Origin of the sequence: Streptomyces albospinus, from assembly GCF_014648695.1 — a bacterium.
GTDB classification, from domain to species: domain Bacteria; phylum Actinomycetota; class Actinomycetes; order Streptomycetales; family Streptomycetaceae; genus Streptomyces; species Streptomyces albospinus.
Genome location: NZ_BMRP01000001.1, coordinates 214989 through 255691, shown reverse-complemented (window position 1 = coordinate 255691; position 40703 = coordinate 214989). Strand labels below are relative to the sequence as shown.

The 40703-nt window shown below is 71.5% G+C and carries 35 protein-coding genes, 2 tRNA genes, 1 pseudogene and 1 riboswitch; of the genes and pseudogenes, 17 read left to right on the top strand and 21 right to left on the bottom strand.

Annotated elements, in window-relative coordinates:
- Positions 1–33 precede the first annotated feature (33 nt).
- Positions 34–489: a hypothetical protein gene (locus IEZ17_RS01305; RefSeq protein WP_189295419.1), complete on the bottom strand. Its 456-nt coding sequence runs from the start codon at positions 487–489 to the stop codon at positions 34–36.
- 95 nt (positions 490–584) lie between these two features.
- On the opposite strand from IEZ17_RS01305, the gene IEZ17_RS01300 reads away from it, so the two are divergent.
- Complete coding sequence (locus IEZ17_RS01300) at positions 585–1568, top strand: diacylglycerol/lipid kinase family protein (protein WP_189295417.1); 984 nt, start codon at positions 585–587, stop codon at positions 1566–1568.
- A 320-nt stretch (positions 1569–1888) separates the two neighbouring features.
- On the top strand, positions 1889–2146 hold the full coding sequence (locus IEZ17_RS01295; protein WP_003983230.1) for a WhiB family transcriptional regulator: 258 nt from the start codon (positions 1889–1891) through the stop codon (positions 2144–2146).
- Positions 2147–2320: 174 nt separating this feature from the next.
- Here the strand turns inward: IEZ17_RS01295 and IEZ17_RS01290 are convergent, their stop codons facing one another.
- Both IEZ17_RS01290 and IEZ17_RS01285 read right to left on the bottom strand, forming a co-directional pair.
- Positions 2321–3793, bottom strand: a complete 1473-nt coding sequence (locus IEZ17_RS01290) for a sensor histidine kinase (RefSeq protein ID WP_189296170.1) — start codon at positions 3791–3793, stop codon at positions 2321–2323.
- A gap of 472 nt (positions 3794–4265) precedes the next feature.
- A complete protein-coding gene (locus IEZ17_RS01285) occupies positions 4266–4874 on the bottom strand; it encodes a TetR/AcrR family transcriptional regulator (protein ID WP_189295415.1) in 609 nt (202 codons plus the stop codon).
- A gap of 141 nt (positions 4875–5015) precedes the next feature.
- Between IEZ17_RS01285 and IEZ17_RS01280 the strand changes: the two genes are divergently transcribed.
- Complete coding sequence (locus IEZ17_RS01280; protein WP_189295413.1) at positions 5016–5789, top strand: SDR family oxidoreductase; 774 nt, start codon at positions 5016–5018, stop codon at positions 5787–5789.
- Positions 5790–5979: 190 nt separating this feature from the next.
- Entirely contained in the window at positions 5980–6762 is a 783-nt protein-coding gene (nagB, locus tag IEZ17_RS01275) for a glucosamine-6-phosphate deaminase (RefSeq protein WP_189295410.1), read from the top strand.
- 285 nt (positions 6763–7047) lie between these two features.
- Here nagB and IEZ17_RS01270 read toward each other — a convergent pair whose 3' ends face one another.
- The 4 genes from IEZ17_RS01270 to IEZ17_RS01255 form a co-directional block, all read right to left on the bottom strand.
- The gene (locus IEZ17_RS01270) at positions 7048–8607 is read right to left on the bottom strand and encodes a glycoside hydrolase family 3 protein (RefSeq protein WP_189295409.1); all 1560 of its coding nucleotides are present in this window, start codon (positions 8605–8607) and stop codon (positions 7048–7050) included.
- 2 nt (positions 8608–8609) lie between these two features.
- Positions 8610–9440 (bottom strand): carbohydrate ABC transporter permease, encoded by an 831-nt coding sequence (locus IEZ17_RS01265; RefSeq protein WP_189295408.1) that lies wholly within the window; start codon positions 9438–9440, stop codon positions 8610–8612.
- A complete protein-coding gene (locus tag IEZ17_RS01260; protein ID WP_189295406.1) occupies positions 9437–10408 on the bottom strand; it encodes a carbohydrate ABC transporter permease in 972 nt (323 codons plus the stop codon). Before IEZ17_RS01260 ends, IEZ17_RS01265 begins: the two co-directional genes overlap by 4 nt.
- 112 nt (positions 10409–10520) lie before the next feature.
- Positions 10521–11783 carry an extracellular solute-binding protein gene (locus tag IEZ17_RS01255; RefSeq protein ID WP_189295404.1) on the bottom strand — a complete coding sequence of 421 codons (1263 nt, stop codon included), beginning with the start codon at positions 11781–11783 and terminating at the stop codon, positions 10521–10523.
- Positions 11784–12025: 242 nt separating this feature from the next.
- Here IEZ17_RS01255 and IEZ17_RS01250 point away from each other — a divergent pair, with 242 nt between their 5' ends.
- The 3 genes from IEZ17_RS01250 (at position 12026) to mctP (ending at position 14937) form a co-directional block, all read left to right on the top strand.
- Positions 12026–12787, top strand: coding sequence for a GntR family transcriptional regulator (locus tag IEZ17_RS01250; RefSeq protein ID WP_189296168.1), 762 nt, complete (start codon positions 12026–12028; stop codon positions 12785–12787).
- 213 nt (positions 12788–13000) lie between these two features.
- Positions 13001–13261, top strand: coding sequence for a DUF3311 domain-containing protein (locus IEZ17_RS01245; protein ID WP_189295402.1), 261 nt, complete (start codon positions 13001–13003; stop codon positions 13259–13261).
- 53 nt (positions 13262–13314) lie between these two features.
- Entirely contained in the window at positions 13315–14937 is a 1623-nt protein-coding gene (gene mctP, locus IEZ17_RS01240; protein WP_189296166.1) for a monocarboxylate uptake permease MctP, read from the top strand.
- 83 nt (positions 14938–15020) lie between these two features.
- Here mctP and IEZ17_RS01235 read toward each other — a convergent pair whose 3' ends face one another.
- On the bottom strand, positions 15021–15608 hold the full coding sequence (locus tag IEZ17_RS01235) for a Uma2 family endonuclease (protein ID WP_189295400.1): 588 nt from the start codon (positions 15606–15608) through the stop codon (positions 15021–15023).
- Positions 15609–15738: 130 nt separating this feature from the next.
- A riboswitch (cobalamin riboswitch) is annotated at positions 15739–15886 on the top strand.
- Positions 15887–16048: 162 nt separating this feature from the next.
- Here IEZ17_RS01235 and IEZ17_RS01230 point away from each other — a divergent pair.
- From IEZ17_RS01230 to IEZ17_RS01220, 3 genes are all read left to right on the top strand, one after another.
- Positions 16049–18478 (top strand): ribonucleoside-diphosphate reductase subunit alpha, encoded by a 2430-nt coding sequence (locus IEZ17_RS01230; protein WP_189295399.1) that lies wholly within the window; start codon positions 16049–16051, stop codon positions 18476–18478.
- Positions 18478–19497: a ribonucleotide-diphosphate reductase subunit beta gene (locus tag IEZ17_RS01225; RefSeq protein ID WP_189296165.1), complete on the top strand. Its 1020-nt coding sequence runs from the start codon at positions 18478–18480 to the stop codon at positions 19495–19497. Before IEZ17_RS01230 ends, IEZ17_RS01225 begins: the two co-directional genes overlap by 1 nt.
- 119 nt (positions 19498–19616) lie before the next feature.
- Entirely contained in the window at positions 19617–21563 is a 1947-nt protein-coding gene (locus tag IEZ17_RS01220) for a transglycosylase domain-containing protein (RefSeq protein ID WP_189295396.1), read from the top strand.
- 71 nt (positions 21564–21634) lie between these two features.
- Here the strand turns inward: IEZ17_RS01220 and def are convergent, their stop codons facing one another.
- From def to IEZ17_RS01180, 8 genes are all read right to left on the bottom strand, one after another.
- Positions 21635–22264 carry a peptide deformylase gene (def, locus tag IEZ17_RS01215; RefSeq protein ID WP_189295394.1) on the bottom strand — a complete coding sequence of 210 codons (630 nt, stop codon included), beginning with the start codon at positions 22262–22264 and terminating at the stop codon, positions 21635–21637.
- A gap of 67 nt (positions 22265–22331) precedes the next feature.
- Positions 22332–23327, bottom strand: a complete 996-nt coding sequence (locus tag IEZ17_RS01210; protein WP_189295392.1) for a tetratricopeptide repeat protein — start codon at positions 23325–23327, stop codon at positions 22332–22334.
- A gap of 314 nt (positions 23328–23641) precedes the next feature.
- Positions 23642–24943 (bottom strand): HD-GYP domain-containing protein, encoded by a 1302-nt coding sequence (locus IEZ17_RS01205; RefSeq protein ID WP_373299709.1) that lies wholly within the window; start codon positions 24941–24943, stop codon positions 23642–23644.
- The gene (locus tag IEZ17_RS01200; RefSeq protein ID WP_189295390.1) at positions 24940–26337 is read right to left on the bottom strand and encodes an HD-GYP domain-containing protein; all 1398 of its coding nucleotides are present in this window, start codon (positions 26335–26337) and stop codon (positions 24940–24942) included. The genes IEZ17_RS01205 and IEZ17_RS01200 overlap by 4 nt, the downstream gene beginning before the upstream one ends.
- A gap of 162 nt (positions 26338–26499) precedes the next feature.
- Positions 26500–26907 carry a mycothiol system anti-sigma-R factor gene (gene rsrA / locus IEZ17_RS01195; RefSeq protein ID WP_189295388.1) on the bottom strand — a complete coding sequence of 136 codons (408 nt, stop codon included), beginning with the start codon at positions 26905–26907 and terminating at the stop codon, positions 26500–26502.
- Complete coding sequence (locus IEZ17_RS01190) at positions 26904–27608, bottom strand: sigma-70 family RNA polymerase sigma factor (RefSeq protein WP_189295385.1); 705 nt, start codon at positions 27606–27608, stop codon at positions 26904–26906. Before IEZ17_RS01190 ends, rsrA begins: the two co-directional genes overlap by 4 nt.
- A gap of 313 nt (positions 27609–27921) precedes the next feature.
- On the bottom strand, positions 27922–28569 hold the full coding sequence (locus IEZ17_RS01185; RefSeq protein WP_189295383.1) for an alpha/beta hydrolase family protein: 648 nt from the start codon (positions 28567–28569) through the stop codon (positions 27922–27924).
- 56 nt (positions 28570–28625) lie between these two features.
- Entirely contained in the window at positions 28626–29456 is an 831-nt protein-coding gene (locus tag IEZ17_RS01180; RefSeq protein ID WP_189295381.1) for an SOS response-associated peptidase, read from the bottom strand.
- 35 nt (positions 29457–29491) lie between these two features.
- Between IEZ17_RS01180 and IEZ17_RS01175 the strand changes: the two genes are divergently transcribed.
- From IEZ17_RS01175 to IEZ17_RS01160, 4 genes are all read left to right on the top strand, one after another.
- Entirely contained in the window at positions 29492–30205 is a 714-nt protein-coding gene (locus IEZ17_RS01175; protein ID WP_189295379.1) for a M50 family metallopeptidase, read from the top strand.
- 200 nt (positions 30206–30405) lie between these two features.
- On the top strand, positions 30406–31773 hold the full coding sequence (gene aroA / locus IEZ17_RS01170) for a 3-phosphoshikimate 1-carboxyvinyltransferase (RefSeq protein ID WP_189295377.1): 1368 nt from the start codon (positions 30406–30408) through the stop codon (positions 31771–31773).
- A gap of 14 nt (positions 31774–31787) precedes the next feature.
- A complete protein-coding gene (rsgA, locus tag IEZ17_RS01165; RefSeq protein ID WP_189295375.1) occupies positions 31788–32795 on the top strand; it encodes a ribosome small subunit-dependent GTPase A in 1008 nt (335 codons plus the stop codon).
- Positions 32796–32915: 120 nt separating this feature from the next.
- Positions 32916–33239 (top strand): DMT family transporter, encoded by a 324-nt coding sequence (locus IEZ17_RS01160; RefSeq protein WP_189295373.1) that lies wholly within the window; start codon positions 32916–32918, stop codon positions 33237–33239.
- A gap of 171 nt (positions 33240–33410) precedes the next feature.
- Here IEZ17_RS01160 and IEZ17_RS01155 read toward each other — a convergent pair.
- Positions 33411–33932 (bottom strand): annotated as a pseudogene (locus tag IEZ17_RS01155) (TetR/AcrR family transcriptional regulator); the annotation flags it as partial.
- Positions 33933–34118: 186 nt separating this feature from the next.
- Between IEZ17_RS01155 and hisN the strand changes: the two are divergent.
- Together hisN and IEZ17_RS01145 are read left to right on the top strand one after the other, a co-directional pair.
- Positions 34119–34922, top strand: coding sequence for a histidinol-phosphatase (gene hisN, locus IEZ17_RS01150; protein ID WP_189295371.1), 804 nt, complete (start codon positions 34119–34121; stop codon positions 34920–34922).
- A gap of 201 nt (positions 34923–35123) precedes the next feature.
- Entirely contained in the window at positions 35124–35525 is a 402-nt protein-coding gene (locus tag IEZ17_RS01145; RefSeq protein ID WP_189296160.1) for a CBS domain-containing protein, read from the top strand.
- 232 nt (positions 35526–35757) lie between these two features.
- On the opposite strand, the gene IEZ17_RS01140 is transcribed toward IEZ17_RS01145, so the two are convergent.
- The gene (locus tag IEZ17_RS01140; protein ID WP_189295369.1) at positions 35758–37221 is read right to left on the bottom strand and encodes a catalase; all 1464 of its coding nucleotides are present in this window, start codon (positions 37219–37221) and stop codon (positions 35758–35760) included.
- 161 nt (positions 37222–37382) lie between these two features.
- Here IEZ17_RS01140 and IEZ17_RS01135 point away from each other — a divergent pair, with 161 nt between their 5' ends.
- Complete coding sequence (locus tag IEZ17_RS01135; protein WP_189295366.1) at positions 37383–37802, top strand: Fur family transcriptional regulator; 420 nt, start codon at positions 37383–37385, stop codon at positions 37800–37802.
- A 519-nt stretch (positions 37803–38321) separates the two neighbouring features.
- On the opposite strand, the gene IEZ17_RS01130 is transcribed toward IEZ17_RS01135, so the two are convergent.
- The 3 genes from IEZ17_RS01130 to IEZ17_RS01120 form a co-directional block, all read right to left on the bottom strand.
- Positions 38322–38395: transfer RNA gene (locus IEZ17_RS01130), tRNA-Met, on the bottom strand.
- Between the two features lie 132 nt (positions 38396–38527).
- Positions 38528–40381: a tetratricopeptide repeat protein gene (locus IEZ17_RS01125; RefSeq protein WP_189295364.1), complete on the bottom strand. Its 1854-nt coding sequence runs from the start codon at positions 40379–40381 to the stop codon at positions 38528–38530.
- A 207-nt stretch (positions 40382–40588) separates the two neighbouring features.
- A tRNA-Met gene (locus IEZ17_RS01120) sits at positions 40589–40662 on the bottom strand.
- Positions 40663–40703: the final 41 nt, after the last annotated feature.

The following is a 40703-nucleotide window of genomic DNA, read 5'->3' as shown; positions in this document are numbered from 1 at the left end:
CCGCGTCGTTCCCCGCTTCTCGCCTGTCTCCCGCTACTCCCGCGGCCCGATGCCCAGCGCCTCGGTGGCCGTCGGATTGACCAGCAGGACGAGCACGACCAGCGCCGCCACGGCGAGCCCGGCCCCGGCGGCGATCAGCGCGCCGCCGCCCTTGACCAGCGTCCAGGCCACCGGCAGCGCCACAATCTGGGTGATCAGCGAGGGCCCCCGGCTCCAGCGGCGGCGCAGCCACAGCCCCCGCGCGGCGACCAGCGGCAGCACGGCCAGCGCCAGGATCGTCAGCCCGCCCATCTCCGCCTGCTGCGGGCTGTCCGGCGACCCGACCAGCCCGTTGACCAGCATGTACGCACCGAGGACGGCCAGTGCCAGCCCCTCGACGGCGGTGAGCGCCGCGGCGGCACTCAGCCGGGCGGGCCGCGGACCGGCCGGCTCCGGTACGGCAGGGGCTCCTGCGGCGCGCTTCACGGACTGTTTCTGCTGACTGGTCACCCCAGCAGGGTAGCGCCGGGCGACCGCGCGGCCGGGCCCGCCCGCACCCCGGACAGGCGTGAGGCGAGTACCGGCAGGTAGGTACGCTGCTCCATATGCGCGCACTTCTCGTGGTCAATCCCGCAGCAACCACCACGAGTGCCCGTACCCGTGAGGTACTCGCCCACGCACTGGCCAGCGACCTCAAGTTGGAGGTCGCCGAGACGCGGTACCGCGGGCACGCCCGCGACCTGGCCCGGGAGGCCGCCGAGGGCGGGGAGACCGAGCTGGTGGTGGCGCTCGGCGGCGACGGCACGGTCAACGAAGTCGTCAACGGCCTGCTGACGACCGGCCCCGACCCGGACTCGCACCCGCGGCTGGCCGTGGTCCCCGGCGGCTCCACCAATGTCTTCGCGCGCGCCCTCGGGCTGCCCAACGACGTCGTGGAGGCGACCGGCGCCCTGCTGGACGCGCTGCGCGACCGCAGCGAGCGCACGGTGGGCCTGGGCCTGGCCTCGGGCACTCCGGGCAGCGTGGACGAGGGGGTGCCGGCCCGCTGGTTCACCTTCTGCGCGGGCTTCGGCTTCGACGCCGGCGTCGTGGGCCGGGTCGAACAGCAGCGCGAACGCGGTAAGCGGTCGACCCACGCCCTCTACGTGCGACAGGTCGTACGGCAGTTCCTCGGCGAGGCCAACCGCCGCCGCGGCACCATCACCCTCGAACGACCGGGCGAGAAGCCGGGCAGCACGGAGATCGTCGAGAACCTCGCGATGTCCATAATCTGCAACACCGCCCCCTGGTCATACCTGGGCAACCGCCCCATCTACCCCTCCCCCGACGCCTCCTTCGACACCGCCCTGGACCTCTTCGCGCTGGACAAGTTCTCGGTGCCCGCGGTGACCCGCTACGGCTCCCAACTCCTCACGTCCACACCGGATCGCGGCCCCCAGGGCAAGCACGTCCTCTCACTCCACGACCTCACGGACTTCACCTTGCATTCGCAGGTTCCGCTGCCGTTCCAGATGGATGGTGACCACCTGGGACTGCGTACGAGTGTGACGTTCACAGGCGTTCGCCGTGCACTGCGTGTGATTGTGTGAGCAGTAGGGCCTAAAGTCCTTTCACTCGAACGTTTAGGCTGGCCTCCACCCCCTGGAATGACGGCTGTGAGCTAGGCGACACCAAGGAATCAAAAAAAAGTTTCCGGAAGGGGTTGTATCCGCCGCCGAGGTTTGCGAGTCTCTTCATGGCGATCGGGACGGCCGCTTTACCGGCCCCCTTGAGAGCCCGAATCCTCCTCCTCATTCCACAGGACCGCACCAGTTCTTGACTGGCTTTCGGCCCTTCCCTTGTGGAGGGATTCGTGAAAGCGTTCACATTCACAAGCAACGATCCCGTCACACGAGGAGATGGAGCAGCCATGGACTGGCGTCACCGCGCCGTTTGCCGCGAAGAAGACCCCGAGCTCTTCTTCCCTATCGGCAACACCGGTCCTGCGCTGCTGCAGATCGAGGAAGCCAAGGCCGTCTGCCGCCGCTGCCCCGTCATGGAGCAGTGCCTGCAGTGGGCGCTTGAGTCCGGCCAGGACTCCGGCGTCTGGGGTGGTCTGAGCGAGGACGAGCGCCGCGCGATGAAGCGCCGTGCAGCTCGCAACCGGGCGCGCAACGCCAGCGCCTGAGCCAGCCGCCCCGTGGCCCCCGAGCCGCAGCGCGCAGTACCTTCGATGCCCGCCCGGAGCTGAAACCCGGTCGTTATCGCATCGCAACAGCTTTGAGCCCCGGACCGATCGGTCCGGGGCTTGCTGCTGTTCGGGGGCCCCGCACTCCGCCGCACCGCCCCGCGGCGCGGCTTCTCAGTGCTGCTTCTCGGGCCGCACGGGGACGTCGAGAAGGACCTGGGTGCCGCCTTCGGGCCCGCGGACCATGTCGAACGTGCCGCCCAACTCGCCCTCCACCAGGGTCCGTACGATCTGGAGCCCAAGGTTCCCGGCGCGCTGCGGATCGAAACCCTCCGGCAGGCCGCGGCCGTTGTCCTGGACGGTGACCAGCAGCCGGGGCTCCGTGCGGCTGCCGCCGCGGACCGCGCCGACCTCGACGGTGCCGTGTTCCAGCTGGCCGAAGGCGTGCTCCAGGGCGTTCTGGAGCACCTCCGTGAGCACCATCGACAGCGGCGTGGCCACCTCGGCGTCCAGGATGCCGAAGCGCCCGGTGCGGCGGGTGGTCACCTTGCCCGGCGCGATCTCCGCGACCATGGCCAGCACCCGGTCGGCGATCTCGTCGAATTCGACCCGTTCGTCGAGGTTCTGGGACAGCGTCTCGTGCACGATCGCGATCGAACCGACCCTGCGCACCGCCTCGTTGAGGGCCTCCCGGCCCTGTTCGGAATCCATCCGGCGGGACTGCAACCGCAGCAGTGCGGCAACGGTCTGGAGATTGTTCTTCACCCGGTGGTGGATTTCCCGGATGGTGGCGTCCTTGGTGATCAGTTCCCGCTCGCGACGTCTCAGTTCGGTCACATCACGCAGCAGAACCAGCGACCCGATATGGGTGCCCTTGGGCTTGAGTGGAATGGCGCGCAATTGGATCACGCCGTCGTTGCCCTCGACCTCGAATTCCCGCGGGGCCCAGCCGCTGGCCAGTTTGACCAGGGCCTCGTCCACCGGGCCCCGGGCGGGCGCCAGTTCGGCGGTGGCCTGGCCGAGGTGGTGGCCCACCAGGTCAGCGGCGAGGCCGAGCCGGTGGTAGGCGGAGAGCGCGTTGGGGCTGGCGTACTGGACCACACCGTCCGCGTCGAGCCGGATCAGCCCGTCGCCGGCGCGCGGCGAGGCGTCCATGTCGACCTGCTGGCCGGGGAAGGGAAACGTTCCGGCGGCGATCATCTGGGCAAGGTCGGACGCGCTCTGGAGGTAGGTGAGCTCCAGCCGGCTGGGGGTCCGTACGGTCAGCAGGTTGGTGTTCCGGGCGATCACCCCGAGCACCCGGCCCTCGCGGCGGACCGGGATGGACTCGACGCGGACCGGCACCTCCTCGCGCCACTCCGGATCACCCTCGCGCACGATGCGGCCCTCGTCCAGGGCGGAGTCCAGCATCGGGCGGCGGCCCCGGGGGACCAGGTGGCCGACCATGTCGTCCTGATAGGAGGTGGGGCCGGTGTTCGGCCGCATCTGGGCGACGGAGACGTAACGGGTGCCGTCGAGGGTGGGCACCCACAGGACGAGGTCGGCGAAGGACAGGTCGGAGAGCAGCTGCCACTCCGAGACCAGCAGATGCAGCCACTCTAGGTCGGAGTCGCTCAGAGCGGTGTGCTGGCGTACGAGATCGTTCATGGAGGGCACGTCTTGGAGACTACCGGCGTACGGTGTATCTGTAGTGCGTGCACGACCGTGGACAGAGAAGAATGGTCTAGTCCACAATGTGAGGCGCACCACCCCTGGGGGAGACCCCAGCCCCACGAACCTCCGCTCTCCCCGCACAGGAGGGCGGATCGAGGCCCGCAGCGCTCTCTGCCCTGACTGCGCCGCGGCCTCTGATCGACCGGTCCCGGGACGGGGCCGTGCCCCTACCGCACACAGGGGCACCTCCCGCCCGTAGTACGGGGCCGGCCGATGTCAGCTCCGGGCTGCGGTGCCGGACAGGTTGAGGGTCCTGTCCCGGCGCCGCGGCCCGCGGGTGTTTTCGGGGCCGGCGGCGCAGGCCCCGGCAGCTGATCACCCTTCCAGCTCCGGGCCGCGGCCTCGGTTTCCGCCGCCACTTCCCTCACCGCCCGGCCCCCTCCCGCGCCGGACGCCCCCCGGACCGCTACTGCGGCAGGGCGCGCATCGCCAGCTCGGCGACCGCTTCCAGGGTCGTACGGTCGGCGCCGTCGCGGGCGGACTGCGACATCCCGGCGACGACGACGCTCACGTACTCCGCCAGGCCGCGTGCGTCCGTCCCGGCAGGGAGCTCGCCGGCCGCGACGTCCGCCCGGATCGCTCGCTCCATCTCCCGGACGTTGCGCTGACGCATCTCCCGCAGGGATGCGGCGACTTCGGCGGACGCGGGGGTGGTGTTCAGAGCGGCGCTGATCACCAGGCAGCCGCGGGGGCGGCCGGGCACGGTGTACTCGACCGCGGCCTCGCGCAAAGCGCGTTCGATGCCGCGGCGGGCGGTCGGCTCCTCGGCGACGGCGCGGGAGATGAAGCCGCCGTACAGCCGCCCGTACGCGGCCACCGCCTCGTCGAACAGCGCGCGCTTGTCGCCGAAGGCGGCGTAGAGGCTGGGGGCGCTGATGCCCATCACGCGGGTGAGGTCGGAGATCGACGTGGCCTCGTAGCCGCACTCCCAGAAGGACCGCATCGCCTTCTCCAGCGCCGTCTCCCGGTCGAAGGACCGGGGCCGGCCGCGCTGCTTCGTCTCCTTGGCCACCATGGAGTGAATTCTATAGCGGCCGGTACGAAAATGGTGCTACGGTTTTTATATAGCGAGCGCTACAGAAAGCGCTCGCGACGCGATGAGACGTGCGCACGGACCAGTCGTGCGGACGCGCGAACGAAGGGGAGGGGTACTGCCATGGGTGCACTCAGCGGTAAGACGGCACTGGTGACGGGCGGCAGCAGGGGGATCGGCCGGGCGATCTCGGAGCGGCTGGGGAAGGACGGCGCACGGATCGGCGTGCACTACGGCCGGGACGAGGCGGCGGCCAAGGAAACGGTCGCGGCGATCGAGGCGGCGGGCGGCCAGGCGTTCACGGTCCGCGCGGAGTTGGGGGTGCCCGGAGACGCCGAGGCGCTGTGGACGGCGTTCGACGCGCAGGCCGACGGGCTGGACATCCTGGTCAACAACGCCGGGATCAACAAGGCGGTGGACGGGACGCTCAAGAGGATCGCCACGGTGACGGAGGAGGACTACGACCAGCTCTTCGCGGTCAACACCAAGGCGCCGTTCTTCGTCACGCAGCTGGGGCTGAGCCGGCTGCGGGACGGCGGACGGATCATCAACACCTCGACGGGGCTGACGCACGGCGCGGCCAAGCCCGAGCTGATCGCCTATGCGATGACCAAGGGCGCGCTGGACGTGTTCACCCGCACGCTGGCGAAGGACCTCGGCCCGCGCGGGATCACGGTCAACGCCGTGGCCCCCGGGGCGACCGACACGGATATGAACGCCGCCTGGCTGCGCGGCGAGGGGAGTCAGGCGGCGCGTGCGGCGACCGGGGCGATATCCCCGCTGGGCCGGGTCGCGGACGCCACCGACATCGGCGACATCATGGCCTTCCTGGCCTCGAACGACAGCCGGTGGGTGACGGGCCAGTGGATCGACGCCACGGGCGGCGCACTGCTCTGAGGGGTGGCGTCGGGGAAAGGAGGGGCTGACGCCGGGCGACTGACGAGCCGACGCTCCGGCCACCGGGGCGACGGGAAGCGGACGGCAAATCGTGCCGATTCGTTCAGCCGCGCCGACCGGTCAGGTGCGCCCACCTCTGCTAGATTGGTCTATACCACATGAGACCACTCTCCAGAACGGCAGGCCAAGCGTGGAAGTTGTCATCGTCCCGAATGCCGCGGCAGGCGGCGAGCTCATCGCGGAGGCCATCGCCACCCTGGTGCGCCGCAAGCCCGACGCGCTGCTCGGCGTGGCCACCGGCTCGACCCCGTTGCCCATCTACGAGGCGCTGGCCACGAAGGTCCGGGCCGGCGAGGTGGACGCCTCGCGGACGCGGATCTGCCAGCTCGACGAGTATGTGGGCCTGCCGGCCGGGCATCCGGAGTCGTACCGCTCGGTGGTGCTGCGCGAGGTAGTGGAGCCGCTCGGGCTCGACGAGGCCGCGTTCATGGGCCCCGACGGCACGGCCGAGGACGTCCAGGCCGCGTGCGAGGCGTATGACAAGGCGCTGAGCGAGGCCGGCGGGGTGGATCTCCAGCTGCTCGGTATCGGTACCGACGGGCACATCGGCTTCAACGAGCCGTGTTCGTCGCTCGCTTCGCGTACCCGCATCAAGACCCTGACCCGGCAGACCCGGGAGGACAACGCCCGCTTCTTCGACAGCCTCGACGAGGTGCCGCACCACGTCATCACCCAGGGCATCGGCACCATCCTGGAGGCCCGCCATGTGGTGCTGCTCGCCACGGGCGAGGGCAAGGCGGACGCCGTCGCCCAGTGCGTCGAGGGCCCGGTGGCCGCGCTGGTCCCCGCCTCGGCGCTCCAGCTCCACCGGCATGCGACGGTGGTCGTCGACGAGGCGGCGGCGTCCAAGCTGAAGCTCGGCGAGTACTTCCGCGCGACGTACGCGGCCAAGCCGAAGTGGCAGGGGTTGTAGGGGGCTGTAGGGAGTTGTAGGGGTTGACGGCGCTGTAGGGGCTGTAGGGGCCGTGCAGGTGGGGAGTCGGGCGCCTGGCCAGGGGGCGGCGGTCCGCGGAAGGTGGTCTCGTACCGGTCCCCGGCGGGGTTGCGGCCAGGGCGCCTGACGGGGGCACCCTGCCAGGTAGCCGATCGCGCCGACCAAGTCGCCGCGTATGTCGGCCTCTTGGCCGGGCGCCGATCGGATTCACCGGGTCGCGGATCAGGTTGAGCCGGTCGCCGATCAGGTTGAGCGGGGCGCAGATCAGCAGCGCCCCTCAGCCCCCGCCGCCAGGGGCATGCTCACGGATGTCAGTGCCTCGGCTGCTGCCTGGCCGCAGACCCGGGCGGCGCCGTGGGTGGCGATGTGGGGAGTGCCCTGGGGTGGGGACTGGGGGACGCCCATCTCGACGACCGCGGTGCGGGGGCGTGCGGTCAGAAGGGTGTGCAGGGCGTCGGCCATCCAGGGGTGGCGGTGGACGTCGCGGACCACGGCCACCACGGGGCGGTCCTCGGCGTCGGCGAGCAGGGCGTCGACGAGGGCGGCGGTGCCGGTCCGGGCGGCGGCCTCTGCGGTGTAGGTGGCGGTCCGGGTGCCGGGGAGGAGCCGGGACAGTTCGGCGGCGACGCCCCAGGGGGTGTCGTCCCCGACGGCGATGTTGGCGAGGGGGGTGAAGGCCGCGACATAGGCGGGGGTGGTCAGCGGTTCGTACGGGGTGACGGACGTCAGGCGGAGGGCGCGGCGGGCCGCGATGAGGCCGATTCCGGGTGCGGGCGCGGCCCCCTCCCCCGCGCCCGCACTCCGGGTCCAGTGCGCCAGCGCGCGCACCCGTGCCGCGGCGTCGGCGAGCCGCTCCTCCGGCAGTTCGCCGTCGCGCACCGCCCGTACGAGGGCGTCGCACAGCCGCCGCACGGTGTCCTCGTCGGCCAGTCCGCCGCCCACGCAGATCGCGTCGGCGCCGGCCGCAATGGCCAGGATGCTGCCGCGTTCGATGCCGTAGGTGGCGGAGATGGCGCGCATCTCCATGCCGTCGGTGACGATCAGGCCGTCGAAGCCGAGGCCGCCCTCGGTGGCGGGGGCGCGCAGCAGGCCGTGCAGGGCGGCCGGGCTGAGTGTGGCCGGGTGCTCGGCGTCCAGTGCGGGCAGCAGGATGTGCGCGCTCATCACGGCCCGGGTGCCGGCGGCGATCGCGGCGCGGAACGGCACCAGTTCGCGTTCCTGGAGGGTGTCCAGGTCGGCGGTGATGCGCGGCAGGTCGTGATGCGAGTCGACGGCGGTGTCGCCGTGGCCGGGGAAGTGCTTGGTGCAGGCGGCGACGCCGGCGGATTGCAGGCCCTCGATGTAGGCGGCGGTGTGCCGGGCGACGCGCAGCGGGTCGGCGCCGAAGGAGCGGACGCCGATGACGGGGTTGGCGGGGTTGGAGTTGACGTCGGCGGAGGGGGCCCAGTTGAGGTTGATCCCGCAACCGGCCAGCCGGCGGCCGAGTTCGCGGGCGACGTCGCGGGTCAGCGCGGTGTCGTCGACGGCGCCGAGTGCGAGGTTGCCGGGGAAGGAGGAGCCACCGCGCACTTCGAGGCGGGTGACGTCGCCGCCCTCCTCGTCGACGGCGACCAGGAGGTCCTCGCGGATGCCCCTCAACTGGCCGGTGAGCGTGGAGAGTTGTTCGGGGCTGTGCACGTTGCGGCCGAAGAGGCCGACGGACACCAGGCCCTCGTCCAGGCGGCGCAGCACCCAGTCGGGGGCGGTGGTGCCGGTGAAGCCGGGCTGGAGGACGGCGAGGGCGTCCCGGGTGAGGGTGTCGGCGGAGCGGATGACGGTTGCCATGGTTATCCCTTCACTGCGCCGGAGGTGAGACCGCCGACCGCCTTGCGTTGCAGGATCAGGAAGAGGATCAGGATCGGGATGGCGAAGAGTGTGGCAGCGGCCATGGTGGCGCCCCAGTCGTTGCCGAACTGGGTCTGGAACTGGGAGAGCCACAGCGGCAGGGTGCCGGCGCCGGGCTCCTTGTTGAGTACGAGCACGAGCGGGAACTCGTTCCAGGCGGTGATGAAGCCGAAGAGGGAGGTGGCCATCAGGCCGGGGGCCAGCAGCGGGAGGACGACCTTGGCGAACGCCTGCCGGCGCGAGCAGCCGTCGACCATCGCGGACTCCTCCAGTTCCCTGGGCACCGCGGCGACATAGCCGCGCAGTGTGAGGAGGGTGAAGGGCAGCACCATCAGCATGTAGAAGAAGGTGAGCGGCAGCAGGCTGTTGAGCAGGTCCGCGTCCCGGACGATGAGGTAGATCGAGATCACCATGACCTCCCAGGGCGCCATCTGGGCGACCATGAAGGTCAGCAGGATTCCCCTGCGGCCCTTGAAGCGCATCCGCGCAACGGCAAAGGCACCGCAGAGCGCGATCAGCAGCGAGAGCCCGACGGCGAGCACGGTCACGACGACGGAATTCCCGGCCAGCTGCCAGAAGTTCGGGGCGTTCACCGCCGTCGCGAAGTGCTCGACGGTGCCGTGGAGCGGGAACCACACGGGGTCCTTGCTGATGATGTCCCGGGTCGGCTTGAAGGCCGTGCTGAACATCCAGTAGACGGGGAAGACGAAGCCGAGCGCGAGGACCACCGCCGTCGCGTTGGGCCAGATCCGGCCGGCGAGTGAGCGCCTCACAGCGCGTCCTCCTCTTGCTTGAGCGTCAGGCGCAGGTAGTACGCGGTCATGGCCAGCAGCACGGCGATCGTCAGCAGCGAGATCGCGGCACCCATCCCGAAGTGGAGATTGCCGACGCCCTCGGTGAAGGCGTAGATCGGCAGCGTCTCGGTGAGCCGGTCCGGGCCGCCCTGGTTGATCGCGAAGATCTGCGGAAACGCCTTGAAGACCCAGATGACTTCGAGGAATGTCGTGGCGAGGAAGAAGGGCTTGAGGAAGGGGAAGGTGACCGAGGTGAAGACCTTCCACGTGCCGGCCCCGTCCATCCGGGCGGCCTCGTAGAGCTCCTTGGGGATGGTCGTGGTCGCGGCGTAGAGGTTGAGGGCCACGAAGGGCAGCGACTGCCAGACGATCAGGACGGTGATGACGAAGAAGGTGGACAGCTGGGTGCCGACCCAGTCGTAGGCGGCCATGGAGTGCCAGCCGAGCCTGTCCAGGACCCAGTTGACGACGCCGTAGCGGGAGTCGAAGAGCCACTGGAAGACGGTGGTGGCGGCGATCACCGGCATCGCCCAGGCCAGCACCAGTGCGACGGACAGCACCAGCCGCATCTTCTTGCCGAGCCGGGCCAGCAGCAGCCCGATCAGCGTCCCGAACAGCATGATCAGTACGACATTGGCGCCGGTGAAGACGATGGTGCGCAGGGTGACCCGCCAGAACTGCGAACTGCCCAGGATTTCCTGGTAGTTGCCGATGCCGCGCCAGTCGGTGAGGTGCTGGATCAGCTCCTTCATGTTGAGCTTCTGGAAGGAGAGCACCAGGTTGCGGACCATCGGCCAGCCGAGGAAGACCGCGGTCGCCAGCAGGGCCGGGAGCAGCAGGAGGTACGGCGCGCCGCGGGCCGCCCGGCCGCGCCGGACGGGCGGCGGGCCCCCCTTGCCGGTCCGCGGCGCGGTCCTGCCCGCCGCGCCGTCGAGCTGCACTGCCATGAGCGTCTGGTCCCCTCGTTGCCGTGGATGCGGCGGTCGTTCCCGTGGTTGCGGCGGTGCGGTGCGTACGGGCGGGGTCCGGAAAGGCCGCCCGTACGCGGCCGGTGGGCGGCTACTGCTTGGCGAGCCGCGCGTTGATCTCGGACTCGATGTCCTTGGCGGCGTCCGCCGGGGCCTTGCCGCCGAGGACGGCGGTCATGTAGCTCTTGATCGGGTTCGGCACGTTCTCGACCGCGGCCCACTGGGGGATCAGCGGGGTGGTGCCGCCGGACTTCGCGGCGGCGGGTGCGGCAGCCGCGGCGGCCGGGTTCTCCTTGGCGGCGCCGGCCAGCGCCGGGGACTTGGGCGTCCAGCCGGCTTCCCGGACCATCTGCGCGTCATTGTCCTTGGAGAGCGCCACCTTGAGGAATTCCTTGGCGAGTTCCTGGTTCTTGCCCATTCCGGCGACCGCGAAGTTGGAACCGCCGAGGAACACGCCCTCGGGCTTGGCGGCGGTCTCCCCCGGGATGGTGAAGAACCCGATGTCGTCCTTGATCTTCGGGTTGGCCTTGATGGCCTCGGCCGCCTCGTATCCCATGGCGATGATGGCGCCGGTCTTCCCCTTGGCGAAGATCTCGGACTGCTGCGGGGTGGCCTCGTCCTTGTTCTTCGGGGCGGTGCTGAACGCCTGGTACTGCTTGTAGACGTCCATCGCCTTGGCGACCTTGGGGTCACCGAGGTTGGACACCCATTTACCGCCCGCCTGCTTCACCAGGTCGGCGCCGGTGCCGATGGTCAGGCCGTCGAAGAAGTACCAGTTCTGGCCCGGGAGATAGAGCGGTTCGGCGTCGGTCTTGCTCTTGATGGTGTCGAACGCCTTGAAGAGTTCGGCGCGTGTGGTGGGCAGGGACGTGATCCCGGCCTGGGCCCAGATCTTCTTGTTGTACATCACCACGCGGTTGCCGGCGTACCACGGCAGCGCGTACTGCTTCCCGTCCACCGTCGCGGCCTTGTTGAAGGCGTCGCTCCAGTCCGCGCCGATTTCCTTCTTCAGATCGCCGAGGTCGGCCAGCGCGCCGGCCTTGGCGTAGGCGGCGGTCTGGGTGTTGCCGATCTCCACGACGTCCGGCGGGGTGTCCTCGGAAAGGGCGGTGCTCAGCTTCTGCTGAATACCGTTCCACTGCTGGACCTTGAATTCGACGGTGGCTCCGGTCTTCTTCTCGAATTGCTCGGAGACCTGTTTGGTCCACTGCGCCGGATTGGAACCGTCCATCACCCAAACGGTCAGCTTGTGGCCCTTGAAGCCGTCCGCGCTCTTGCCGCCGCCCGACCCACAGGCGGCGACGCCCATCAGCATTCCCGCGACCGCCGTCGCCGCTATGAGTCCACGCTTCATTGCGTTCTCCCCCTCAAGGACGGGTGTGGTCTTTAATGGTTTAGACCAGTGCCCGCAGCTTGGCCTAGACCTTTTGGGGTGTCAAGGGTGTATAAGAGTCGCTGTCAGGTCCGTTACCGGACCGACATCTGCCGGGCCGGGACCCGCGCGGGAGCAGCCGCATCCCACCCGTGCCACGATGTGAGCCGCTACGTACGGAGGAGCCGGTGACGGCAGCACGACAGGAGTCGGAGAGGCAGGTCATGGAGACCGACGCGGGCGGTGCCGAGAGCGGCGGTGGCGGCACGCGCACCGCCCGGGTGCCCAAGTACTACCGCCTCAAGCGGCACTTGCTGGAGATCACCGAGACCCTGCCGCCCGGCACCCCGGTCCCGCCCGAGCGCACCCTCGCCGCGGAGTTCGACACCTCCCGCACCACGGTCCGCCAGGCCCTCCAGGAACTGGTCGTCGAGGGCCGCCTGGAGCGCATCCAGGGCAAGGGCACCTTCGTCGCCAAGCCCAAGGTCTCGCAGGCGCTGCAACTGACGTCCTACACGGAGGACATGCGGGCCCAGGGTCTGGAGCCGACCTCCCAGCTGCTGGACATCGGCTACGTCACCGCCGACGACCGGCTGGCCGGGCTGCTCGACATCGCCGCCGGCGGCCGGGTGCTGCGCATCGAGCGGCTGCGGCTGGCCAGCGGCGAGCCGATGGCCATCGAGACCACCCACCTGTCCGCCCGGCGGTTCCCCGCGCTGCGCCGCAACCTCGTCAAGTACACCTCCCTGTACACCGCGCTCGCCGAGGTCTACGACGTCCGGCTCGCGGAGGCCGAGGAGACCATCGAGACCTCGCTCGCCACCCCGCGCGAGGCCGGACTCCTGGGCACCGACGTCGGTCTGCCGATGCTGATGCTCTCCCGGCACTCCCTCGACGCGCAGGGCCGGCCGGTGGAGTGGGTGCGCTCGGTCTACCGCGGCGACCGCTACAAGTTCGTGGCCCGCCTCAAGCGACCGGCGGTCTGAGCCGGGGCCGCGGGCGCGCCCCCGCACACACCCGCGGGCGCGCCCCGGAGCACTCGCAATCCGGACACAGCAGAACCCCGGGCACGCCCGCCCGCCGCCCCGCCCGACACATCGACGCCATACCGATATGCGGACACCTGGTGACGCGCGCCACGTGCCTGGCTTAAATTCGTGCCGATTACACAGGAGTTCGCCAGGGACGGAGCCACGGTCATGACCGAGAAAGCCGATTCACCGGACCGCAGACCGGTCGTCACCCCCGCACGCGTGGTGGCCGGATTGTGCCTGCTCGCTCCGTTCGTGGCGATGCTGTGGGTGAGTTCGTACGCCAGGATCGAGCCGAGGCTGATCGGGATCCCGTTCTTCTACTGGTACCAGATGGCGTGGGTGCTGATCTCGACCGCGCTCACCACCCTCGCCTACAAGCTCGTCCAGCGTGAGCAGCGCGCCCGCAAGGACGGTGCGGACCAGTGACGTTCACCTCCACGGGCCTCGCCACCGCGCAGCTCGCCGCCGCCACCAAGGGCATCAACGGCGTCACGCTGGCCGTCTTCGTCTTCTTCTTCCTGGCCGTCACGGTCATGGGCTTCCTGGCCGCCCGCTGGCGCCGGGCCGACCAGTCCGAGAACCTCGACGAATGGGGCCTGGGCGGACGCAGCTTCGGCACCTGGATCACGTGGTTCCTGCTCGGCGGCGACCTGTACACCGCGTACACCTTCGTGGCCGTCCCGGCGGCGATCTACGCCGCGGGCGCGTCCGGGTTCTTCGCCGTCCCGTACACCATCCTGGTCTACCCGCTGATCTTCACCTTCCTGCCCCGCCTGTGGTCGGTCTCGCACAAGCACGGGTACGTCACCACCTCGGACTTCGTGCGCGGGCGGTTCGGCTCCAAGGGGCTGTCGCTGGCCGTGGCACTGACCGGCATCCTGGCCACGATGCCGTACATCGCGCTCCAACTGGTCGGCATCCAGGCCGTCCTGGACGTGATGGGCGTCGGCGGCGGGGAGCACACCAACGGGTTCGTCAAGGACCTGCCGCTGCTGATCGCGTTCGCCGTGCTGGCCGCGTACACCTACTCCTCGGGCCTGCGCGCGCCCGCACTGATCGCGTTCGTCAAGGACGGGCTGATCTACCTCGTCATCGGGGTGGCGATCGTCTACATCCCGATCAAACTGGGCGGGTTCGACGCCATCTTCAACTCGGCGCACCAGGCGCTGGCCCAGACCGGACCGACCGGCAAGCCACGCGGTGAACTGACCAGCGGTCCCAACGCCCAGTGGGCGTACGCCACTCTGGCGCTCGGCTCGGCGCTGGCGCTGTTCATGTACCCGCACTCGATCACCGCGACGCTGTCCTCGCGCAGCCGCAACGTGATCCGTCGCAACACCACGATCCTGCCGCTGTACTCGCTCATGCTGGGGCTGCTGGCGCTGCTCGGCTTCATGGCGGTCAAGGCCGGTACGGACATCAAGGGCAACCCGCAGCTGGCGATCCCGCAGCTCTTCGCCGACATGTTCCCCAGCTGGTTCGCCGGGGTCGCCTTCGCCGCGATCGGCATCGGCGCGCTGGTGCCCGCGGCGATCATGTCGATCGCCGCCGCCAACCTCTTCACCCGCAACGTCTACAAGGACTTCCTGCGGCCCGGCGCCACGCCCGAGCAGGAGCACCGGGTCGCCAAGCTGGTCTCCCTCCTGGTCAAGGTCGGCGCGCTGGCCTTCGTCCTCACCATGGACAAGACCGTGGCGATCAACTTCCAGCTGCTGGGCGGCATCTGGATCCTGCAAACCATGCCGGCGCTGGTGGGCGGCCTCTTCACCCGGTGGTTCCACCGCTGGGCGCTGCTGGCCGGCTGGGCGGTCGGCATGGTCTACGGCACCCTCGCCGCGTACGGGGTGGCCAGCCCGACCCAGAAGCACTTCGGCGGCTCCAGCGCGGAGATCCCCGGCATCGGCGAGATCGGCTACATCGGCCTGACCGCCTTCGTGCTGAACGTGGTGGTGGCGGTCGTCCTGACGTTCGCCCTCAAGGCCGTCAAGGCCCCCGACGGCGTGGACGAGACCCGTCCCGCCGACTACACCGCGGACCTCGGCGACGAGGGCGTCACCGCCGACCTCCCGCCCGCCACGGCGGGGGCACCGGCGGGGCACTGACGGTCGTCAACCACGGCGGAGGGCCGCCGCGTTCACCAGGGACGCGGCGGCCCTCTCGCGTGCAGCACGGCAACCGCGCAGGATCAGTGGACCCAGTCCTTCAGTGGCTCGGTTTCGAGTGTGACGCCAACCGGGTCCGGTAGGTGGAGGGACTTGCCGAACGGAACGGTGTGGACGTCCTCGTAGCGCGAGCCATCGGGTTCACTGTAGAGCGATACCTGGCATTCCTGCCGATCGATCAGCAGATAGAGCGGAATGTCAGCTTCCGCGTAGGCGCGTGGCTTCTCCACACGGTCGCGCTTGTGGGTGTCGGAGTCGGAGGACGTGACCTCGACGACCATCAGCACCGGGTCAGGATCCACCCATTCGCCTTGGCCGACAAAGGCGCCACTGGCTGCGAGTGCCCCGTCCGGCCGGGCCCGGCCGCTGTGGTACGCCTCTACCTTGAGTCCCTGGTCCGGATAGAGCCACAGCTCAGGGCGTGACTGGATGCAGATGCGCGTCAGCCACTCGATGATCCGACCGTGGCCCCCGTCCGGCACAGCCTTGCTCCAGATTTTTCCGCCGATGAGTTCCAACCGCGCGCCTTCCTCCGCCCGGTCGATTATCCGAGCCGCCTCTTCGAAGTAGTCGGTGAACGTGCTGTGCGGCCGGTCGACGAGCGCGGTCATGGAGCCTCCTCCTTCTTCTCTCAGCAGGGCCGAGAACGTGGAACCGACGATAGCCGAGGCCACTGACAGACACCGCTTGATCACTCACGCCACACTAGATGTGGGGGTGCACGCGAGCGGCCACCACCACATGTATGCTCGTCCTCGCTGTCGCCGCAGGGGAATCCGGTGGGAATCCGGAACTGTCCCGCAACGGTATGCGCACGCGCCACCGGTCGTTCCGTACGGCCCGGTCGTGCGTCCTGAGTCCGAGGACCTGCCGACGGTACGTCCGCACCGCCATCGGTGCGGCGTCGACACGTCCGGGCCCCGAGGGTTGGGCCGATGGACGCCGTGCGGCCTGCCCGCGCACCCCCGACCGTCACGGGGTGCCGCCTGCCCGCGTGCGCCCGTCGCGCCGCCGCCCCTCCTGGCCCCCGCCGAGTGAGGGAGAGCATCACGTGAGCATCGCGCCAACGGAACCCGCGTCAGACACCGAGGTCGGGCAGCCTGCGGTGGCCACGCCTCCCCCCGGCGCGGACGCGCCGGGCGTCGCCCTGCTGCGCACGCTGACCGAACTGACCGCCGATCTGCCCGAGACCGACCCCGGCAAGGTGGCCGCCGCCGCCCTGCGCGGCCGGCACCCGGGCTCCGACGAGGCCGGGTTGCGGTCACTGGCGATCGACGCCGCGGCCGGCCTGATCGGCGACGAGCCGCAGTACTCCAAGCTCGCCGCGCGCCTGCTCACCCGCGCCATCGCCGAGGAGGCCGCGGGCCAGGGCGCCACCGGGTTCGCCGCCTCGATCGCGACCGGCCACCGGGAAGGGCTGATCGCGGACGAGACCGCGGAGTTCGTGCGGACGCACGCCGAGCGGCTGGACGCGCTGGTGCACGGCGCCCTGGCGGACGGCGCCGACGACCGCTTCGGGTACTTCGGGCTGCGGACGCTGCACTCGCGCTACCTGCTGCGCCACCCCACCTCGCGCCAGGTCATCGAGACACCCCAGCACTTCCTGCTGCGGGTGGCCTGCGGTCTGGCCGAGGACGGCAGCGAGCGGGCCCTGGCGGACGTCGCCGAGCTGTACCGGCTCACCAGCACGCTCTCCTACCTCCCCTCCTCCCCCACGCTCTTCAACTCCGGCACCCGCCACCCGCAGATGTCCTCCTGCTATCTGCTGGACTCCCCGCTGGACGAGCTGGACTCCATCTACGACCGCTACCACCAGGTGGCACGGCTCTCCAAGCACGCGGGCGGCATCGGCCTCTCGTACTCCCGCATCCGCGCCCGCGGTTCGCTGATCCGCGGCACCAACGGGCACTCCAACGGCATCGTGCCGTTCCTGCGCACCCTGGACGCCTCGGTGGCGGCGGTCAATCAGGGCGGCCGGCGCAAGGGCGCGGCCTGCGTCTACCTGGAGACCTGGCACGCCGACATCGAGGAGTTCCTGGAGCTGCGCGACAACACGGGCGAGGAGGCCCGGCGCACCCACAACCTCAACATCGCGCACTGGATCCCGGACGAGTTCATGCGCCGGGTCGAGGCGGACACCGACTGGTCGCTGTTCTCGCCGGCCGACGTGCCGGAGCTGGTCGACCTGTGGGGCGCGGAGTTCGACGCCGCGTACCGGGCGGCGGAGGCCGCGGGCAAGGCCCTCAAGCAGATCCCGGCGCGGGTGCTGTACTCCCGGATGATGCGGACCCTGGCGCAGACCGGCAACGGCTGGATGACGTTCAAGGACGCCGCCAACCGCACGGCCAACCAGACCGCCGAGCCGGGCAGCGTCGTGCACTCCTCCAACCTCTGCACGGAGATCCTGGAGGTGACCGACGACGGGGAGACCGCGGTCTGCAACCTGGGGTCGGTCAACCTCGCCGCACACCTCGGTGCGGACGGCCGGATGGACTGGGAGCGGCTGGACGCCACGGTCCGTACGGCGGTCACCTTCCTCGACCGGGTGGTGGACATCAACTTCTACCCGACCGGGCAGGCCGCCGCCTCCAACTCCCGCTGGCGCCCGGTCGGTCTGGGCCTGATGGGCCTCCAGGACGTGTTCTTCCGGCTGCGGCTGCCGTTCGACTCGGCCGAGGCGCGGGAGCTGTCGACCCGCATCTCCGAGCGGATCATGCTCGCCGCCTACGAGGCGTCCGCCGACCTCGCGGAGCGGCACGGCGCGCACCCGGCCTGGTCCGCGACCCGTACGGCCCGCGGCGTGCTGCACCCGGACCACTACCCGAACGCCGAGCCCCGCTGGGCGGACCGCTGGGCGGCGCTGCGCACCCGGATCGCCGCGACCGGGATGCGCAACTCCCTCCTGCTGGCCATCGCGCCGACCGCCACCATCGCCTCCATCGCCGGCGTCTACGAGTGCATCGAGCCGCAGGTCTCCAACCTCTTCAAGCGCGAGACGCTGTCCGGTGAGTTCCTCCAGGTCAACGCCTATCTGATCGAGGAGCTCAAGGCCCTGGGCCTGTGGGACGCGCGGACCCGCGACGCGCTCCGGGACACCAACGGCTCCGTACAGGACGTGAGCTGGATCCCCGAGGACGTCCGGCACCGCTACCGCACCGCCTGGGAGATCCCGCAGCGCGCGCTGATCGACATGGCCGCGGACCGCACGCCGTATCTGGACCAGAGCCAGTCGCTGAACCTCTTCATGGCACAGCCGACCATCGGCAAGCTCAGCTCGATGTACGCCTACGCCTGGAAGCGCGGCATCAAGACGACCTACTACCTGCGCTCGCGGCCGGCGACCCGGATCGCCCGCGCGGCGTCAGGCGCCAATGTCACAGTCGCCCGCGCCGCGACCGTCCCCGCACAGCTGCCGGTGACCGACCCCGAGGCGGTCGCCTGCTCCCTGGAAAACCCCGAGTCCTGCGAGGCATGCCAGTAATGTCCACCCCCGCCCGTCCCAAGAACCTCCTCGACCCCGGGTTCGAACTGACCCTGCGCCCCATGCGGTACCCGGACTTCTACGACCGCTACCGGGACGCGATCAAGAACACCTGGACCGTCGAGGAGGTCGACCTCCACTCCGACGTCGCCGACCTCGCCAAGCTGTCCCCCGGCGAGCAGCACATGATCGGCCGGCTGGTCGCGTTCTTCGCCACCGGTGACTCGATCGTCGCCAACAACCTGGTGCTGACCCTCTACAAGCACATCAACTCCCCCGAGGCGCGGCTGTACTTGAGCCGTCAGCTCTTCGAGGAGGCGGTGCACGTCCAGTTCTATCTGACGCTGCTGGACACCTACCTCCCCGACCCGGACGACCGCGCCGCCGCCTTCGCGGCCGTGGAGAACATCCCGTCCATCCGGGAGAAGGCGCAGTTCTGCTTCACGTGGATGGACAGCATCGGGGAGACGGAGCGGCTGGAGACCAAGGCCGACCGCCGCCGCTTCCTGCTCAACCTCATCTGCTTCGCGGCCTGCATCGAGGGGCTGTTCTTCTACGGCGCGTTCGCGTACGTCTACTGGTTCCGGTCGCGCGGTCTGCTGCACGGTCTCGCCACCGGCACCAACTGGGTGTTCCGCGACGAGTCGATGCACATGGAGTTCGCCTTCTCGGTGGTGGACACGGTCCGCGAGGAGGAGCCGGACCTCTTCGACGACGCGCTCCGGCAGCAGGTCACGGACATGCTCAAGGAGGCCGTCGAGGCGGAGCTCCAGTTCGGCCGCGACCTGTGCGGCGACGGGCTGCCCGGCATGAACACCGAGTCGATGCGCGAGTACCTCCAGTGCGTCGCCGACCAGCGGCTCCAGCGGCTGGGCTTCCCGCCGGTCTACGGTTCGGAGAACCCGTTCTCCTTCATGGAGTTGCAGAACGTCCAGGAGCTGACCAACTTCTTCGAGCGGCGGGCCTCGGCCTACCAGGTCGCCGTCGAGGGCTCGGTCTCGTTCGACGACGAGTTCTGATCCGGCGCCTCTCCGCGCCGTGACCACCGCCGTGTTCGGGCCATCCGCCAATTGTGAGCGTTCGATTAGCGGGTGGCCGGAGCGGCAACCTGTGCCACCCCCACCGCATCTACGCAAGTATGGAGGGCACGAAAAAACGTCGCCGGTACATCGACTATCCGCGCCAGGGGAAGCAGGGCCTGCGCCGCTGGCTGCCGTCATGGCGGCTGTGGCTGGGCTGCTGCGCGTTCGGGATCGCCTGCCTGGCAGGGCTTTTCGCGATCGTCTACGCCAAGGTCGACATCCCCAACGAGAATGCGCTGGCCGGGAAGGAAGCCACCGTCTATTACTGGGCGGACGGCAGCCAGATGGTCAGCGTGGGCGCGGTCAACCGCCAGAACATCACCCTCGACAAGGTTCCGGAACACGTCCAGGACGCGGTGATAGCGGCCGAGAACGCCACCTTCTACAGCGATTCCGGCGTCTCCTTCACCGGTATCGGCCGCGCCGTGGTGAACATGCTCTCCGGCGGGGACACCCAGGGCGGCTCCACCATCACCCAGCAGTATGTGAAGAACACCTATCTCTCCCCGGACCAGACCGCCACGCGCAAGGTGAAGGAATTCATCATCGCGCTGAAGGTCAGCAATCAGAAGTCCAAACGGGAGATACTGCGCGGATATCTCAACACCAGCTGGTTCGGCCGCGGTTCGAACGGCATACAGGCGGCGGCGCACGCGTATTACGGCATCGACGCCAAGGACCTGAATCCCAGTCAGGGAGCTTTGCTCGCATCCCTGTTGAAGGGTGCCGAGCAGTACGACCCGGGGCTGGGAAAGGCCAACCACCAGCGGGCGGTGGCGCGCTGGAAGTGGATACTCGACCGGCTGGTCGCCACCGGGAAGATGAGCAAGGAAGAACGGGCCGGGTACCAGGAATTCCCGGAGCCGCGCCCGGTGACCAAGCCCACCAGCCAGGCCGGCCAGATCGGCTATCTCGTCGATATCGCCAACAAGTTCGTCAAGAGCGCCACCGGGCTGACCGACAAGGACCTGGCGCGCGGCGGCTACCGCATCCACACCACGTTCGACAAGGCGCGCACCCGCCGGCTGGAGAAAGCGGTCGACGACGTCCGCGACAGGAACATCGACCCGAAGAAGCGCCCCGAGGACACGTACGTGGAATTCGGCGCGGCTTCGGTACGCCCCAAGGACGGAGCGATCGTCGCGCTCTACGGCGGCGCCGACGCCACCCGGCACTTCAGCAACAACGCGGACACCAGCGCGGTCCCGGCCGGCTCCGCCTTCAAACCGTTCGTGCTGGCGGCGTCCCTCCAGCAGGACGCCGACGAGTTCGGCGACCAGCCGCACCCGGCAGCCGTGGAGAAGCGGTCCAGGGATCTGCGCGGCGCCCTGATGCGGGCCGAGAACGCACCGTTCGTGCAGGCCGGGCAGCGCCTCGGGCTGGAGCGGATCCGGGATCTGGCGATGGACGCCGGACTGCGCAAGGAGAGCCTGGCGCAGCTGGAGCAGACCTTCCCGCTGGGCACCTCCGCCCCCAGCGCGATCCGGCTGGCCAGCGCGTACACCACGTTCGCCAACAGCGGGCTGCACGCCGAGCCGTACGCGGTCTCGAAGATGACCTACGGCGGGCAGCGCGTGCCGGGCTTCGACCGCACCGACCCCCAGCGGGTGCTCACCCCCGAGGTGGCCCAGCAGGTGACGTCGACGCTGGAGGGGGTGGGCTGGCGCGCCCTCGTCTCACCGGGCGCCGAACCGGACGGCCCGCCGGCCGCGGCGGGGGTCACCGAGCCCGGGGACCGGATGAAGTCGGCGTGGTTCGTGGGCAGCCCCCCGTCGTACGCCGGCCCCCTCTGGGACGCCGGTTCCCGCGTCCGCACCGGCCGCGTCCCCGCTGCCGGCAAGGACGCCGGTGACGGCGACGATGCCACCACCGCCATCACCCTCTTCCGCAACAAGCCGGGAGCGCCCCAGCTGCTGCCGCTGAACGGCGTGGGCGGCCCCGGCACCGGGCTGGGCACATCCCTCCCGCCCCAGGTCTGGACCGCCTACCAGGGCGGCTCGTAGGGCCGGTCCGACGGGTCATGGCCTCCCGGCCCTGACCCGTCGGATCGCCCCCAGGGCCCCGCGCGCCCCGTTCAGTCGTTGGCGACCACGGGGTAGCGCGGCTCCCGCTCGGCCATCTGCTTCAGCGCGTCCTTGCGGTCGCGCTTGGAGAGCCGGTCGATGTAGAGGTAGCCGTAGAGGTGGTCGGTCTCGTGCTGGAGGCAGCGCGCGAAGTAGCCGGTGCCCTGGACCACGATCGGGTCGCCCTTGGCGTCCTGGCCCCGGACCACCGCGTAGTCGGGGCGCGCCAGCTCGGCGTATGCGCCGGGCACGGACAGGCAGCCCTCGTTGGAGTCGTCCAGCACCCGGCGCCCGGCGGGCAGCTCGTCCAGGACGGGGTTGCAGACCGCGCCGACGTGCCGCACGCCCTCGTCGTCCATGCAGTCGTAGACGAAGACCTTCAGGTCCACACCGATCTGGTTGGCGGCCAGGCCGACGCCCTCGGCGGTGCGCTGGCTGGCGAACATGTCGTCGATGAGCTGCGCGAGCGCGTCATCGAACTCGGTGACGTCCTTGCACTCCTTGTGGAGCACCGGGTTGCCGACCACGGTGATCGGGCGCGAGGTGCCGCGCTCGCGGTGGGCCTCCTCGCGCTCGTTCGCATCCGTGACGTCGTCGACGAACTCGTCGCTCACCTGCTGATCACTGTCCTGCTGAGCCATCTCCGCCGTACGCCTTCCTGAAAACCCCGATAGTCGCCGTACAGCCTACGGCGACACGCTCCGGCTCTCAGCAGACCTCTTCAAGATCGCGCCATTCCCGGCTGTCCGGGCTGTCCGCGACCCAGCCGTCCAGCAGGCCGCGCACCAGGGCGGCGGGCGCCGCGATCCCGCACTCGCGCTCCGGCACCCACAGCGAGCCGGAGCCGGCCGTGCGGTGCCCCAGCGGCCCGGGGTGGCCCGGTTCGCTGTGGTCGTGCGGGTCCAGGTGCTCGCCGTCTCCCTCGTCGCTGGGCATCCGGCTCTCCGAGCACGTACGGCACAGCAGCCGCACCGACGACGACCAGTCCTCGGCGGCGAACCCGGCGTCGGCCGCCAGCCGCTCCAGCGCGTCCCGGTCGGCCTCCGTGGCGGCCTCCAGGAGCACCACCCAGGTGGGCACCGGGGAGGGCGCCCACAGCTCGATCTCGTCGAAGACCGGATACGCCCGGCCGGCGCCGCCGGCCGCGGTGATCCGCTCGCCGTGCGGGACGCCGTCGTGCAGCACGACCTCGCCCCAGCGGCGCCCGGAGGACGGCAGCGGGATGGAGAGCACCTCGATACGGGCCGGGTCCAGCCGGCGCCCCCAGACCACCTCGGCCTCGCCCTCGGGTGACAGCCGGACCGCGGCGCTGCCCAGCGCCATCCCCAGCGGCTCACCGGTCGGGGAGCCCTCGCCGGGGACCTTCAGGCCGTACGCCTGCCAGGCGCGGCGGGCCAGCGGCCAGTCCTGGAGGGCGGTGGCGGCGATGCCCACGTTCCACCAGTCGGGCGCCCCGGTCTCGCGGTCCAGCAGGGCGACCGCGCGCAGCCCGGCGGCCCGCGCCTGCTCCCAGTCGTGCCGGAACTTGTGCAGCAGCGCGAGATTGAACCAGGACTCCGACAGCCAGGGCTCCATGTCCGCCGCGCGCGTCAGCAGCGCCCCCGCGTCCTCGTAACGGCCGTCGCCGATCAGCGTGAAAGCGCGGTCGGTCGCCTGCCGCCACGAGGCGGAGGGCCGGTGCCGTACCTTGCCGAAGATCCTCACGATTCCCGCCTGCTGGTTGCTCTTGTGCCGCTCCGGAGGCGTCCCGGGCGGTGCCCGGGGCCTTCTGGGGGCCCACTCGACAACCTGCCACAGATTGCCGTCGGGCTCAGCCCGGTGTGCTGCGCCCCCCTAGCGGCTCCTTGCCCTTCGCCGACCCCCTGAATCCCCCTTCGGGGGGCTTCCTTCGCATCCAACCATGCCCATCTCGCAGGCCGCTCATTACCCATGGGTTCCGTGACGGTGGACGGGCCGCGAACGCTCCGCGGCGGGGCGCCGCGAACGCCCCGTTCCGCGCCCCGCGCACGGGTTCGGGCTCAGCCCGCCCGGCCGCCGCGCGCCAGGACCCGGGACAGCGCCTCCACGACCCGCGGCTCGTGGTCCTGCGCGGTGGCCAGCCGCAGCCCCTCCAGGGCGCGCAGCGGCGCCCCCGGCCCGGCGGAGCGCGCGGCGAGATCGTCGTAGGCGTTGACGGTACGGACGATACGGGCGGTGACCGGCTGCTCCCGGAACGGATCCGCCTGCCGCTCGACGATCACCGCGACCTCCGAGGGAACCCCGGTCTGCCGCACGACGGCGCCGCCCAGCAGCGCGATCCGGCGCTGTTCGGCGGGCGGCAGCGGAGCGGTGGCACCGCCCGGCACCGGGTCGACGAGCGAGAGCTGGCCGATGTCGTGCATCAGCGCGGCGTATTCGAGGACGTCCAAGTCCGGTGCGCTCAGCCCCAGTTCACGGCCGACCGCGCGGCTCAGCGCGGCGACCCGGCGGGCGTGGCCGTGCGGGGTGTAGCCGGCGATCTCGGTCGCGCGGGCCAGCGAGGCGATGGTCTGGCGGTAGGTGGCGCGCACGTTCGCGTACCGGCGGAACGCGAACTGGGTGAGCAGCAGCGGCAGGCAGAACACCGGCAGCGCCCACAGCCCGGCGACCGCGGTGGCCAGCGCCATGACCACGCCCGTGGCGCAGATGGCCGATCCGATCCCGGGCAGCGCGCGCAACTCGTCGCGCAGCAGCGGCCCGTACGGCCAGCCGGTACGGGCCCGGGCCAGCGCCGCCGCCAGCACCGCGTCGCACAGTGCGGTCAGCGCCAGCAGCCCGACCAGGAACAGCGGGCAGAGCGGACCGGTCGCACCCCAGGTGCGCAAGGTGCCGGTGTTGTAGAGGGGTTGGAAGCAGGTGGCGGCGAAGCCGACGGTCAGCACCCGGCGGGCGAGCGGATCGAGCGCCGGGCTGCCGCCCCGTACGACATACGGGACGAGTCCTACCAGACCGGCCGCCACCACCACCGCCACGGTCTGCGGTACGCCATGGCCCGTCGGCCGCCCGCCCGCCTCACCGAGCAGCGCGTACGCCAGCGCCCCGGCGGCGCCGAGCGGTGCGCCCTCCCGCTGGCCGGGGAGAAGGGGCGCCGCGAAGCGGCTCGTTGAGGGGCGGTGGTCGGGCGAGGGGCCGGCCCGCTCCGCGGGGTGGCGGCGCACCACCTCGCCCACCGCGATCAGCACACCGAAGGCCAGCGCGTTCCCGGGCTCGGCGACCCCGCCCCAGAGGGTCCGGGCGAGGCCCCAGCAGGCCAGCGCGGCGGCGGGTACGTAGACGCAGGCGACGGTGCGGCGGCCGGTCACCGGACGCCGCCCTGCCCGGCGCCCGGCCGGGGCGCCCGCGCCGGCGGGACGTGTCCGCCGGCCACCGGGAGCGCCGGGTCCGGCTCCTGTGCCGCCACCTCGTCCGGGCGCCAGCCGTGCCGGTCGAGCGCCGCCGCCAGCGCCCGGACCATCCGCGGGTCGAACTGCGCCCCGGCGCACCTGCGCAGCTCCGCGACGGCGGCCGGCACCGGGCGGGCGCGGCGGTAGGAGCGGGTGGAGGTCATCGCGTCGAAGGCGTCCGCGACCGCCACCACCCGGGCGAACTCCGGGATTTGACGGCCCGTCAGTCCGTAGGGGTAGCCACGGCCGTCCACCCGCTCGTGGTGGTGCAGGATCGCCGCCCGCGCCTCGCCAAGGAAGCCGATGCCGCGCACGATCTCGTGCCCGTATTCGGGATGCAGCTCGATGATCCGCCGCTCCTCGGGGGTCAGCGGCCCGTCCTTGCGCAACAGCCGCGTGGGCACGCCGAGTTTGCCGACGTCGTGCAGGATCCCGGCGAACCGCAGCACCTCCAGCCGGCTCTGCGCCATGCCCAGCTCCCGGGCGATCATCACCGACGCCCGGCCGACCCGCTCGCTGTGCCCCCGGGTGTAGCGGTCCTTGATGTCGACAGCCTGGACGAGGGCGCGGATGGTGGCCTGGTGGGCGGCGCGTTCGCGGTGGTACTGGGCGAACACCCAGCAGGACAGGTACACCGGCAGCAGCACCAGCAGCGCCGCCGGCGGCCCGTACACGCTGCGCCAGAGCACCGCCATCATCAACCCGGCCAGTCCGTGCACCAGATGCGGCCCCAGCGAGCGGGTCAGCAGCCCGCGCCAGGCGCTGCCTACGGGGTGCCGCTCGGCGACCGCGAGCACCCCGCCGTCCAGGGCCGCGAGCACCCCGCAGAACGCCACGGAGGCGGCCACGGCGGGCAGCAGCAGGAGCGGGAAGCGCGGCGCGGACAGCGGGTGGGGGCCGAGGGCCCGGAAGACCTGGGCGGCCGTCCAGCAGGCGAGGGCGAGTTCGGCGGCGTGCCAGAGCCGGCGGGTGGCTGGCCAGGGTGCGGCGGCCGGGGCGAGCAGGGCGCCCGGGACGGCGGTCAGCGCGGCCAGCGGCGGGGGCAGCAGCAGGGCTCCGGCCAGCAGGACGGGAGTCGCCCACCCCGGGGGAAAGGTGCCGGACTCCTCGCCTGCGCCGCCGGCACGGCGCCGCAGGCCGTCCGCCAGCGGGCAGCGGCGGAGGCGTTCGCAGAGCCCGTACAGCGCGGCGAGCGCCAGGGCGCCGGTCCAGGGGGCGGCGGCGCCGAGCCGCGGCGCGGGGGCCGCGCACAGTGCAGCGGCCAGGGCGGCGCAGCCGATATACACCCGCGCGGTCACCGGAAGTTCCCGCATCGCGCCCTCCTCACCCTGCCCAGCGCACGCCCCGCCACGGCCGCGACCGCGGTACGCGGGGGTTCGGCGAGAATAGAGGGGCTGGGACGCCGGAGAGGGCGCATCAGCGGATCGGGCGGGACGAATCGCCCCGCCCCTCACCCCATAGGGTGATGCGCGGCGTTATTCGGCGCGCGCGGACCTGGTGCGTGCTTCGGTCTTCGCGGCGGGCTCGGCCGCGTCCGCGTCGGAGCCTCCCGACGCCTCCGCCGCCTGCTCCCGCCGGGCCTGTTCGTGCCGGGCCTGGTCGAGCACGCTGACCTCGGGCACGGCCTCCCCGGCCCGGATCAGATCGATCCGGCCCATGACCTTGGAGCGCAGGTCGGAGGGGACGTCATCGTGGCCGCAGCAGCGCTTGACGAGCTTCTTGACGGCCTGCTCCAAGCCGTACTTCTCCAGGCACGGCGAGCATTCGTCGAGATGGACCTGGAACTCCGCGCACTCCCCCGCCGGCATCTCGCGGTCGAGATATTCGTAGAGGTGGTCAAGGACCTCTGAGCAGTCCTTCTCGTGCGGCTCTCCGCAGCTCATGATCCCGAGCCTTTCCGGTCGTGCGGCTCCGACGCCGGCGCGGACTGCGTCTCCGCAGCCGTCGCCCCCGCCGGGACCAGCCCGCGCTCGCGGGCGTAATCCTCCAGCATGCCGCGCAGTTGGCGACGGCCGCGGTGCAGACGGGACATCACCGTGCCGATAGGTGTCCCCATGATGTCCGCGATCTCCTTGTACGCAAAGCCCTCGACATCCGCGAGATAGACCGCGATGCGGAATTCCTCGGGGATCGCCTGGAGCGCGGCCTTCACGTCCGAGTCCGGAAGGTGGTCGAGCGCCTGCGACTCGGCGGAGCGCAGACCCGTCGACATGTGCGACTCGGCGCGCGCCAGCTGCCAGTCCTCGATCTCGTCGGCGGCGCTGCGCTGCGGCTCCCGCTGCTTCTTGCGGTAGGAGTTGATGAAGGTGTTCGTGAGGATGCGGTACAGCCAGGCTTTGAGGTTGGTCCCCTCCCGGAACTGATGGAAGGATGCATACGCCTTCGCGTACGTCTCCTGCACCAGGTCCTCCGCGTCGGCCGGATTGCGCGTCATGCGCAGCGCGGCGGAGTACATCTGGTCGAGGAAGCCGAGGGCGTCCCGCTCGAAGCGCGCATTGCGCTCGGCGTCGCTCTCCTTCCGACCAGCGGTCTGCTCTCCCGCCGTGCCGTCGGTCCCTGCGTCGGTTCCGGTGACCGGACCCACCTCCTCCAACCCCGTGGCGGATCCTGCCGCGGACCCACTCGATTCGGAGAATAGACGACGATCCGGTGCCGCCGCCGTTCCAGCGAGGGCGGGCTGTGCCACCTGCATCGGCGACCACTTCAGGTCGGCGGCCGGGCGGGCCGGGCAAGCGATTCCCATGCGGCGGACTCCCATTCCTCGTGCTGCGCTGGACGTACTCCACTGCCTACGCCAGGCACAACAGCGGTCGCGGCCCGGATCATTCCCGGTCCGCCGCGGGATTTCCGCGCAGGTCCGGCGGGGTCCGGCCCTCTGGGAGCGCGCCCCGGGCCGGTCAGCCGAACATGCCGTCCAGCCACGCCACCACCGCGTCGGTGAGCTGTGCCATCGACTCCGCCTCGGTCACCCCCGCCGACTTCGCCACCGCGAAGCCGTGGTCGCCGTGGGCCACCTCGGTGATCTCGGTGCCCGCGGGGAACTCCGCCGGCCGTCCGAACGGGTCCCGGCCGCCCTGGACGACCAGCGTCGGCACCCCGGCGCCCGTCAGCTCGTCGGCCCGCGACTTCTCCGGCTTCCCCGGCGGGTGCAGCGGGAAGCTCAGCGCCAGTACGGCATGGGCGCCCAGCTCGCGCGCCGTACGGCAGGCCACCCGGGCGCCCGCGCTGCGACCGCCGGCGACCACCGGCAGCCCCGGCTTCTCCAGCGCCGGCCAGAGCGCGGTCCACCCGGTGTCCAGCGTCTTCGGCGCGGGCGCCAGCTTCTTGCCGGCCACCCGCCACGGCTGCTCGACCAGCGCGACCGTGTACCCGCGGGCCGGCAGCGCCGCCGCCAGGGCCCGCAGGTCGCGGGCCTCGATGCCGCCGCCCGCGCCGTGGCCGACGGCGACCACGGCCCGGGACGGCTCGGCGTCCCGGTACCAGGTGATCCGCGCGTCGCCGGCCGGCGTGCCGACCGTCTCGCTCTCGTTCGCCCCTGTGCTCATACGCCCATCCTGCCCGCGGCGTGCCGGTAAGGGCAGCGCAGCGCGCCCCGGGCCCCTCAGAACAGCGTGCCGACCTCGGGGCCGTCGAGCTCGGTGACCAGCTCCGGCCCGTTGTTGCGGACGTTGCTGACGTCGGTCGGGACGGGATGGGCCCGCATCAGCCCGGCCGGCGGGGGCGCCAGCAGCTCGCGCACCTCGTCGGGGTCGGTGCGGGCCGGGTCGAGCCAGGCGTCCCAGCGGTCCGGGGGCAGGACCAGCGGCATCCGGGGGTGGATCTCGGCGAGCGACTGCGGGCCCTCGCCGCCGGTGGCCCCGGCGAGCGGCGTGGTCTCGGCCTCGGTGGTGACGACCGTGCAGGTCACCCACCACGCCAGAGGGTGGTCGCCGGGCAGCGTGCGGTCCCGCCAGAACTCGTACAGCCCGGCCATCGCCATCACGGACCCGTCCGCGGGCGTCACGAAGTACGGCTGCTTGCGGGGCCGCTTCTTCCTGCCCTGCTCCTCCAGCTGCCGCTCCGCGGCGGCGGTGACCCACTCGAAATAGCCGTCTCCGGGGAGCAGGCAGCGGCGGGTGGCGAACGCCTGCCGGAAGGACGGCTTCTCGTGCACCGTCTCGGCCCGTGCATTGATCATCTTCGCCGCGGCCTCGGGTGATTTCGACCACGACGGGACCAGGCCCCACTTGAGCGTGCGCAGCTGGCGCACCGGGCCCGGCGGGAAGTCGGTGGCCGCCTCGCCCTTGAGGGGACGTTCCAGTACCGCCTGCACGTTGTCCGTCGGAGCGATGTTCCAACTGGGCGCCAGGGTCTCCTTCGGGTCCCACTGCTGTACGTCGAAGATCCCCGCCAGGTCCTCGGGGCGACGACTCGCTGCATACCTACCGCACATGCATGCCACACTGCCATGCCACACGAAGGGGAGACATGGACACCCACCACATCACCGACGTCTGGGACCGGGTCTTCGGGGCCCAGCCCGATCCGTCCTTCTGGCTGGTGATCGTCACGGGCGTGCTGGCCCTCGGCGCCGTCGTCCCGCGCACCGCCTGGCTGCTCTCGCGGAACGCCGTCACCATCGCCCACGAGGGCGGCCACGGGCTGATCGCCCTGGTCACCGGCCGCCGCCTGGACGGCATCCGGCTGCACTCGGACACCTCGGGACTGACCGTCTCCCGGGGCAAGCCGCACGGCCTGGGCATGGTGCTGACCGCCGCGGCCGGCTACATAGCCCCGTCCCTGCTCGGCCTGGCGGGCGCCGCGCTGCTCGCCTCCGGGCACATCACGGCCCTCCTGTGGGGCGCCACCGCGCTGCTCCTGGCGATGCTGGTGATGATCCGCAACGCGTACGGCGTGCTCACCGTCGTCCTCGCGGGCGGCACCTTCCTCCTGGTCTCCTGGCTGACGACACCGCAGGTGCAGGCGGCGTTCGCGTACGCGGTGGTGTGGTTCCTCCTGCTGGGCGGTGTACGGCCGCCCTTCGAGCTCCAGGGCAAGCGGCGGCGCGGCGGCGCCGTGGACTCCGACCCGGACCAGCTCGCCCGCCTGACGCATGTCCCGGCGGCCGTCTGGCTCGGGTTCTTCCACGTGGTGACGCTGTGCTCCCTGATGGGCGGCGGGCGCTGGCTGCTCGGCCTGTGACCGGACGGCGCCCCGCGGCGGGCGGCGCCGTCCGGCCGCCGGTAACCCGTATTCCGTACGGTTTCCGTACGGCTTCCGTACGGCGGTGGTGCCCCGTATATGCCTCTGGCCTGTGGGTGCACTACCAGCGCCATGTTTCGTACAGGTTGCGCCGCTTTTGATCAAGATCGGCACCCTTGCCCAGCCATTAAAGTAAGGGCATGACCGAGAGCCCCGCACTCCCCGCCCTGTGGCCCGCCCCCCTCGCCTCGGGGGCGGTCGATGCAACCGTCACTGTGCCCGGCTCGAAATCGGTCACGAACCGCGGTCTGGTCCTGGCCGCCCTCTCCTCCGAGCCCGGCTGGCTGCGCCGCCCGCTGCGCTCCCGCGACACGCTCCTGATGGCCGAGGCGCTGCGCACCATGGGCGTCGGCATCGAGGAGACCGCCTCGTCCAGCTCCTCCAGCTCTTCCGGCTCCGCCGACGCGGCCGGCGGCGAGGCCTGGCGGATCATCCCCGCCGGTCTGCACGGCCCGGCCACCGTCGACGTCGGCAACGCCGGCACGGTCATGCGCTTCCTGCCACCGGTCGCCGCGCTCGCCGACGGCCCCATCCGCTTCGACGGCGACCCCCGCTCCTACGAGCGCCCGCTGGGCGGCGTCATCGACGCGCTGCGCGCCCTCGGCGCCCGGATCGACGACGACAACCGCGGTGCGCTGCCGATGACGGTGTTCGGCGGCGGCGCCCTGGAGGGCGGCAGGGTGGAGATCGACGCCTCCTCGTCGTCCCAGTTCGTCAGCGCCCTGCTGCTGTCCGCGCCGCGGTTCAACCAGGGCGTCGAGGTCCGCCACGTCGGCGCGGCGCTGCCCTCGATGCCGCACATCCGGATGACCGTCGACATGCTGCGCAGCGTCGGCGCCCAGGTGGACACCCCGGAGGCGGGCGGCGAGCCGAACGTCTGGCGGGTCACCCCCGGCGCCCTGCTCGGCCGCGACCTGGTCGTCGAGCCGGACCTCTCCAACGCCCAGCCCTTCCTGGCCGCGGCGCTGGTCACCGGCGGCCGGGTCACCATCCCGGACTGGCCCGAGCGCACCACCCAGCCCGGCGACGCGCTGCGCGAGATCTTCACCGCGATGGGCGGTTCCTGCGAGCTGACCGACCAGGGGCTGACCTTCACCGGCAGCGGCCGGATCCACGGCATCGACGTCGACCTCGGCGAGGTCGGCGAGCTGACCCCGGGCATCGCCGCGGTCGCCGCGCTCGCCGACTCCCCCTCCACGCTCCGCGGCGTCGCCCACCTGCGGCTGCACGAGACCGACCGGCTGGCCGCGCTCACCAAGGAGCTCAACGAACTCGGCGGCGATGTCACCGAGACCGCCGACGGGCTGCACATCCGGCCGCGCCCGCTGCACGGCGGGATCTTCCACACCTACGATGACCACCGGCTGGCCACCGCCGCCGCGGTCATCGGCCTCGCCGTCGAGGGCGTGGAGGTGGAGAACGTCGCCACCACCGGCAAGACCCTGCCCGACTTCCCCGCCCTGTGGACGGACATGCTCGATCCGGCGGCCCCCGCCCGGAGAGCCTGAGGACAGCCGCCGCCATGCGCCGCTACGGCAAGAACCCCGATGAGGACGACGTCCGCGTACGCCCCAACCGCAAGGGCAACCGTCCCCGTACGAACATCCGCCCCAAGCACGAGGACGCCTGCGAGGGCCTGGTCCTGACCGTCGACCGGGGCCGCCTCACCTGCCTCATCGAAGGCCGTACGGTCACCGCGATGAAGGCCCGCGAACTGGGCCGCAAGAGCGCGGTGGTCGGCGACCGGGTCGCGGTGGTCGGCGACCTGACCGGCGCCAAGGACACCCTCGCCCGGATAGTCCGCGTCGAACCGCGCACCTCGACGCTGCGCCGTACGGCCGACGACGACGACCCGTACGAGCGGGTGGTGGTCGCCAACGCCGACCAGCTCGCCATAGTCACCGCGCTCGCCGACCCCGAGCCGCGCCCGCGGCTCATCGACCGCTGCCTGGTAGCCGCCTACGACGCGGGCCTGGACCCGCTCCTGGTGCTGACCAAGTCCGATCTGGCCTCCGCGGACGCCCTGCTGGAGTCCTACGGCGCGCTCGGCGTCCCGTACGTCGTCACCAACCGCGACGAACTCACCGACGGCACCGCCGCCGACCGCGTCCGGGAGAAGCTGACCGGGCGGATGACGGCGTTCGTCGGGCACTCCGGCGTGGGCAAGACGACCCTGGTCAACGCCCTGGTCCCGGAGCGCCGCCGGGCCACCGGCCATGTCAACGCGGTCACCGGCCGCGGCCGGCACACCACCACCTCCGCGCTCGCGCTGCCGCTGCCCGGCGACTCCGGCTGGGTCATCGACACCCCGGGCGTACGGTCCTTCGGGCTGCACCACGTCGACCCGTCCCGAGTCATCCACGCCTTCCCCGACCTGGAACCGGGTACCGACGGCTGCCCGCGCGCGTGCAGCCACGACGAGCAGGACTGCGCGCTGGACGGGTGGGTGGCAGACGGGCACGCCGAACCGGCCCGGCTCTACTCGCTGCGCCGCCTGCTGGCCACGCGGGAGCGACGCGAGGGCGACTGATCGCCGCAATCCGCTGCCACCCCTCCGGGCCGCGGGCATAATCACACCGAGGCCGGGCCCGTACCCGGCGGAGTGGTCACCTGGCTGAAGCGGTCATCGAGCTGACGGAGGCAACGGGACATGGCGTGGCTGCTGGTCGTGGTGGCGGGGATCCTGGAGACCGGCTTCGCGGTCTGCCTCAAGCTCTCGCACGGCTTCACCCGCCTCTTCCCGACCACCGCCTTCGCCGCGTTCGCACTCGGCAGCTTCGGCCTGCTGACGCTGGCGCTGCGCAAGCTCGACGTGGGCCCGGCGTACGCGGTCTGGACCGGCATCGGCGCGGCCGGCACCGCGATCTACGGCATGGTCTTCCTCGGCGACCTGGTCTCCACCCTGAAGATCGTCTCCATCACCCTGGTCATCGTCGGGGTCATCGGGCTCCAGCTGTCGGGGTCGGCCCACTGACGCCGGACGGCCACCCGACCGTCCTGGTCCGGCCCCCGCGCCGCGCCCCGGCAGCCCCGCGAACGCACCCCGCACGAGCCGGTTCACCGCCTCGTTCCCCGGCTCCCGGGGCGGCCACTGCCAGGGCAGGGGTACGCGGCCCGGCGCCTGCCCGGCGGAACCCGGCCGCGGGTCCGCGCCGTCCGCCGGGGCGACCACGCAGGACAGCGTCAGCCGGGCCGCGGTCTCGCAGGCGGCACCCAGGGCGGGCAGTTCCTCGCGCGGCCAGCCGGGCTCCAGCGCCGCGACCGCCCGGTCCCGGAAGCAGCCGACGAGCTCGGCGGGACCGTCCGGCAGGGTCGGCAGCCGGTCCGCCCAGCACCCGGTCAGCACGGCCCTGACCAGCGGGTTCACCCGCGCCGTCCGCAGCGTCCAGGCCGCCGCGGCGACCACCCGCCCGGCCGCGTCACCCGGCGGCCCGGCGGCCACCGGCCCATCCGGGGCGAGCGCCCGCTCCACCCCGGCCAGGTAGGTGTCGGTCTCCCGGCGCACGAGGGCGCGCGCGAGCCCCTCCTTGCTGCCGAACTCGTTGTAGAGCGTCTGCCGGGACACCCCGGCCGCGGCTGCCACGTCCACCATCCGCACCGCCGACCAGGCGCGGGCCAGCAGCGCCGCATAGGCGGCGTCCAGGAGGGATTCACGTGCCGAGGGCATCCGTCACCTCCCCGGTCCGGGGCCTGAAGCAGCTGCTCCCGCACAGAATTGACGCGACGTCAGGAACTGTCAAGGGCCGCTGCGGGGACCGTCCGGGGGAGCTTGCGCGCCGCACCCGCGGATACCACCCGTAGGGCCCGGCATGGCCGTGTGGATCCCGCGTATACCAGTAGATACTGTTCGCACATGCCCGACTATCACGATGATCTTCGCCTCGGTCATGTCCTCGCGGACGCCGCGGACGCCGCGACGATGGAGCGGTTCAAGGCCCTCGACCTCAAGGTCGAGACCAAACCGGACATGACGCCGGTGAGCGAGGCGGACAAATCCGCCGAGGAGCTGATCCGCAGCCAGCTCCAGCGCGCCCGGCCGCGGGACGCGGTGCTCGGTGAGGAGTTCGGCAGCGAGGGCTCGGGGCCGCGCCGCTGGATCATCGACCCGATCGACGGCACCAAGAACTACGTCCGCGGGGTGCCGGTGTGGGCGACACTGATCGCCCTGATGGAGCGCGGCGAGGGCGGCGACCGCCCGGTCGTCGGCATCGTCTCCGCCCCGGCCCTCAACCGCCGCTGGTGGGCCGCCGAGGGCCTGGGCGCCTTCACCGGCCGCAGCCTGACCTCCGCGACCCGGCTCACCGCCTCGCGGGTCGGCCGCATCCAGGACGCCTCGTTCGCGTACTCCTCGCTGACCGGCTGGGAGGAGCGCGGCAAGCTGTCCGGCTTCCTCGACCTGTCCCGGGACTGCTGGCGCACCCGGGCCTACGGGGACTTCTGGCCGTACATGATGGTCGCCGAGGGCTCGGTGGACATCTGCGCGGAGCCCGAGCTGTCGCTGTGGGACATGGCGGCCTGCGCGGTCGTCGTCCAGGAGGCGGGCGGCCGGTTCACGGGACTGGACGGCCGGCCCGGCCCGCACAGCGGGAACGCCGCGGCCTCCAACGGGCTGCTCCACGAGGACCTGCTGAGCTACCTCGGCGACACCCGGGGCTGACGCCCGGCGACCGGTCCGCGGCCCGCCGTCGCCCGGATCCAGGCGCTGACCTGCGAAGGGGCAGATGTTCGGACTGGTGTCCAACATTTGCCCCTTGTTGCATCAACCGGAGCATGTGAACATGAGAATCCCCCAGTTTGTGAACTTGTGAATCACTTCGCAATGTCACATGCACCAAGGAGGTGGCTCCACTCCATGCCCATGCTCGTCAAAGACGCCATGAGCACGGTGGTCCTCACCATCGGGCCGGCTCACACCCTCCGCCAGGCGGCACGGCTGATGGCGGCCCGCCGCATCGGCTCGGCCGTGGTCCTCGACAACGACACCTGCGGCATCGGCATCCTCACCGAGCGCGACATCCTCAACTCCCTCGGCGCGGGCGAGAACCCCGACCGGGAGACGGCACAGAGCCACACCACCCCCGACGTGGTCTTCGCGACACCGGACTGGACCCTGGACGAGGCCGCGGAAGCCATGGTGCGCGGCGGCTTCCGCCATCTCATCGTCCTCGACGACCGCGAACCGGTCGGCGTCGTCTCGGTCCGCGACATCATCCGCTGCTGGTCGGACGTCCCGGTGCGGGCGGCCCCGATTCCCGCCTGAGGCCGCAGGCCGGGCCAGCACAACGGCCTGCGGCCGGACCGGCACAACCGCAGGCCGCCAGCACAGCCGCAGGCCGGGCCGGCGCCGCACGCGCCGCCCCCGGGCGCACGAAGAGGCCGGAGCCCCATGGCATCCGGCCTCTTCGGCTCTTACGGCAAGCGGCAGTTGAGCGGCCCCGCGGCGCGGACCGCCCCCGCGTCAGCGGCGGCGATCCGGCCGTGGAGCGCTCCTGCTAGCCGCGCAGGGCCTGGACCTCGGCTTCCAGCCGCTTGCCGTAGTCCGCGTCCGCCTTGCGGAAGTTCTCGATCGCGCGCTGTGCGATGTCGTCGCGGGAGACCTTGGCGATGAAGCCCGCCAGGTTGTCGATCAGGCGCTCCTTCTCGGCCTCCGACATCAGGCGGTAGAGATTGCCCGCCTGCACGAAGTCGTCGTCCTCGGCGTGCGAGGGCGCCGCGCTCTCGCCGGACTCGCCGGTCACCGCGACCGGCTGCCACAGCGGCCGGCCGGTCTCGGCCGGGCCGCCGAAGCTGTTCGGCTCGTAGTTCTTCCGACCGCCGTGACGGCCGTCGTAGAGCGCGCCGTCGCGACCGTGGCTGCGCGCCTCGGTGGCGTGCGGGCGGTTGACCGGGAGGTGGTCGGCGTTGATGCCGACGCGGTAGCGGTGGGCGTCGCCGTACGCGAAGAGCCGGCCCTGGAGCATCTTGTCCGGGGACGGGCCTATGCCCGGCACGAAGTGGTGCGGGGAGAAGATCGACTGCTCGACCTCGGCGAAGATGTTCTGCGGGTTGCGGTTGAGCTCCAGCTTGCCGATCTCGATCGGCGGGTAGTCCTCGTGCGGCCAGACCTTGGTCAGGTCGAACGGGTTGAAGCGGTAGTCGGCCGCGTCGGCCGCCGGCATGATCTGCACCTGCACGGTCCAGGTCGGGAAGTCGCCGCGCTCGATGGCCTCGCGCAGGTCGCGCTGGTGGCTGTCCGGGTCCTCACCGGCGAGCTTGTTGGCCTCGTCCTGGGTGAGGTTCTCGATGCCCTGGTCGGTCTTGAAGTGGTACTTGACCCAGAAGACCTCGCCCGCCTCGTTGTTCCACTGGAAGGTGTGCGAGCCGTAGCCGTTGAGGTGACGGTACGACGCGGGGATGCCGCGGTCGCCGAACAGCCAGGTCACCTGGTGGGTGGACTCGGGCGACAGGCCCCAGAAGTCCCAGACGTTGTCCGCCTCCTGGGAGCCGGTGTACGGGTCGCGCTTCTGGGTGTGGATGAAGTCGGGGAACTTGATGGCGTCCTTGATGAAGAACACCGGGGTGTTGTTGCCGACGAGGTCGTAGTTGCCCTCTTCGGTGTAGAACTTCAGCGCGAAGCCGCGGGGGTCGCGCACGGCGTCCGCCGCGCCGAGGTTGCCTGCGACCGTCGAGAAGCGCAGGAACGTCTCGGTCTGCTTGCCGACCTCGGAGAGGAACTTCGCGCGGGTGTACTTGCTCACATCCGCGGTCACGGTGAACGTGCCGTACGCACCGGCGCCGCGGGCGTGCACGATGCGCTCCGGAATGCGCTCACGGTTGAAGTGCGCGAGCTTCTCGATCAGGAGCTGGTCCTGGATGAGACCGGGGCCGCCGACGCCCGCCGTCTCGCTGTTCTGGTTGTCCCCGACGGGAGCGCCGGACTCCGTGGTCAGCGGTCCGGTGGTGGTCTCTACCGACACATGCGCCTCCTGATGTTTCCGTACACCTGCCCTTGGCTTGCGCCGAACACGATCCTACATTGGACATTGTCCAAGTCAAGAAGTATCCGAAACTCGTACCTGATCCGGCGATGGACCGGTCACTGCTACTCTGGTGTCTATCTGACTGATAGGTGATTGGCATGAGTGACCTGCTGGAACGACTCCGAGGACGCGGCTGGCGGCTGACCGCACAGCGCCGCGTCGTCGCCGAGGTCCTGGACGGGGAGCACGTCCACTACACCGCCGACGAAGTGCACGCCAGGGCGTCCGAGCACCTCCCCGAGATCTCTCGCGCCACGGTCTACAACACCCTCGGCGAGCTGGTCTCGCTCGGCGAGGTGCTCGAAGTGAGCACCGACGGCCGCGCCAAGCGCTACGACCCCAACGCCCATCACGACCACCAGCACCTGGTCTGCTCACGCTGCGGCACGATCCGCGACGTCCACGTCCACGGCGACCCGCTCTCCGCCCTCCCCGAGCCGGAGCGCTACGGCTTCCAGGTCTCCGAGGTCACCGTGACGTACCGGGGCATCTGCCCCGACTGCACCTCCGGCTCCTGACGCCGAGGGCAACCGGCCCCCGTCCGGGCCGCCCCCGGCCGCCCGGAACCGACGCCCCGTCACATCGCCGTCGGTGCACCGCGCGGAACTACTGCGGCCGGGCGCGGGCGAGTTGGAGCCCCGGACGAGCATCGACCGCCGGCCGCGGTGATCTTCCAGGACCGCGGCATCAAGCCCGGCACGGCGTGCGTCGCCGAACCGGCGAAGCCACTGAAGGCCGCCCCGGAAGATCCTGACCTCGGTGAAGATCCCGACCTCGGTGGCGTCGCTCCCGACGGACCGGGAGACCGGCCGGACGGACCGGGAGATCGGGAGATCGGGAGGGCGCCGTCGAGCGGCTGCGGAAGGCGTACGGCGATGCCGGTACCGCGAAGGAGGCGCCGCGGCCGGAGAGCGAACTCGCCGACCGCGCCCGGTGCGCGGAGGCGGCCGGCCAGCGTCCGTGCGGCGGCCCCGGACGACGGCAACGGGAAACGACGAAGGCCCGGATCCTCGAAGGATCCGGGCCTTGGTCTTCAGTAGCGGGGACAGGATTTGAACCTGCGACCTCTGGGTTATGAGCCCAGCGAGCTACCGAGCTGCTCCACCCCGCGTCGTTGTGGCTCAACTCTAACCCCAGCCCGACGACCAGCGCAAATCCCTTCCGGAGCGCAGGGCCCGGCCCCCCGGCCCACCACTGGGCCCCGGGCGCGCCGGGCCCGCCGTACGGCGGGCCCGGCGGGACGCTAGGCGCTCAGCTCCTCCTGGAGCGCCGTCCGCAGCCGCGCCGCCCGCTCCGCGACCTCCGGCGGCCCCAGCTCCACTGCGCGCCCGCACCACTTCTGCGCCTCCGCCAGCGCACCGCGCCGGGCGGCGATCAGCGCCAGCCGGAGCGCCGCCCGGCCGTGGCCGTCCTCGGCGGCGCGCTGCCACCACATGGCGGCCTCGGGGAGGCTGCCTTCGCGGGCCAGCAGCAGCCCGAGGTTGAAGGCGCCGTTGCGGCTGCCGGCCTCGGCCGCCGCGCGGTACCAGGTCGCCGCCTCGACAGCGTCGCCGCGGGCCGCGGCGAACATGCCAACCCGCACCTGGGCACGCCGGTGCCCCTGCCGCGCGGCCCGCTCGTACCACTGCGTGCTCTCGTCGTCCCCGGTCCGGTCGCCGTCCGCGAGCCCGGCGCCGCCCGCCTCCGCGGCCTTGCGGTCCAGGAGGTCGGCGAGCCGGAAGGCGGCCTCGGCGCTGCCGCCGCCCGCCGCGCAGCGCAGATTCCGCTCCGCGTCCGGGAGTTCGCCGTCCCGCAGCTGCACGATGGCGACCTGGAGCGCCGCCTCGGTGTGCCCGGCCGCCGCCGCCCGTTCGTACCAGGAGTGCGCCAGCCGCTCCTCGCCGCGGCCGGCGAACAGGATGCCGAGGTTGAACGCGGCGTCCACGCTGCCCGCTTCGGCCGCCTTGGAGAACCACGGCTCCGCCCCGGAGGCGTCGCCGCGCTGGAGCAGCAGGATGGCCAGCGCGTTGGCGGCCTCGCAGTGGCCCGCGTAGGCGGCCCGGCGGTACCACTGCTCGCTGCGGCCGGGCGAGCCCTGCTCGGCGCACAACAGGCCCAGGTTGTAGGCGCCGTTGACGTCTCCGGCATCCAGCGCGGCGCGGTACCAGCGCTCGGCGGTCTGGAGTTCGCCGCGGTCGGCGTGCAGCGCGCCCAGCGCGTTGGCGGCATTGCCGTCGCCGTCCTGGGCCGCGCGCCGCCACCACTCCGCGGCGCTCTCCTCGTCCCCCGCGTCGCGCAGCAGGAACCCCAGCGCACAGGCGGCCCGCGCCTCACCGTCCTTGGCGGCGGACAGGTACCAGCGGCCCGCCTCCTGGACGTCACCGCGGTCCTCCAGCAGCGCGCCCAACTGGAGCGCGGCCCGCCGGTGGCCGCGCGCGGCGGCCTGGCGGTACCACTGCTCGGCCTCGGCCTGCTGCGTCAACTCGCCGTACGCGGGCACCGCGCGGCGGTCCGTGTCGCGGCCGTCCTCGATGACGCGGGCGAGGCGGTACGCGGCCTCGCGGTGGCCCCGCTCGGCGGCGGCCCGGAACCAGCGCTCGGCGCCGATGTCGCCGCGGTGCTCCAGCAGGTCGGCGAGGGCGTACGCGCCCAGGCAGTGGCCGGACTCGGCGGACTGGCGCAGCCAGTACTCGGCGGCCGGTTCGTCGCCGCGCTCGCGGTAGTGGCGGCCGAGGGCGTGCGCGGCGGCGGCGGAGCCCGCGACGGCGGCGATCCGCCACCATCCGGCGGCCTCGTCGGCGTAGCCCCGCTGGTGCAGCAGGACGCCGAGGTTGTTGGCCGCGGCGCGGTCTCCTGCGGCTGCTGCGGAGCGCAGGTACGGCTCGGCCCCGTCGAGGTCGGCGCGGCGCAGCAGCATCGCGCCCAGTGCGCTCATGGCGGCGGTGTCGCCCGCCTCCGCGGCCCGGCGGTGACCGGTCTCGGTCACCGCGTCCGACGCCTCGGCGGCCTCGACGGCCTCCATCGCGTCCATCGGCATCTCGGATTCGCGCCCGTCGTCGGGCGCATGCACAAACCGGTCCGTCTCCAACAACCTTGCCTTGTCCCCCATAAGAGCCATCGTCGCATCACCTGTAACCCGCGTACACCTGGTATACCGCAGCCAGTGAGGTCACTTCAGCGGTTTGTCGACTTCCCGACACGGCGACATGCCAAACTCAAGCACACAGCTTTCCCACATGGGTCTTCCGACCCGCCTCCGACCAGCTTTGACCCGAACGCATGACGAAGGCCCGGATTCTCAAGGAATCCGGGCCTTGGTCTTCAGTAGCGGGGACAGGATTTGAACCTGCGACCTCTGGGTTATGAGCCCAGCGAGCTACCGAGCTGCTCCACCCCGCGTCGTTGTGCCCCCAACGTACCACGGGGCCGGTACGGGAGTT

Bases quoted from the DNA above. Each gene is read 5' to 3' on its own strand.
- IEZ17_RS01300 (WP_189295417.1), top strand. From the start codon at position 585: ATGCGCGCACTTCTCGTGGTCAATCCCGCAGCAACCACCACGAGTGCC.
- IEZ17_RS01295 (WP_003983230.1), top strand. From the start codon at position 1,889: ATGGACTGGCGTCACCGCGCCGTTTGCCGCGAAGAAGACCCCGAGCTC.
- IEZ17_RS01290 (WP_189296170.1), bottom strand. From the start codon at position 3,793: ATGAACGATCTCGTACGCCAGCACACCGCTCTGAGCGACTCCGACCTA.
- IEZ17_RS01285 (WP_189295415.1), bottom strand. From the start codon at position 4,874: ATGGTGGCCAAGGAGACGAAGCAGCGCGGCCGGCCCCGGTCCTTCGAC.
- IEZ17_RS01280 (WP_189295413.1), top strand. From the start codon at position 5,016: ATGGGTGCACTCAGCGGTAAGACGGCACTGGTGACGGGCGGCAGCAGG.
- IEZ17_RS01270 (WP_189295409.1), bottom strand. From the start codon at position 8,607: ATGGCAACCGTCATCCGCTCCGCCGACACCCTCACCCGGGACGCCCTC.
- IEZ17_RS01260 (WP_189295406.1), bottom strand. From the start codon at position 10,408: ATGGCAGTGCAGCTCGACGGCGCGGCGGGCAGGACCGCGCCGCGGACC.
- IEZ17_RS01255 (WP_189295404.1), bottom strand. From the start codon at position 11,783: ATGAAGCGTGGACTCATAGCGGCGACGGCGGTCGCGGGAATGCTGATG.
- IEZ17_RS01250 (WP_189296168.1), top strand. From the start codon at position 12,026: ATGGAGACCGACGCGGGCGGTGCCGAGAGCGGCGGTGGCGGCACGCGC.
- IEZ17_RS01245 (WP_189295402.1), top strand. From the start codon at position 13,001: ATGACCGAGAAAGCCGATTCACCGGACCGCAGACCGGTCGTCACCCCC.
- IEZ17_RS01235 (WP_189295400.1), bottom strand. From the start codon at position 15,608: ATGACCGCGCTCGTCGACCGGCCGCACAGCACGTTCACCGACTACTTC.
- IEZ17_RS01225 (WP_189296165.1), top strand. From the start codon at position 18,478: ATGTCCACCCCCGCCCGTCCCAAGAACCTCCTCGACCCCGGGTTCGAA.
- IEZ17_RS01220 (WP_189295396.1), top strand. From the start codon at position 19,617: ATGGAGGGCACGAAAAAACGTCGCCGGTACATCGACTATCCGCGCCAG.
- def (WP_189295394.1), bottom strand. From the start codon at position 22,264: ATGGCTCAGCAGGACAGTGATCAGCAGGTGAGCGACGAGTTCGTCGAC.
- IEZ17_RS01200 (WP_189295390.1), bottom strand. From the start codon at position 26,337: ATGCGGGAACTTCCGGTGACCGCGCGGGTGTATATCGGCTGCGCCGCC.
- rsrA (WP_189295388.1), bottom strand. From the start codon at position 26,907: ATGAGCTGCGGAGAGCCGCACGAGAAGGACTGCTCAGAGGTCCTTGAC.
- IEZ17_RS01185 (WP_189295383.1), bottom strand. From the start codon at position 28,569: ATGAGCACAGGGGCGAACGAGAGCGAGACGGTCGGCACGCCGGCCGGC.
- IEZ17_RS01180 (WP_189295381.1), bottom strand. From the start codon at position 29,456: ATGTGCGGTAGGTATGCAGCGAGTCGTCGCCCCGAGGACCTGGCGGGG.
- IEZ17_RS01175 (WP_189295379.1), top strand. From the start codon at position 29,492: ATGGACACCCACCACATCACCGACGTCTGGGACCGGGTCTTCGGGGCC.
- aroA (WP_189295377.1), top strand. From the start codon at position 30,406: ATGACCGAGAGCCCCGCACTCCCCGCCCTGTGGCCCGCCCCCCTCGCC.
- rsgA (WP_189295375.1), top strand. From the start codon at position 31,788: ATGCGCCGCTACGGCAAGAACCCCGATGAGGACGACGTCCGCGTACGC.
- IEZ17_RS01160 (WP_189295373.1), top strand. From the start codon at position 32,916: ATGGCGTGGCTGCTGGTCGTGGTGGCGGGGATCCTGGAGACCGGCTTC.
- hisN (WP_189295371.1), top strand. From the start codon at position 34,119: ATGCCCGACTATCACGATGATCTTCGCCTCGGTCATGTCCTCGCGGAC.
- IEZ17_RS01145 (WP_189296160.1), top strand. From the start codon at position 35,124: ATGCTCGTCAAAGACGCCATGAGCACGGTGGTCCTCACCATCGGGCCG.
- IEZ17_RS01135 (WP_189295366.1), top strand. From the start codon at position 37,383: ATGAGTGACCTGCTGGAACGACTCCGAGGACGCGGCTGGCGGCTGACC.
- IEZ17_RS01125 (WP_189295364.1), bottom strand. From the start codon at position 40,381: ATGGCTCTTATGGGGGACAAGGCAAGGTTGTTGGAGACGGACCGGTTT.